The sequence below is a fragment of the Rhodohalobacter sulfatireducens genome (genome assembly GCF_022012475.1).
Taxonomy (GTDB): domain Bacteria; phylum Bacteroidota; class Rhodothermia; order Balneolales; family Balneolaceae; genus Rhodohalobacter; species Rhodohalobacter sulfatireducens.
The window spans coordinates 1-57,671 of record NZ_JAKLWS010000007.1 but is presented as its reverse complement, the minus strand read 5'-3'; the positions used below and the strand labels follow the sequence as shown (position 1 = coordinate 57,671).

Here is a 57,671-nt window from a genome sequence, read left to right as displayed (position 1 = left end):
AGGAACCCCATTTGGAGAGGCATTAGAGGGTGAAGACCGGTTGACCGATCATTATTATAAAAACTCTATCATTGAGATCATGGAAAATGGAGATCAGGAAGCCATAAAATCTGTGGATTATTACATAGACTGCGGAGATGACGACTTTCTAATCCGCGGAAACTTAGCATTATATGATATGATGGTTCAAAATGAAATCAGTGCTGAGTTCAGGGTTCGAGATGGTGCCCATACATGGGATTATTGGCGAACAGCTCTGCCTGATGTTCTCGAGTTTGTAAGTGCCCGGTTTCAAAGATAGCTTTATTATAAGTTCAGAATATAAAAGCATTTGAAGGTCCTTGAAGCTTTCTTTTCGAACTGACCTTGCAATGTGAAAGAGTTCCACCCGATGCCATCGGAGATATAGATGTTGTAAGATCACTTCTTTGTTAAACGTTAAATGCGTACAGGATTTTTTTGGATACCGTTTACCGGTTAAACGGGTAGTTCTGTTTCAGGATAAATATTCAGTTTGAAAGTCAAGTTTCGTGTAAACTGAATTTCAGATATGTAACTGAACGAATCTTCGCTGAGATTTCTTTAATTAATGGAAACAAAAAAATGAAATACCAGACAGATTATGAGCTATACAGTTGCTATAAAATCAATTGAAAAAGTTACACACGACGTAAAAAAGTTTACGTTTGAAAAACCCGAGGGTTACTCATTTACACCGGGTCAGGCCACGGAAGCTTCCATCAACAAAGAGGGGTGGGAGGATGAAAAACGGCCATTTACGTTTACTTCGCTGAATGAAGACCCTGATCTGGAATTCATAATTAAGATATATGAAGATCATGATGGTGTGACAAATCAAATCGGCAAACTGGAAGTGGGAGACGAATTTATTATTGATGATCCCTGGGGCACCATTCAATACAAAGGTCCGGGAGTTTACCTTGCGGGTGGTGCGGGAGTAACACCATTTATTGCGATCTTTAGAGATCTTCACAAAAAGGGAGAGCTGGAAGGAAACACACTAATTTTTTCCAATAAAACAGCCAAAGATGTAATTCTCCAAGAAGAATTTGAGGAGATGCTTGGCGATAATTTTGTATCGGTTCTGACAGATAAAGACGCTGAAGGACATATGTTTCTTGATGGATTCATTGACAAAGATTTTTTGGCCGAACAGATCGATAATTACGACCAGCCATTTTACGTTTGCGGCCCGATGAAATTCAACGAAAATATGATGAAGTACTTGAAAGAGCTCGGAGCCGAACCGGATAGTCTAGTGTTTGAAGAGTGATCACTTTACCTCCTACATTTTAGTTCGTATCAGGTCCCGTTAAAGTCCATGCAGCTTGGCCTTTGAAGAAGATTTTACCGGATTCCAAGCATCTTCATACGACCTTTTAAAGAAGAATTCTTGATAGTATGCTATAGTCCTTACAATTCTTAGGTAAAGACCGGTATAGATACTCATTAAATGAACATACTTGAACAGCTTTTTTTCTTGATTTCGGCGTTCAGTGAAGATCATAATACTACCCATCTGAACGTAACCCATCACTACGTAAAGTGTAATATTCATTGGGATGATATAAACAAGAGAAGAGGTATAATTCAATAAAATATCGGCCATATAAATAAGCCATGTAATATCTAGAATTACATTATAGAACACGTTTTCAAACAAAGAGAAGAAGTTTTTCCAGTTAAAATTGGCGTTCGGAAAGTAAACATCCCTGTGTTTTCTAACACGGAAACGAATAATTGATTTGTCCCATCGAAGGCGTTGTTTGGTGAGGACCTTAAAAGAATCGGGTGCATTTGTAAGACATATTGCTTTTGGTTCGAAATGTATTTTATAACCACACTTTCGAATTTTAACAGTAATGTCTCCGTCCAATCCGGGGCCAATATCCCATCCACCAATTTTATCCAAAATTTCAGGGCGAAACGCTCCAAATGCTCCCGAAACAATTTTATAAATACCCAGAGTAGAAGTAATAATCCGGCCAACAGAAACAGTTTTTAAATACTCAATGGCTTGAAGAGAGGAGCAAAGGCTGTCTTGATAATTACGCACCTTTACATTACCACCGACGGCTCCAATCTTCTCATCATAGTAGAATGGAATTACCACCCGTGCAATTGCATCACGATCAAACGAACAATCTGCGTCAAGGTGAACAATAAACTTTCCGGTTGCATATTGTAAAGCAAGGTTCGCTGCAGAGGCTTTGCCACCTCTTACTTCGTTACGGATAAACTTATCAATGAGTCCCAGTTTTTCAAGATTCTTACCAATAATCGGGGTATCGTCATCAGAGCCGTCATCAACAATGATAAGTTCAAAATTTTGATAGGTTTGCTCCTCTAATGATTTGGTGAGTTTATAAAGGTGTCTCCCTTCATTTTTACCGGGGATAATGATCGAAATCAGTGGATTTTCAGAAAATAAAGCCTGGCGGCCTGCTTTATAGCGATCATCATAATCCTCACGCTTTACCCAATGGATAAATGCAATGATGTAATCTATGATGATATATCGGGTGAACTCGAATATTGCAAAATACCAGAATACCCGGAGAAATTTCCCCCATCCACCGGCGAGCCAATATTGGATATATTCAGGTATAAGTTGATCAGGCATTATCGTTGGAATCAGAAATATCAGTTAGTTTTAACCTTACGGTTTGATCTTTGATATCAAGTCCATCAGCAAGAAGCCGGCTGATATTATTGTTAATGACATCGCTGGTAAGATGTGCCCTTTTGGTATCAGAATTGCACATAAGGATGGTGTAACTGTATGGATTTTCACTACAAATCAGATCTGTAGGTTCCAGGTAATGTGTCAATATGCTGCAAATTTCTTGCTGCAGCATCTTTCTTCTTTCTACATGAAATCGGTCTACAATGTTAGCCAAAATGGTTAGTTCAGCTTCAAATAATGGTGATGCACTACCTGTTTGGCGTTTCAAAAGCTCTTGTTTGCGGAAAAGCTTGTAAATCTCCGGATTTAGTATGGAAGAATTCTCTTCTGTTTTCTGAGCAGGCTCTCCCTTATAACCAAATTTGGCTAAGTACTCCCCTTTTGCAGTTATTGAGTAGGTTTTTATAGATCGAGTATGCAGCATGGAGAGTTCATTATCGTTTCCACAGTCCACGCACAGAGCTTTTACCGTTGCGTTTTGAAATTGATTCCTGCAAGATCGACAGGTATACATTGAGGAAGGTTTATCGTAATCGATCCCTATATGACGTAACTCTTTATCACATTTCGGACACTCAAGCCGGTCGTCATTTTTGAAAGTATCCTCAGGCCCTACATGAGCACATACAAAATGATGGATAAGATCGGATGACTGCAGGTCGGGAGAACCACAAGAAGGACAACATTCGCGGTAGTTAAAGTATCCTCCTGAACAATGGTTGCAAGATTGAATAATTTCATTTCTTTGCCCATCTACATATCCATCTTGATGCATTTCATCCAGAAGGTCAATTGCTTTTAAGCCTTCTGAAGACTTAAATATAGAACTGATAAATGAGTAGGCATAACCGGTGTTAACATATCTGGCCCGTATAGGTTGAAGAGTTGTGACCCTGCTGTAAAGATACTGACAAATCCGTTGTGACAGAGCTCGTCTAAAATCAAGTTCATGCACTTCTGTGTTAAGATTTTTTAGACTGCCTGTAATTTTTCGAATGAATTGAAGTTGATTTTCAGGGTGCTCTTCGGTCCACGTTCCATCGAAAAGAAGACGTATATTCTCACCGCAATTTGTGTAACTACTTACAAAAACCGGTTTTAGTGAGATTGTTCGGCTGGAATCCGATCTAACTTCACGGAGTGTTTCCATCGCCTCGAACTCAGAATCAGTTTGAACGACTATAGCATCAGCATGGCTTGCATCCTCACGTTTTACATCAGAGTGATGATAAAGATAGAGAATATGAAGACCGTCTAATCGTAATGACCGACGACCTTCTTTTTTAGATTTTGCTAATTCTAGCATTTTTTTGAATTGATAGGTTTGAAAATTTTGGAGGAATTAGAGGCTCATGTAAATTCCGTGTGGAATTTGAGCTTCAAAGGTTCCGCGAATATCAAAGAAAATTGTATCCTGATTGGAAATAGATCGATAGTAGTCCTGATCTTCCTCATTGTATTTATCGTGAGCTACTGCAATAATTACGATGTCATAGGATCCTTCTGCTTTATGTACTGTTTGAATATTATATTCATCAGAAACTTCAGATGGCTCTGCATGCGGGTCTTCAACCGTTACATTGGCACCCATTAAACGGAGTTTCTTTACAAGGTCAGCTACTTTAGAATTACGGATATCACTTACGTTTTCTTTGAATGTAATTCCCTTCACCAGGATATTCGATTCATGTGGAGATTTTCCATTATCAATAAGCTTTGAAATAACCCGGTCTGCTATATTCAGAGCCATGGAATCATTTATATGTCGGGAAGAAAGAATTACTTTAGGATCAACATCCAGTTCAAGTGCTTTGTGGGCTAAGTAATATGGATCTACACCGATGCAGTGCCCACCAACCAGGCCGGGAAAGAAATTCAAAAAATTCCACTTTGTTCCGGCTGCTTTTAACACTTCATGAGTGTTGATATTCATTTTCTCAAAAATCACAGAAAGTTCATTCATCAGGGCGATATTGACGTCTCGTTGGGTATTCTCAATAATTTTTGAAGCTTCGGCAACTTTAATAGAGGAGGCTTTGTGAACTCCCGCTTTGATGATGCTGCTATATACATCTGCAATGATATCAAGTGCCTCTTCATCGCTTCCGGACACGACCTTGGTGATTGTGGTTACCGTGTTAACTTTATCACCGGGATTGATGCGTTCGGGCGAATATCCTACTTTAAAATCTTCATTTAATTTGAGGCCTGAAATGCGCTCAAGGATTGGTACACAAACTTCTTCGGTACAGCCGGGGTAGACAGTAGATTCAAAAACTACGCAATCACCTTCCTTCAAAACTCTGGCTACAGAAGCTGTTGCTTTTTTCAAAGGGGTGAGATTTGGTTCTCGTAATGAATCAATTGGAGTGGGTACTGCCACTACATAAAACTGCGCGTCTTCAATTCTATCTAACCGGTGGGTATATTTAATCTTCTTATTTTTAAAATTCTCTTTCGATAGTTCACGTGATGGATCCATATGTTGGTTAAGCATCTCTACTCGTTCTTCATTGATATCGAATCCGAGAACGGAATATCGGTTTGCAAATTCCAGTGCAATCGGAAGTCCAACATATCCTAATCCTACAACTGCAAGTTTAGCTTTGTTTGATTCCAGCCTTTGAAAAAGGTTCATATCATACTTTACAGGGCTTTTTCTTTTCTGGTCAATATTGACTGTTTGTATTGTTTTTGCTGTGTTGTTCATGATTGTTTCTATTTATTATCAGTTTTAAATTTTTTGTTAATGTAATCTACGTTGTTTTAACAGGTTTTAGTGATATTCTCGATCAATAAACAGTTACTGTCGATAAGTGGTAAAAAATCTGGGTTAAGTGGTTTTTGCAGACCATTTGAAATGAGAGAAACGTTTATTTCGAAGCTTGATAAGACTCTAATTTTATTTCACTTAAAAGAATCTTCCTACCGAAACCGTTACACTCATCTTGTAAAATTTCTTCCAGTCATTATCGTCTGAATTCTTGAATGGAAGGATATCAACCAATATTCCACGTTCGGTGGGTTCGTAGCTCTTTTGGAATTCATCCGGAAGTTCGTATGTGGCTATATAGTATTGTTCAATGACTCCCTGGTGGGTCTCTCCGTTTGGAAATGAAAGTTCAACTGTTTCCCCAATACTTATATAGTCAATGGCTGATTGAGGAAAATAAGCTTGAATCTTTGTCTTCTTTGGTTGATGGATGGTAAGTACTTCGTTTGCCTTGTAAGAGATTTCATTTTCTTGTACAGATATCTGTCCCACAATGCCATTAAAAGGAGCCTTGTAAACACGTGTATTCTGAAAACCATCAGGTATTGACTGATTTATGTTTGAAGATTCTGACAGCAATATTTTCTCTCGTTCTTGTTTAAGTATGAGTAATTCTTTTTCCGTTTTCCGGAGATCGATTTCAGCTCGGCGAAGTCTTTGGTTGGCTTGTTCATACGTTGTTTTGGAATAGACAGCTAATGCAACAAGACGAGCCGTCTCATTAGATTCATTTGTAAGCATTTCGACAGTCTGCAAGTGATAATCTCGCTCTGCTTCTTTTTGCCTGATATCCATTTCAATTTGGCGTCGGTCACGATTGATTCGCTCCTGATTTGATACCTGCATAGAGAAGTAAGTGGCATCATTCTCGAAATACTGGTTGCGATAGGTAAACAGGGTATCTCCGTGACTAATATCGGCGCCTTCCCGGATATTAATATCTAAGATTCGAATATCCTCAGAAAAGTTTACCGAGAGTTTGTCCATGGTTACCATGCCATCAACCTGGATCAATGCGATACCCTGGTAAAGTTTTACCAATACGTAGATGAGGATGATTGCCAGAAGAGCCAAAAACAGAATACGGTCGGTATTAAGTTTCTTTTTTTTGGGTTTTGGCAACTCCTTGAGCTGCCGGATAGCAGCATTCCCGGAAGAAAATGTAAACTCTTTCATGTTACTCTCTTTGTTTTAAAATTAAAATTGTGAATAAAATTCGGATGGTGGGATGGTAACAGATGCAGGGATAAATCCAGGTTTGGGGATAAGCCCTACATATCCCTTTGCTTCATTATTATGAAAAGCGAGATAGACTGTATCACCATTTTGAAATTGAAAGTCATTGTTCGATAAATTAGATCCAATCATGAGATGAAAACCATCCTCTAATAGACTTTGGTTTCGTTCTGCATCCTCATGCACTAAAAAAGAAACACGGAATGACTGACCACCAAAAAAATCATAGAGCTCATGCTTTCTCTTTCCATCTCCATGAAGAATAATATTTCTGACGTTACTTCCTTTTAGATAATCAGCAATCAATTGCCAGTTTGCGTCTTGGATTTTTTCTAATTCAAAGAGAGCTATATTAAGAGCCGGATGCGTATCAGGGGAGATGAGTAGGTAGGTTCGCAGATCAGTATCTGGTACCAGGAGATTTATTTTTAACAGAATTTTTAAAGCATCCTGCTGAACCTTGAGTAGCTCAGATTGTACAGCCAATCGGTCATCATTCATCAAGTGAATAGATTCACTTACTTTTGTAGAGACAGACTCTTCGATTAGTTGGTGTACTCTCAGCTGTTCATCTATTTTTTGGAGATTATATTTCAGGTCGCCTGCTTGTTTCTGCTTATATCTATATTCTTGATAAAGTGTCATAAGCTCCTTGCGCGTATGTTCCTGCTGACTGTTATGGAGTTGGTCAAGATCCCTGATTTTGGCAGAAAGCAGATCTTTACGCTCACTACGGTTCGTTAGACTTGATATCGGAATTCGTAACGATAATCTTGCGGAGGAATACTGCCGGGCGTCCCCGGTAAATGGAACCTGGTAATTGTAATTCAGTGAGGCGGTTAGTTTCGTGTCTGCCCACCAGCTGTTTTCAATATCGAGTTGCCTTTTCTTAAGCTGAAGCAGATCTGTGCCGGGTGTGATACTAGGCAGATCTTTAAGGAGATCGTTTAATTGTAAATCAGGAAGATTTGTGAGTTCGGGCAATCCATTCTTAATATTTGTGTTAGATAGCTCCCTCGAAAATTGATTTTCAAACCGGATTAAAGAGGATTGATAAAATGATAATTGGAGTTCTGCTTCATCCAGCCGTTTCCTTATCTCAATAAGCGGTTCATTTTGAATAATTCGATCATGATTCAGTTCATAAGCTATTTCTTTTTTTGATGTAAGCAGTTCTTTTCTTTGAGAATAAATTTCGGCCAGTCGATGATTGAAAAGATAATCGGCAAACAAGAACTGTTTATAGTAGGCAAGATCATTAGCTTTCTGATTCTGCAAACGGCGTTCAATTTTTGCCTGATATTGCAAATAATCAGCTTTATTTCTGTTGGAAAACCATCCCCCTTCAAGAATATTCCAGTCTACCCCTGTACGGTAAAACGTTTTGCCTCCTGAAAAAATACTGTCAGGATCTACTGAGGCATCTCCAATCCGTCGGGTAACAGATGAACTCCACTGAATTCCAATGTCTTGTTGATAAATGTCACTTTCGGTTAGATAACGCTCTTCAGTAGCTGAATTATTGACGGCTACCTCTAAACCAAAGTTGAATAACGCGTTTAGAAACTCGTTGCTATCCGTTTTAGAACCCGAAACAGTTGCGGGCAGGATTGCCAGGCTCATCCAGAGAATTAAATATTTCATTGATCTTATTTTTCTTTAAACATACACCAGGATGTATGTACCATTCAGGATCTTTCGTTGAATGGCAGATTAGAAACGATCAATGGTTATAAGGGATGGATGAACCGATTTTTTAAATTGTATTTAGTCGATTTAAGAGCTCGTCTTTGTTAGATCGGCTGATAGGAATGATCTCCTCTGCAATGAGTATGCTGTTGTCTTCTATATCAACAATCTTATTGATATTTACAATATAAGAGCGATGGACCTGTACAAACCGATTAGGCGGGAGTTTTTCGGCAAAACGTTTCATCGTTGCATGAACAAGATGCTTTTTTTGGGGAGTTTGAATCTGAACATAATCACCACGGGCTTCCATAAAGAGAATATCATCGTAATTTAGTCGAACCAACCTGGAATTCACGTTGATAAAAATGTGCTTCTCTTTTGAATCCGGCTCATTTCTCTCAGCAGACATCCTTTCGTCACGTACTTTGTTAACAGCCTTAATGAATCGGGGTGTACTAACCGGTTTCAGAATATAGTCGGATACATCGTATTCAAATGCCTGAACTCCAAAATTATCATCACTGGTGGTAATTATAACCTCAGGTACATTTTTTACACTGCTTAAAAAGTCAAAGCCTGAAAAATCCGGCATGTGGATATCTAAAAAAACAAGATCGATCTCTTCTTTGTTTAAAAAGTCAATCGCCTCAAGTGGATTGTTGAATTCGGCAACGGACTCCAGGAAATCAACTTTTTCACATAACTTCTTCAGAGCTGCACGTGCAATCTTTTCATCGTCTATAATGATACATTTCATGTTATTCTCTTGGTTCTTAGCGTTAACCTTGTTTGATGGAGGGCTATTATGATAGGTTCAAGACGTTGATTGCAAACAGATATTGCTAAATCGTTGTTTCGTGCATCATATTCTAATTTCGATACTTTATTCACAAGGTCATGAAAACCGAATGTTCTTAATTTAGTCAAAACAGCGTGTAACAAGTCCGCCAGTTTTTTCAAGTCACCCTCCAGTGCGACTTCTTCTATTTTTTGAATTTGGCTGGGAATTTCATCCAAATAATAAGTAATAAGCTCATTTTTAAAATGCTCGTCACCATCTGCCCACTCATCAATTTGTGAAAAATCTGGTTCAGTAGAGATATTTGTATAGTCGGTTACAATTTTTTGAACATCTTGAAGACTAATTGGTTTCAGCAAAAGAAACTTTGAATCGATGGATTTTTTTGATAGTTGCTCCAATACAGGTTTAGATCCAGATGTAAAATAGACGGGTATATTGCCAGGAGTGTCTAGATTTTTTTCTCCATTCAGGTAAATATCTCTGATGATAATATCGTATGCATTGACCTCCACTTTTTCTCTCATTTCGTGATGCGAAGTAGCGATATCAACTGATATCGATGGTATTTTTTTTAGAATTCTTTTAAATGCAAGCTGATCGAACTTATCATCCTCAACGTACAGGATCTGCATATCAATAGGCTAATTCACTTGTGTTCCAATATGATTTAATCGTTTTCAGCATTTTAACAAATTCACTATATCGCACAGGTTTTACCATATACCCGGCCACCTGCTTGTCAAAACTTCGGAGTTTATCTTCCTGGTGATTTGATGTAGTTAGCACTACAACTGGTATTTTCCGATATTTTGAATCTTGCTTAATACGGTCCAGAAATTCAAATCCATTCATTTTTGGCATACTAAGGTCCAGCAATATTGTGCCGGGTAAATTGTCCGGGTTAGATGACAACCAATTGAGACCTTCCACACCATTTCTGCAAACCACAAGGTTATTAGGTATATCTAACTTTTTGAGAGCACGATGAACCTTTTTTACTTCAATAGCATCATCTTCAAGTAGTAAAATCGATTTCAGCCCTTTCATATGTGTCATAGTGTTCTTTCAATGTAAAATAAAAAGTTACTCCATTTTCTTTATTGTTCTCGAACCAAATCCGCTCACCGTGGTCATTCAATATTTTTTTAACAATGGAAAGACCAATACCGGTTGAATCGGTTTTCTTATCGGAGTAACTGCTAAATAATTGGAAAACCTCTTCTTTATTTTCGGAGATGCCCGGCCCGTTGTCCTTAAAGCTAAACAACCAAGAATGTTTCTCTTTTAAGTATTCAGACTGGATTTCAATGCGGCCATCTTCTGCACCGATAAATTTAATGGAATTAGATAAGAGATTCTGCACTATTTGCCTGAACTGAAATTTGTTAAAAACAATTAACGGGAAATCACCTTTCAATTCTATTGTAATATTCTTAGGAATATTCAACAGGCGTTTAACAGACTGGATTTGATTTTTTGTTTGAATCTGTTCATGTAATCCCTGTGATTGAGTTGCCATCGAATAGGAAAGCACGCCATCAATAAGTTGGTCCATTCGTGATACATTTTGTATGAGAAGCTGCAGGCTTTGTCGCCCGTCTTTATCCAGTTTGTCTTCATAATCCTCAATTAGCCATTCACTTAAGGAGCTAATAGCTCTAAGAGGTGCTTTCAGATCGTGAGATATTACATGAGCAAATTCACTAAGATTATCATTTGCTTTTTTTAGTTGTGAGAGAAGTTCTTCCCGTCTCCGTTCATTCTTTTTCTTTTCTGTGATATCCCTGGCTATTGTCTGGATCATTTTTTCACCTTTAAAAACAATCGGTGTTGATCGTACCTCAATCGTTTTTCTGTGACCTTTTAATGTTGTTATATCAAATTCCAATGGAGTAAGAGTTTCCCCTTTACTTAATTTTGAAAGACGTTCATTAAACTTTGATTTCTTACTTGGGGATGTAACTTCCAGTAAATTTTTCCCTATAATTTCTTCCGGTTCGCTTACCCCATATAATTCATATCCTGCAGGATTCAGATATTCAACCACTGCATTTTTTGTGATTTGTATTGCTTCGGGTTGATTATTTACCAGTTTTTGCCAGCGCTGTTCACTTTCTTTTAAAGCTTGCTCCTGCTCATTTTTTTTAGTGATATCACGTACAAATGCACTAAAAAAATGTTTACCTCCTATTTTATTAGGAATGATAGCGAGCTCAATAGGAAAAATAGAGCCATCACTTTTTTTCCCGATAATTTCTATTCGCTTATTTAAAACAGGCCCATGCCCGGTTTTCATATAGTTATTCATTCCTTTTTCATGAGCTTCTACATGTTGGTCGGGAATGATCGTTTCTGAAATACGTTTTCCGAGAACTTCGCTTTTTTTCCACCCAAATATGGATTCTGCCTGAGTGTTCCATTCTGTAATTTGTCCCTCTTGATCGATAACTACCACTGCATCTAAGGCAGAGTTAATGATTGTCTTTAGTTTTAATTCAGTTTCACGAAGTGAGAGTTCCTGGCTTTTTAACTTTGAAATTAAATGCCCGATCATTAATAGATAAGAGGGTGAACCTTGGTCATCACGAATTAGGTGCATTCGTTGTCCAATCCATAGATCATTATCAGATTTTGTTTTAAGCTTAATTTCATTGTAAAACCCATTCAGATCATCCAGAGATTTACTTCGTAATTGAGCTTTTAAGACATTTTTTTGATCATCAGAAATAAATTCTGTGAAATGTTTATTTAGAATTTCTTCAGCCGAGACCCCTAAAAAATTGCACGTATATCTATTGACAAAGATCAAAGTACCTTTGAGATCACATGCATATACAACATCAGAAACCTGCTCAAATATGTTGCGAATATTCCTGATCATAATAGTTATTAATATATTTTATGATGATAGGCTGTATTATTAAAATGAAAAGAAGAAGAAAAGGCAAAATAAAGTAATCTTCATTTTCTATTACATGAAAGAATGCAGAATGAATTTCTAAACATTTTCACCAAATTGAATAGAACTTTCAAATGATAACTTTTTTGATTCAGCAAGTATATTTCTCAAATATAAGAAAACATTAGACTTATAAAGTACATAAGGTAGTTTTGAAAAAAATCTTAGTGATTCAGAATTGAAACCACGAATCCAAGAATCCGTAATGCAGCATGTAGATCACTAAGATGTAAGGGAACAACATGCTCAAAAATTACCTGAAAATTGCTCTTCGCAATATCCGGAATAAGAAATTTTATTCACTTCTTAATTTATTAGGTCTTTCAATCGGTATTACCGCAGGTGTTTTAATTATCATCTATGTTCAGGATGAATTGAGTTACGATCAGTTTCATCCCAATATCGAAAACAAGTATGTAGCAGGTCTCGACGGTAAAATGGGGAACCAGGAAATTATGGGAATACATACACCTCCTGTAATGGCAGGTATTATCCTGGAAGAAACACCGGGGATTCAAAGTGTAACTCGAACATATAACGCAGGAGATATTGTATTTCGAAAAGATGACCAGGTATTTACAGAGAAAAGTGTCTACTGGGCTGATTCAACCTTTTTTGACTTTTTTGGATTTGAGTTGATGCAGGGTGATCCGGAAACGGTATTAGATAGTCCGAATAAAGTCGTTCTGACAGAGTCGGCTGCAACGAAATACTTCGGCAGTGAAAACCCAATCGGACAAACAATCTCAGTTGGAAACGATCAGAGCAGTTACGAGGTAACCGGAATCACAGCCGATCCACCTCACAATACCCATTTTGAGTTCGATATTTTACTTTCCTTTAGCTCTATCGATTACAGTCGCTCCACACAATGGCTTTCAAACAGCATCAACACCTACCTCGAGGTAAATCCAAATGTAAGCATATCAGAGATTGAGGAATCATTTGATGAGTTGGTTACAAAGTATGTAGGCCCACAAATGGAGCAGTTTATGGGAGCCACAATAGAGCAGATGGAAGCACAGGGGAATCAGTATGGTTATTTTGCATTCCCGATTTTAGATCTGCATCTGCACGCTTCGGGGATGGTTTCAGCGTTCAAGGCTCCAAGTGACATCACCTATGTTTATATTTTTTCAGTAATAGGATTTTTCCTGATTTTGATCGCCTGTGTCAACTTTATGAACCTCTACACGGCGAGTGCTTCAGGACGGGCAAAAGAAGTAGGTTTGCGAAAAACTCTCGGTGCAGAGCGAAACAGCATGATGACTCAGTTTCTCTTCGAATCTATCCTCTATGTACTGTTAGCGGCTATTTTATCTGTATTTCTGATCTACCTTATTTTACCCTGGTTTAATTCCCTTTCCGGTAAAATGCTGACACTCCAAATCTTTACCGAGCCCTGGTTTCTTGGAACGATGTCGGGTCTCATTATCATCATTGGATTGATAGCGGGCAGCTATCCGGCGTTTTATCTGACCAGTTTTAGTCCTGTTGATGTTTTAAAAGGAAGAGTTCGGCGAGGAGCTCAAAGTAGTGGTTTCAGAAGTACGCTTGTTGTAGGCCAGTTCTTTATCTCCATCGGTTTGATTGCGTGCACGATCCTGGTAAATCAGCAGTTGCAATTTATGCAAAATAAGAACCTTGGATTCAACAAAGAGCAGTCCATCGTACTTACAAATACCTCCCGCCTGGATAATAACCGGGAACCCTTTAAAGAAGAACTACTTTCAGATACTCGTGTTCTCGCTGCAAGTTACACGACCTTTACCATTCCCGGCACTCAAAATGTAACTGTGTTTCAACGGCCTGAAACAGATTCCGATTACATTATGGCAATGTACTATGCCGATCACGATCACCGGGAAGCTCTTGGTTTTGAGATGGCAGAGGGCCGGTACTTTAGCGAAGATTTTCCAACGGATTCTTCAGCAATTGTCATTAATCAAACAGCAGTTCAGGAACTCGGGCTTGAAGATCCGGTGGGTCAAGAGATTATTTTTCCGGGCAATGACAATCGGGTATATGATGTAATTGGTGTCATGAAAGATTTTAATTTCCAATCCCTGCGAGACGAAATCATGCCGTTGGCCATAGTATTAACCGAAACTGCGAATGAGATGATCGTCCGCTTTCAGTCGGAAGATCCCCGGGATGCCGTAAATATGATAACATCTACCTGGGATGAGTATTCAGGTGGTGAGCCGGTAGATTATACGTTTTTGGATGATGACTTCGATGAACTTTTCAGGGAAGAGCAACGGCTCGGGGCTGTATTTACGGCTTTTACGATCATAGCTATATTTATTGCATGTTTGGGTTTATTGGGCCTGTCGGCTTATATGGCTGAACGCCGTACACAAGAGATTGGCATTCGAAAAGTAATGGGTGCAACTGTACCTAACATTTTAGGGTTGCTGTCTGTTGAATTTCTCAAGTTGATCGGGATAGCATTCCTCTTGGCAATACCAATCTCCTGGTATTTCATTCAAAACTGGCTTCAGGGCTTTGCTTACAGAACGGAAATTAGCCCAATGATTTTTGTATTTACTGCCCTGGCAACCATTGGCATTGTACTGGTTACCATTAGTTGGCAAACCCTCAAAGCCGCTTTTATGAATCCGGTCAGGAGTATAAAAACGGAGTAAGCTCTTGAAGATTCAATCCATGCAATTTTAGTCTCTAATAGCTCATAGATATTGACGGGCTACGTTTATTCTTGAATTCTGAACCGATTCATTTTTGTAAGCTTAAACTTGCGGTTCATCCCGGAAATGCTATCTTAATATTATTCAGTTGTTTACATCATATAAGCATTTCACATACTTAATATTAAATCGGGATTAGGAGGGGGATCAATGAATAAAATTATAGTATCGCTGAGTGTACTGTTTACTCTTGTGATTGGCTACTTCTTGGGTTTCTATGTCAGGGCCGGAGTGCCGTGGTCTGAAAATGCATCCATCTTTTTAATTATTCTCTCCTCCGGAGCCTTTGGGGGGTTACTCTATACAGCGAGAGATAGTGGTCTTGAACTGCTTCACCGGGACCCTGATAATCAGTATCAAATTAAATTGGGCTGGGTGGCAGATTGTGCTTTTGGAATAGCCGGGGCACTTGTAGTATTTCTGGTTGTACCCACCGAACTCAACAACGCTGAAAATGGAAGCTCAATTCTAAGTACAGGGTCGGTTATGGATATCATCAGGCTGATGGCATTAGCACTGGTCGGCGGTTATGGCGGACGAAGTCTTGTAGACAAGGCTCTTTCAAATATTGCTAAAAGAGCTGATGAAGCGATGCAAAATGCGCAAGAGGCCAAGGAAAAAGTGAATAAGATGCAGGAAGTGGACACGAAAGCCCTGGAATTAGTAAACCTACACCTGGATGAGAATGAAGAAGTAGGTAATGAACAGGAGATGAAGGATGCAATAATAAAGGCATCAAAAACTGCAAGGTTTGAAATTTTTAAAGAGGCACGTTCAACAAGGAAGGAAAAAGCGGAAAATCCGGAAGTATTAAAACGTTTGGTTCCAATATTTGAGGCTTTAATTGAAAATGAAGCCGGAGAGGAGTACCACAGAAATCATGCGCAACTTGCCTACTGTCTAAAAGACAAGAAAGATAAAGAGTGGAAGCGAGCTTATGAGGAACTAAAAGAGGCTATAAAAATCAGGGACAAAAATAACAGGAAAGGCTTCTATATGTATGAATTCAACAAAGCTATTTGTGGTACAAACCTGGAAGATGTAGATAACCAGGAGATGATTAATGATTTAAAGACAGCGGCTAAAAGTGAGATTATTCTTGAGAAAATAATAAATGAACCAAAGCTGATTAAATGGGCTGAAAAAAATAAATTTGATCTCAAAGGTTTGAAGGTCATTTAAAAGGTAAGCGCGTTATCAATAAGTAATATGTAGTAAAACGGGGAAGAATTGGTTTGGGTGAAGCATCTACATCATGCCATTTGTGAAAGAGGAGAGGTTCAACGACCGTAAAACAAGAAAAGAAGTGTTTGTACAAAATTCGAGTTCAAACGGTTAGGCGGATAGAGTGCCTTGCTTCTTAACTTCTTGTCATGATCTCAATCACTCCATTTCTTCCTTCATAACCATACAAGAGGTTTGCTCTCGATAATTTAAGGACACGGACCGCACTCACATTTTGCATGTTCAGCATCGTATAGATATTTGAAAAACTTCTGCCGGCTCGTACACCGTCAATCACAAAAAGTGGACGAGTATCAGACTCCAAAAAAGTAGATGATGAGCCACGAATGGAGATCGTTGCCGCACGACCCGATCCCTGTACTCTTACACCACTCAACCGGCGCAAGTAGATGTCGAGGCCAAGATTTGGGTTGTCGACCATAATTTCAGTTCCGGCCTGTGGAGAGTTGCCGGAAGAAGATGATCCTGTACTTGCACAGCCGGTAATGAAAAGCATTCCTGCAAATAAAAGAGATGTGATTATGTATTTCATTACATCATCGTTTAAGAATCATATATGTATGTATGAATAGTAATACTGTGTTGATCTATTCGCAAGAAGTAGATGTAATCTTTACCGAATTTAATATTTTGCGATGGATCTCTAGGTTATGTAGTGGTCATCTCGCTATCAAGCTCAATCGATTCAACGATACTATTTTTTGCAATCGATAAAATTTTTGAGCCTTTTAATTCAGCCGAAAGGATGTTGTCCATCAATTTTTTTGCATCCTCAAGGTTTAGTTTGCTCACATCACTTCCATCCTTCGTAACTATAAGTACCCGGTATGATTTTTCAGGGTGGTTACGAATAGCATTTTCCAGTTCAGTTTGAATATTTTTCATATCAGCAGTTTATATTTAAGAATGTAAGGTACCCTGTAGAACGGGTACCTTACTGATTTATGTTTAAAGCTACGCTGTAGCCAGGTCACAGTTAATCAAGCCATAACCGTGTGGCTCATCGAATCCGGGACCGCCAAGGTCAGTAGAGGAAGCAGTAATTCTGCGCTCTACGTTAATAGGGCTGATTCCGGGAAACTTCTCGTAAAGAAGTGCAGCAAGGCCGGCTACATGTGGGCAAGCCATGCTGGTTCCCGTTTTTTCATCATATCCATTATTCAGCACAGTGGAATTGACATCAACGCCGGGTGCCACAACAGTTACACGATTCCACTCGTCATGATTTCCATCACGTGATGAGAAACTGGCAATCGTACTGCTTTGATTTACGGCGCCCACAGCAATCGGACTGGCTTTGGAGTTTGATAACTGGTAAGCATTGCCCGGCGAACCAACCCAGGGGAAAGAATGATCATTCCCGGAGTTTCCGGCAGACGTAACAACGGTTACCCCTGCTTCCTGGCAGCGGCGAACAGCATTTGCATAGGCTACACTTGGGCTTGATTTGCTCCCAAGGCTCATGCTGGCAACGTTTATGTCATTTTGAATACACCAGTCCATTCCTGCGATTACCCAAGAAGAGTATCCACTTCCTGAATCGGAGAGAACCTTAACGGCATAGAGGTCGCATAAAGGCGCGACTCCAACAACACCGATGAAGTTATTTCTAGCACCGATGATACCGGCACAGTGGGTTCCGTGGCTGTGACCGTCATCATAACTGGATACGCCATTCACAAAAGATACACCTCCGGAGATGGAAAGGTCATTATGATTTGCAATTCCCGTATCAAGAACGGCAACCTTCACTCCGTTACCTTTAAAACCTCGATTCCAGGCTGCCGGTGCATTGATCATGCTGATATTCCACGGGACCGGTTGCTTTCGTAACACGGGTGGTTTCCAGGGAAATGGTAAAGGTTTTCTTGGAATGGGTTTTCGAGGAAATGGGAATGTTGGATTAGGTCCACCTTCCACTGAAGATTGTGATCTGGATCCCATTTGCAGCATCGTTGAAAACAGGTCCATCATCGCATTTTGGTAACCCTCTTCGTAGGACCCGTTCGTATCGTAACCGGCATCGTTAAGGGAACTGCTGAATCGCTCCATCTGCTTCTCCTCTTCCGTGAGTTCAAGAATGTGAACCTCGATATCCTCTTCAATGGCTAACACCTCTTTCTTTTTAGCCAATTTAGATTGTTCTTCGTCATCCAATTCAATGGAGCTTATTCCAAGTTTTGAAAAATGCAAAACATCATCTCCTTTCGGTGTGGCATCGGCCTCCATGAATGAGACTCCCTCTTTGGTTTTGCTTTTTGCAACACCAAGAATACTGCTTGCTTTAGACGAGTCAATGTCCTGATCGGCATATGTAACCAGGTATCTCTTCTTTTTCTTCTGATTCATCGTTGATTTCTCCTGTTATGTTATCTCCTACTCTTTCGGCTTTTCGGATACCGCCCTCCAAATAACCATAATCACATTATAGTTATCCTAAAGTTCTTTGTAGTTATACCCTTGTGGAAAGCCAAAGTAGATTAGGGAATAAGCTTTTGATGATACAATGAATAGCTTACCCTTAATTAGCAATTTGATCTGTATAAAATCAAACCAAAGTGTTATAAAACTTTAACCTTTTGGTTGTATGAACCGAAAAACCGGAAAACCTTACAAAATTTTTTGAAAAAAAATCAGAGAGACGTAGGTAATCTGTTGTAATTAGCTCTGTTTCCTGATATTGTCCAGTATATAGCTTTAGAATAAAATTGGAGGGAGGCTTGTTCAAAGCATAGCAGGCCAATCAATTTCAGTGAATGAATGCCTGGTGGGTTAGTAAATTTTAGCCAATTCCTATTCGAGTAAAGTCGAAGATCTACTATAAAGATCCACGTCACTTCCGCTTATCTTTCACATAAATCACTTTGGAATGACCGTCTCCCACCTTTCTCTCTTCCATTTCAAAAAGGCCTATGGCATCAATCAACTCGCCGAGTTTCCTGTACCCATAATTCCTGGGATCGAAACCGGGAGACTGTTTTGCGATGTAGCTGCCCACCGGTGCAAGATGTGCCCAACCGCTTTCATCCGATGAAGCTTCAATGGCATTTCTTACGAGATTAACAAGCTTGGTATCCTGTTTTAAATCTTTGGTAGGCCGTTTCTTTCTTTGATCTTTGTCATCATCTTCCTCAGCCAGAACCTCGGTGTAAATAAATTTATCGCAGGCAGCTACGAATGGATCGGGTGTTTTTTGTTCTCCAAACCCGTATACAACAAGCCCGGCTTCCCGAATGCGGGCAGCAAGTTTGGTAAAATCACTGTCACTGGAGACGAGGCAGAAACCATCAAACTTATCTGTGTATAAAAGATCCATCGCATCAATAATCAATGCGCTGTCCGTTGCATTTTTGCCGCGTGTATAACCAAATTGCTGTATTGGTTGAATGGAGTGCTCAAGCAAAATTTCTTTCCATCCTCTTAACTGGGGTTGAGTCCAGTCGCCGTAGATTCGTTTAACATTAGCTGTTCCATATTTGGCTACTTCTGCGAGTAAATTTTCTGTGATGGAGGGTTGAGCATTATCAGCATCAATAAGTATGGCAAGTTTTTGCGTTGTCCCTGTATCCATGGAATGATTTGATTCTTTCTTGGTTTATTTTATTAGTTAGCTCTGATCACAAGATAACCTTTTTCATCGGTTTCACAGCTTATGAATAATAAATTGTTGATTCTGGCTAAAAAAATGAAGTCCTTTTAGATATATATAAGTTTTTAATCAAATCAATATAGTATGCCGAAGTGTGAAATTTACCAGGACATGAAAGGAGAATGGAGATGGCGGAGAACCAACAAAAAAGGCGACATTCTCGCTCATGCCACGGAAGGCTTTGAAAAACGAGAAGATTGTGAAAAAAACGGAAAAGAAGAAGGTCCTTGTACCAGCTATAAATTGAAGGTATAATTAGCTTTTCTCACCAGGTTTAAAATATGCACGTAGTATTGAGGCGAACTGTTTAGGTTTGTCAAGAAAAGCGTAGTGTCCGCCTCCTTCGATCTCGATGAGTGCACTTTCCTGAAGCAAAGTGTTAAATCGTTTACCCTGCTCTAATGGGGTAGCAACATCACTCGTGCCCCAAATCAGTAAAACCTCATGGTTTATTTGCGGGACTAGATGGTCCAGGTGGTCATTTACACAAGCAACAAATGTTTCTCTAATCACTCCCGAGAGTCTTTGATAGTCTGATGAACCCAGGCTTTTCCACAGAGCCGTTTCCCGGAGATTCTTAAGTCCTTTCTCACGTAGATTTGTCGGGAGCAAATTAAAGGGCAGTTTCAATGTTTTTGCGGTGTATTTTTTCAGATAAAACGAGATGCTCCGCTTAGGTTTCAAACCGGCAGCGCCTGTAAAAACTACCTTATCTATTTTTGATGAGACCCTTGGGCGAGTCAACAGTTTGATTGCTATCCGTGCTCCAAAAGAGTGGACAATCAAATCAAATGAGGTTTCCTGAAACTTCTCATCAACAAAAGATTCAATGATATCAGCAAAATCATCAATACCCCAGGCTGATGTCGGTTCAGGTGAATTTCCAAACCCGGGGAAGTCCACAAGATAACTTTTTCGGACATCCTGGAGTTGTTTTGCCATTGGCATCATTACCTTAGAGTCGCTCCCCCAGCCATGCAAATGCAGCAATGGTTTTCCGGTTCCGGTTGAATACCAGGCCAGTTTACCTTTTTTAGTCTCAAAAAAGTTTGGGTTCATATACAAATCTTGTAAGGGATTTAAAAAATCGGGTTCATAAATATAAAGAACCTGTATGGGTTTGGATAATCAGAAAGCGTTGTTTGGTACTATAAATACAATTATAGGTTTCTAAAAGCGGAGTACTTATGAAGAGAAGACTATTTTTCTTAATCGAAAAACTCGAGATAAAGAGAAGTGAAAGAATAGCGATTTCCATACTTTTTATTTTAATGGTGATTCTAAGTGGGATAGTCACATTTAACGAGCCGAATGCTAATTATAGCGAAGAGAAATATGCTGAACTTGAAAAAGTTTTCAAGGAGAAAAGTGAACAGATAAAACAGGAAGAACAGGTAATCCTGGCAAGGTATATGCCAGAGCGCGACGTACCCGTATCGAACTCTTTAAGTGCAGACAATAGTACGAAACCGAAATTACCTGATACAACTGATAGCGAGGAGAGGCGGCCTGAAGCTGATAAAGTCATAAATATTAATACTGCAAATAAAGAGCTTCTCCAGGAACTTCCGGGAGTTGGCCCAGCATATTCAGAGCGAATTATCAACTGGAGAGAAGAGAACGGTCCGTACACCACCAAGGATCAGTTGTTGGAAATAAAGGGTATTGGTGATAAAAGATTAGCTCGTATCAAACCGTTAATCACTCTGAGGTGAAAAAAGAATTAAAATGACACGGAACTTAATTTTTATACCGACCCTGTTTCACTATTTTTTAATCAAAGTAAAGAAGTAATCAGGGATTAGATGTCGAATAAAATATTATGGGCTGATGATGAGATCGATCAATTAAAATCTCACATCATTTTCCTCCGGAACAAAGGGTTTGAAGTTACGCCGGTGACAAATGGCGGGGACGCTGTTTCTTTGATTAAATCCCGTCCGTTTGATATCGTTTTTCTTGATGAACAGATGCCTGGAATGGACGGTCTCGCCACTCTTGAAAAGATCCAGGAAATACAGCCTTCGCTACCCGTCGTGATGATCACCAAGAGTGAAGAAGAATCCATTATGGAGGATGCAATTGGAAATAAAATCTCAGATTACCTGATCAAACCGGTCAATCCAAACCAGATTCTGCTTACCATAAAACGGATTCTGGATAAACGAAGAATTCAAAATGAGAAAGCTGCTCAAAGCTACCTGAAAAATTTTAATGAACTGTCGGCCAAATTCAGTGAAGATACAAGCTGGCAGGAGTGGATTGATATTTATAAAAAACTTACACATTGGGAGTTAAACCTCGAATCGAGCGATGAGGGTTTGCAACAAGTTTTGCAGGATCAATTTCAGCAGGCCAACCAGGCGTTCGGAAAATTTATCAAACTGGAGTATCGCGGGTGGCTGAAAGCGCAGGATAGTGATCACCCTGTGTTGAGCCCCGATCTGTTAGAGTGGAAAGTATTTCCGCTGCTGAAGGAGAATAAAACTGTTGTATTCTTTTTGATTGACTGTATGCGATACGATCAATGGTTGTTGTTCCAGGGGTTGTTGAATGATTATTATACCATACAGACCGATTTCTATTATTCAATACTTCCCACTGCAACACCCTTTTCAAGGAATGCAATTTTTTCAGGTTTATATCCCTTAGAAATTCAAAGACGATACCCGGACCTTTGGGAGATGGGAAAAGATGAAACATCACTTAACCGAAATGAAGAGATACTGCTGCAGCGGTACTTGAACAGGAATGGGTTACCTGAACAGGTTAAGTACGAAAAAATTATCAATCCCGAAGATGGAAATAAAATTGCAGACAAAATTTCGAACTATACCCAGGCACAGTTTTCAACTATCATTTACAATTTTGTGGACACGCTGGTCCACAGCCGGTCAGATTCGGAAGTTTTAAAGCAACTCGCCCCGGACGTTTCTGCTTTCCGGTCGCTTACAGAAACCTGGTTCCAGCACTCCTCACTTCTGAGGATGTTTAAAGAACTTTCCAAACAGGATGTAACGGTTGTGGTTTCAACAGATCATGGGTCAGTACGCTCCATGAGAGATACAAAAGTTTTTGGGGACCGGGATGCCGCCACCAATCTTCGCTACAAATTTGGCCGCAATTTACGAGCACAGGAAAGTGCTGCAATTTATATCGATAAGCCCCATGCATATCAATTACCGGTAGAACCACCTGCAAATTCTTATATCATTGCAAAAGAGGATTATTTCTTTGTGTACCCGAATAATTACAACAAATTTCAGAACCGCTATCGGGATACCTTCCAGCATGGAGGTGCCTCGATGGAAGAAATGATTCTTCCCGTTGTAACGATGAAACCCCGCGAATGACAGGATGAAAACGGTGCAAAGCAGTAGTCCGGACGAGACGATAAAGATCGCCAAAGAGTTCGCAAAAACGGTAAAACCCGGAGATGTAATTTGCCTGGATGGAAATCTCGGAGCCGGTAAAACGCAATTTGTGAAAGGGTTTGTACAGGGACTGGGACTTTCCTCAGATATTGTTTCCTCTCCGACTTTTACGATCATCAATGAATATGAAGGTGAACTCCCCGTTTACCATTTTGATTGTTATCGACTTGAACATGTGCAGGAAGCTCTCGAAATTGGGGCGGAAGAATATTTGTATGGTGACGGCGTTTGCGTTATCGAGTGGCCGGATCGAATTACAGATTTATTGCCACCAAGCGCAAAGCATGTTACCTTTAGCATCACTGGAAAGAAAAAACGCGAAATTAGTTTTCAATAAACGTTAAAAATGGCAACACGAAACCGGCGACTCTCTTACCGATTGGATCTGCTTCCCGTGATCTATCCATATCACAGGCGAGCGACGAATGTTGTGCAGTTGGGTGACTTGGTGTATTATGGCCCGTCTCCGGAGTATTACGGTATTGGCGAGGTTGTGAGTGCAGAAGGAAATTTCTGTGTCGTTGATTTTCGCGGGACCGGGTTGCTCGGAATCCAGAAAGATGTCTTTTCTAATAAGTATATCATTCCCATCCATAAGTTGAATTTGGGACACTTGCTCAAATCGACATAGCCCCTTTTGTTGTGGGTTGTGAGTAGCCAGGGAGACCTGACAGCATTCCCATGTTTTTCGGGTTTCTGTCAACAACGTGTTTTAGTTCCGATCCAACGCAGTCAGATCCGGTAGGTGCTGACAGATTGCATACCGAACTTCGTTCTCTGGAACACAATTATTCACTCATCCTAAATCGCCCATAAATCCATAAAAGAATTGCTAAAAAGAGACCGGGATAGAATGGTTCAAGGTCATAAAAAGCGTATCCGCCTTGAGCATTTGGAAAGATAGTTCCGAGAATAAGCCAGATTAGTGAAACCAATGTGCATCCGATAATGGAGGCATAAACAATTCTGGCTGGAAACCGGAATGGTTTGAGGTAGATTCCCAAGACAGGGATCAACAATCCGGGGATAAATACCGAACCGATGACATACCATAGATCAATTACACTCGGATAGATAATAATCAGGATAATGCCGATGAGTGCTGAAACCAAAATTCCGATTCGGGTTAACAGGTTCGGCCGAACATTGGGGAAATATTTCACAAGATAATCCCTGCCGAGTGTTTGGCCGGAGATAAAAAGGTAACTATCCAACGTAGACATAATGGTTGCCAGCAGAGAGAGAAAGAAAATCCCTTTCAAGCCAACGGGTAAAATTTGATCTGCTAAAAGTGGATAGGCCAAAACGGGCTGATCGAGTCCTTCCCCTAAAATGGCAAATGCATACATGCCGGCAAAACAGGTGAGGAAATCGAAGGCGACCCAAAACGCTATTGACCAGAAAATTCCTTTTTTTGCTGTCTCGGGAGATTCCGCAGCCGCTGCACGCTGATGAAAACTGGGATCTACGAATGTCCACAGCGCAATAAAAAACCATACAAGAATATATTGAAGCGAATGTCCACCTGTAATATCAAGGTGGCCGGCTGGTAATGTTTCAAACAGTGTCCCGAATCCGCCAAATTCTGAGATGGCAAACGCCAATAGAAGGATAAAACCGCTGAACATCAATACAACTTGCAGCATATCTGTCCGAAGAACGGCTCCGAATCCGCCAATGGTGATATAAAGTACTGAAAACAGTGCAACCAGTGAAGCATAGAACAAAAAGGGAGCATCCCCACCAATCAGAAACTGGAAAATCAAACCGAGCATTAAAATGTAGGGGGCCGGGCTCACCAGGATGAAAATGGGCAGAGCGCTAATTCGTCCCGCACGTTCACTGTATTGATTGGCTACGGCTTCCGGAATAGTCAGAGCTTTGTTCAAACGAATTTTACCGGCCAGGAAAACTGCGAAAATGGCTGAGAATATGTAAAATGGAAAACCCAAAATCAGCCATTGTGAAATGCCAAATTGATAGCTCCACTCACCAACTCCCAAAATCCCGCCATACCATGTGGAGACAAGAGTAGCAATAAAAGCAGGGAGTGTTACTTTTCGTCCACTTAACAAAAACTGTTCTTCAGATTCATCTTCACCCCATCCTTTTTTCCAGCTTAGCCAGATTAAAAAAATGAAATAGAGTGCTACATGGAACCAATCAAAAAGAGCAAAATCTGAAGACACAGAACCAGTTTTTAGTGATGTGTAAGGAGAAGAAGGTCTCCCTTTTTAAATTTAATTTCGACTGTTTCCTCTACTGCTTCATTGGAACTTCCATCGCGGACACCATTTTCAAGCGCCTCATTATTCAAGGGATATTTTAAACCGTCTGTGGAGATACCCTCTACTTTACCCGAGAGTGGAAACAGTGAGATAATTGTTCCGATTTCGAATGACTCCTTAAAGGGAGAGTGGATCACGGACAATTCAGCATAATCATCCAAAAAAGTGATGGAATCAAACCTGGAATCGAACTGTAGTAGTACAGACAGGTTCTTCAATGTATGATCGAGCCGTTTCCCGGTAGCACCAAACACAATGGCTGAATTCGCAGATTTCTTTAAAGCAAATGACAGTGCTTTCTCCAGGTCGTTGGTTTCCTGGTCCTCATCCTTTATCACATCTGCCTTTTCTTGACCGGTAATTGAATAGCTGTCCAGATCGCCAATGATAATATCCGGCTGAAATCCCAGTTCTCTTGCTCTCAGCACACCTCCGTCAGCGGCTATAAAAATGTCAGCGTCAGACAGGGCACGTTCTATCTTTGCTTTTTCAGGAATGTCGCCGTCACAGATAATTACTGCTTTCATGTAAATGATATTAGATGATTGAGCGTTATGAATCCATCAAGTAAAAATGTTTGCTATCTAAGTCAAGAACCATCATTTTTGAACGTTCTGAAAAAATTTGATTTCAGGTGTTTATTGCAGGTGCTTGATGGATGCTACAATAACAATAAAAATGCATTGCACCATCAAAAAAATAATGATTAAGATTTAGGTTTGAGAAGTTATGTTTTCTGAGTTTATCAAAAAAATTAAGGACTACAATCATATTGGGGTATTTTCGCATGTGCGACCTGATGGGGATTGTATTGGTGCGCAAGTTGCGATCAGTTTATGGCTGCAGAAAAATGACTTTCAGGTAACGGCATTTAACGAGGATGAAATTCCTCTAAACATGCAGTGGTTAATGAAAGCGGTGGATATTGAAACCCCAACAGAGGAAAAACTTGCCGAATGTGACCTTTTTGTCATGGTAGATGGCAATGCACTCCACCGCTTTGGAGAAATATCTGAATGGTTGGAAGATAAATCTCTTCCCATTTTTATGATTGATCACCATCCCAACCCCTCCGACGAGTTTGATATTACAATATCTGTAGATGATGCCTCCTCAACCTGTGAACTCATTTATGGACTGTATGAGGAGCACAGTCTTAGCCAACTGGATGAGGCTTCAGCGAAAGCGTTGTATACGGGGATTATTACGGATACCGGTTCACTTCAGTTCGAAAGTGTAACTCCGCGAACGGTGGCAATTGTTTCAGATCTACTTGCGAGAGGAGATTTTCGGCCAAATGAAGTCATTGAAGTGATCTACTCAAATAAAACACTTCCGCAGATGAAACTTCTGAGTATGGCGTTAGACACCATTCAGCTTTTTGAAGATAATCAAATTGCAGTGATGAGCGTTACAAAAGAGATGCTGGAAGAAACCGGTACTTCAAATGCCGATTGTGAGGGCTTTGTAAAATATCCTTTGAGCGTAGCAAATATTAAAGCCGCTATTCTTGTCAAAGATTTTCATGACGATGGGATACGAATCAGCCTTCGTTCAAGAAGTAATGTGGACGTTAATGTATGGGCAAAAGAGCTGGGTGGCGGTGGCCACAAAAAAGCAGCAGGTGCCTGGCACGAAGGGCCGCGGGAAAAAGCCATTGAAGAAATTGTTAAAATTGGAGCTAAACAGCTAAAAGATATTGAAACGACTACTGTTTTATAGTGGCTTGATTGTAAATCTGTTCCTATTCCTGGGATGTTCAAACCCGGAAGAAACAGCAGAAAACGCCGGCAATTCAGAAGAACAGCCCTTCTCAGCTGCTTACCTGGAAGGGAACCCGCCGGAAGAGATTATTGATGAACCTGATAATGATTCATCAGAAAATTTAGAATCAGTTACAGAAAGCCGATCGAATGCCATAACGAATGCTGTTGAAAAAGCAAATCCTGCAATTGTTAGTATTGCGGTGACCTCTTCCCGTAATTACCAATCTGCACAGGAGGAATTTTTCCGTTTCTTTTTTGGCGAGCCGCCGAGAGAACACAGCAGTATGGGGTCGGGTTTTTTAATTAGTGAAGATGGACTGGTAGTAACAAACCAGCACGTGGTGGGAAGAAATCCCAATGATATCACCATCTCTACAACCGACGGAGAATCTTACGATGCCGAGTTGATAGGGAGCGACGAGCTGACGGACATCGCCCTTCTTCGCATTCAGTCGGACCATGTATTCCCGTTTCTTGAATTTAGTGATTCTGATGAAATCATTGTTGGCGAATGGTCCATCGCTCTTGGGAATCCTTTCGGGTTGTTTAATGACGGAAAGCCAACCGTTACGGTTGGAGTGGTCAGTGCCATCAATCGCGATTTTCGCCCCGACCCAAACAACCCGCGTACCTACATCGATATGATTCAGACAGATGCAGCGATCAATCGCGGGAACTCCGGTGGGCCTTTATTGAACAGCAACGGTGAAGTGATAGGTATCAATACGTTTATCTATACCGGCGGGACCAGTTCGGGTTTTGTAGGCCTTGGCTTTGCCATTCCAAGCAATCGGGTTGAAAAAATAATTTCTCAACTGTTAACAAGCGGCAGTGTAGTTTTAGATTACGATCCCGGTATGGAGTTTACATCAATGACGGAACAGCTCGTATACCGCTATCGATTGCCATACGTAAGCGGACTTCTTGTAACCAGCGTGAACCGTAATGGCCCGGCTTATGAGTGTGGCATCATGCCCGGAGATATCATCGTTCGGATTGGTGAGGAGCGCGTTTCGAGTAAAATGCATGCAATGGCACTTCTTCGGGAATACGAGGAGGGCGACCATATGTATATTGAACTATTAAGAGATGGAGAACTTTATCAAACTGAAATGGCTCTGCGCCAGAAAGTGACTGCTGAATAGCTTTTTTGCCAGGCGAAGATTCTTGTTATTCAAAAAAAAGAAAAGCCGCGAAAACGGATTCAATACCATTCCACGGCTTTTACAGCTCTTGATCTCTTTTGTCCTTCAATTGATTGAAGGGGGTTATAGCCTCCTTCTTAATCAATAGTCACTTGTATGAACCGGATTTTCACAAAACCTTACAGAAAAATTTAAATTTTTTTTAAATAGGACCTCGGTGTAATTATTCAAGCAAACCCTGTCATTGCAAACATCTCCTTTTTAAGCCCGTTTAGTCTCCAATGGGTGCTAAAATATCAAATATGGTTGCATTCGTAGGTGTCGAGGTTAGAGATATCCTCACAATAATGAAGGGTTCTTCATCCGGTAGTTAAAATTTTGTTATTTTTGCCGTTATGCTCATAGAAAAAGAACATTCCCAAAAAACAGAGTACTTACTGGAAGTCCCCGAAGGTCAGCACTCTGATATTCGGCTCGACAAGTACATCACCTCCTTTATCCAAAATGCCAGCCGAACAAAGGTCCAAAAAGCGATCAAGAATGGGTACGTACTGGTAAACGGGAGTCATGAGAAATCATCATATATCATGCAGCCGGGGGATAAAATTGAGATTTCACTTCCTAAACCACCTCCACAGGAAGCCAAGCCTGAGAAGATGGATCTGAATATTGTGTATGAAGATGAGTACTTACTGTTGGTGAATAAAACGGCCGATATGGTAGTACATCCCGCCTATGGAAACTGGACAGGTACGCTTGTAAACGGGTTGTTGCACTACACAAATGAAAATTTATCCCTGACGGAGAAGGATACCGTTCGGCCGGGAATTGTTCATCGATTGGATAAAGATACGAGTGGACTTCTTGTAGTGGCAAAAGAGGATGAGACTCATAAAAAATTGTCAAAACAATTTGCGAAGAAAAAACCCGAGAGAAAATACTGGGCTATTGTTTGGGGAAATCCGCCGGATGAAGGAACCATCGAAGGAAATATAGGCCGCTCGCCAAGGGACCGAAAAATAATGACGGTATTAGAGGAGGGTGGCAAATCAGCTGTCACGCACTTCAAAAAGCTGGAAAGTTTCGACCACCTGGCCCTGCTTGAAATACAACTTGAAACAGGGCGGACGCATCAAATTCGCGTGCATATGCAGCATGCCGGCTATTACGTTTTTGGTGATCCAACCTACGGGGGTGATTCCGTTCGTTATGGTCCGAATACCGGTTCCAGAAAGAAAATGTTCCAAAATATGTTTGCCACCCTGGAGCGGCAAGCTCTGCATGCAAAAACGCTTGGGTTTAATCACCCCGCCACCGGCGAATTTGTAGAATTTAATTCTCCACTCCCTGCAGATTTTCAAAAAGTGTTAGAAAAACTGCGGCAAAATTGTAAACCCACTTCAAACTATGTCTGAGAAATCAAAAAAAATAAATATCGAAGTATTACTTGATGAGAATAATGTTCCGGAGGATATCAAATGGTCGGCTACCGACCTGCAGGGATATGATGAAGCAGTTTGCCGTGCCATGCTGCTCTCGTTATGGGATCACCGGAATAAAGATACCCTGCGGCTTGATCTGTGGACCAAGGATATGACCGTGGATGAGATGAAGATTTTTTTTCACCAAACACTTGTAACGATGGCAGATACGCTTGAAAATTCCACGAACGATTCACGAATCAGCGGCGACATGAGAGATTTTTGTGCCTATTTTGCCGAAAAAATGGAGATCGCTGAATAATATTTGGTTACAAGTCTAAAACTTAATGTTTAAGGTGATTGGTATGTAATCGACAAAATATCCTTTGAGAATTGTTTTATATTGGACTAGTTAAAATTGTGAGATGATCAAAAAATTTTCAGAAACCAAAACCAAAACCAGAAATCAGAAATTAGGAATCTGAATGCAGTATCTCGATTTTGAACAACCTATCGCGGAACTGGAGAAAAAAATTGATGAGCTGAATGAACTCTCCGTGGGCGATGAAGTCTTGACACCGGAGATCAACAGGCTTCGTAAGAAGGCCGATCAGCTGCGAGAATCAATATTTTCAAACCTTACCCGGTGGCAGCGGGTTCAGCTGGCCCGCCATCCGGAGCGCCCCTATACACTCGATTACATTGATTTGATGACCGACGAGTTCATCGAACTTCACGGAGACCGTTATCATGCGGATGATAAAGCGATGGTTGGCGGATTGGCAACCATTGACGGGCAATCAGTAATGATTATCGGCCATCAGAAAGGAAGAGATACAAAACAGCGGCAATATCGAAATTTTGGTATGGCCAATCCCGAAGGGTACAGGAAAGCTTACCGTTTGATGAAAACTGCTGAAAAGTTTGGCATTCCGGTTGTGACTCTGTTAGATACTCCCGGAGCCTATCCCGGACTTGAAGCAGAAGAAAGAGGCCAGGCAGAAGCGATTGCAAAAAATTTGAAATTGATGTCTGTACTGGAAGTTCCCATCATTTCTATTGTAATTGGCGAAGGTGCAAGCGGTGGGGCCATTGGTATTGGTGTAGGAAATGAAATTTACATGATGGAAAATACCTGGTACTCGGTAATTTCACCTGAGTCCTGTTCCTCTATTTTGTGGAAAACCTGGGAATACAAAGAACAGGCAGCATCCGCCTTGAAACTCACGGCCAAAGATCTTCTTGAGATGAAAATTATTGATGGCGTGATAAAAGAGCCTCTTGGTGGTGCTCACCGTGATTTTGAAAAATCGGCACAGGCTGTAAAAGAGCAGATTCTGAAAAGCCTCAAAAGGCTCAATAAGATGAAACCTGCCGAACTGATCGATCACCGCATTGAAAAATATTCGGTCATGGGAGTCTGGCTTGAAGCCGATCAAAATTCCTGATTTCAGATCATGATCCGGTTTCCAGAAACCAAACCGATTATACGTTTCAATTACGAACTGCGAAGCCGCTATGGTGAGACAGATCAGATGGGATACGTTTATTACGGCCGGTATCTCGAATATTTTGAAGTGGCACGGACCGAGATGATTCGTTCGCTTGGGATACCTTATTCCCGCCTGGAAGAGGATGGTTTTATGCTTCCGGTTGTCTATGCGCAGTTGGAATACAAAGCCCCAATTCATTACGATGAGTTGATGACCATAGAGGTTTCTGTTTTTGAAAAACCGATGGTACGACTGGATACATTTTACCGTGTATTAACCTCCAGGTTGGAAAAACCGCACGTTTTGGGTCAGGTAACGCTTTGCTTTACGGATACGGAAAATCGAAGGCCTTGCAGGGCACCCGATTATTTTAACGATTTGATAGATCAACAGTCGTGATGGCCTATGAAGAATGCAATGAGTTATTGGCTGCTTTTGGGTGGCCTGACAATTATGTTGGTTTTATCACTTGGCGGGGGGCTGTGGGGGGCAGAACAAAGTATCGGTCATTGGACCGGAAAGTTATTCGAAAATGTTTGCCATCAAGACCCCCTGCGATCATTGACTGTGAATGGAACTCCGATGGCTGTAAACAGTCGCTGCTTCGGAATTTTTTCAGGGCTTTGGATGGGCTGGCTGGCTATCCCCATAATCATTCGTTTTAGCCTGAAAAAACTTTGGACAAACTGGTTTCTTTTGCTTGCAGTGATGCTTCAAATCATCGATTATATGGGCAACCATATTTTATGGGAAAACAATAATGCCTCAAGAGTCGTATTGGGTTTACTGTTGGGGGCAGCAGTCGCCATTTTTTTATCAGATTTCTTTCAAACTAAAAAAATAAGGGTTAATCATGAACGAGGAAGAAAATACACAAGCACTCTCATTTAGTGACTATTTACCATCTGTAGGAATTGTCGGCGTAATTTTCGCCTTGGTAAGCTTTGTAATTGGACTGTTTTTTGGCTATCAGCAGATCAATTCAGAGCCCTCAGGTTCATTCATGTCACCTATGATGTTTAGCGGAGTTGTAATCTGCCTGGTATCGGCTCTTGCGGGCTTGCTTGCCGTTTGGCATTTTACCAGGGAAGTTACACCCTATATGACCCTGGGACAGGGAGCACTTATCGGTTTTCTCACCGGCGCCGTAATTGTTTTGTTTAGTGTAGTATTGAGTGAACTATGGATTCTTATTTTCGATCCCGACTATACAACGAAAATGATGGATGCTGCCATCGCCAATATCGAAGCGATGGAGATGCCGGAGGCAAACAAACAGCAGATGATTGATGCTGTTGCCGATTCAATGGCAGGAGGGCAGTCCATCTGGCAGCAAATTTTTTGGGGAGTTCCCATTACCGGCCTTATTAACTTGGTTACCGGCCTTATAGGGGTAAAAGTCTTTGCTGAAAAGAAAGAAGAGACATTTTAAATATCACGTATGAACCAAACTTCTGAACCATCTGAAGAATACTCATTTACCCCCACTGTCGTTCGTTCCTGGGCTGAAAAGAACGGTTTTGCCCATTGGGTTATCGCTCTGATTTGGTTGGTCGTAGTGTTAATCCTGTTCCAGGTAGTGGCGGGAATAGTTTTTGTCGGTTTGATTATGGTCACCAGCGGGGAGATTGACCCGGCTAATACTATGGCCTCAGTAACCGAGAATATCGATTTGCTCTTCATTGGAAACTCAATCGGACAAATCCTATTTCTCGGTCTCGCTACGTTTATAGTTGTCCGTTTTAATATTGGGAGTGAAAGCAAACGATCCTTTCTGAGAATCAAGTGGAATAACCAGGTTATAAAATATTTGTTGATGGGTGGATTGCTTATCGTCGTCATTCAACCCGTAATTATCTATCTCGGATACCTGAATTCGTTAATTCCTCTGCCGGAGATGTTTAGTGATTTACAGGTTTCACAGTACGAAATGATCGAAGATTTTCTGAGCACAGATGGTATCATATGGTTTGGATTGCTGAATATTGCGCTCGTTCCGGCCATTTGTGAAGAGATCCTGTTCCGGGGATATATTTTACGAGCCTTTGAAAAAAGCTGGGGCCCTATTCTTGCCGTCATAATTTCGGGTTTAATATTTGGAATGTTTCACATCCAGCTTGGGAATATTTTGCCACTTGCAACACTTGGAGTTGTACTTGCACTGATGACTTGGCTGAGCGGTACGATTTGGCCGGCCGTAGTTGCCCATTTTATTAACAATGGTGCAGCGGTTTTAGTCGGATCGCAATACCCGGAACTTCTTTTCCAGGAGATGACAGCCGAAACTCTGCCGCCTGTTTGGGTACTTGTGGGAAGTATTATTTTTACGTTTTCAATCGTTTATTGGATGATTAACAAATCGAAGCAGCTGAAATAGGACGGTAGTTCATGTTAAGAGGATCGGAACCGAATAAAATCAATAATTGGGTTTGCGTACTGGAGAGAGGTACGGAGTATGAAGTGGAGCTTGCCAAAAACTATCTTTCAAACCTGAAAATACCATCCAATATCCTTTCGAAAAGGGACTCATCCTACAGCCTGAATTTTGGTGAAATGTCGATGGTATATCTTTATGTGCCTAAAGAGTTTGAAAAGAAAGCAAGAAAAGCGTTGGCTGACCTGAACGAGCAGGAAGACGATTTCGACTGGAATGAAAACGAGGCGGATTGAAGGAACTAACCAAAAGAGTTCTCTTTGCTGTTCCGGCTGCGGCGGTCATGCTGTACATAACATGGGTGGGAGGACTGGCTTTTGAAATTTTATTTGCAGCTATCGCTCTCCTTACTACCTGGGAAATACACCGAATTTTCAAGAAAACAAACGACAGCGATCTGTTTATCCTATCATTGGTAATTGCAGTGCTTGTTTGGTTTTTTGGGGATCTGCCCGATTGGAGTTTGGTTGTAATTACATTGGTTGTTTTGCTCTTGTCAGTTGCTGCTTTTTTTGTTGAATGGGGAGAATTTCAGAGAAAATTATTTACCACCCTGTTTACCGGTATTTATGCACCGGCAGGTTTTTTGATGATTGTAAATGTCCGCGAAATGGGGATTGGACAGGATGGTTTCTGGTTGATCCTCTCGTTCTTTCTGATGATATGGGGGAATGATGTGTTTGCGTATTTTGGAGGCAAAACATGGGGCAAAACACCGCTGGCTCCAAATATCAGCCCAAATAAAACTTTAGAAGGTTTTTGGTTCGGGTTTTTAGGATCTGCTGTAGGATTCTTCATTGCTTATGGAATTGCCGGATCTTTCCCGCTGGCTCTTTGGGTGGTAATTCCTGCTGTGATTGCAGTAGGGGTTTTGGGACCATTGGGGGATTTAGCTGAAAGTCGTTTGAAACGGCAGGCAAATATCAAAGATTCTTCAAAGATTATACCTGGCCATGGAGGGTTTTTTGATCGTTTTGATTCGATGATTCTCACCGCACCTGTTATCTATTTCCTCTTTTATTTGTTGATTTAGATATTTGTTGAATGGATTGATTTGGAAGAAAGAGATGTTATTTAAATATGGAACCAAAAAATATAGTAATTACCGGCGGAACTGGATTTATAGGCTCAGCTCTCTGTAGTGAGCTTCTGAAGCAAGGGCATTTTATCTCCATCGTTACTCGTTCTCCAGATAAGTATTCAAAAGAGCAATCAAAAAATCTGAAATATATTAGTTGGGATGATAATCTGTCAGGAGCGATGGCTGAATCGGATGTTGTTATCAATCTCGTTGGCGAAAGTCTATTTGGCAAAAGGTGGACGGAAAGTGTAAAAAAATCGATTTACAACAGCCGGATAGAGTCTACGAAACAACTTGTAACGGCGATGAAAGAAGCAGGATCAAAGCCGGAACTGTTTATTTCGGCCTCAGCAGTGGGTATCTATGGAGACAATGGCGATAAACTGCTGGATGAATCCTCTTCTTTGGGCGATGATTTCCTGGCCCATGTTTGTAAAGATTGGGAAGAAGAATCCAGGAAAGCGGAAGATTTGGGCATACGTGTAGTAAATCCGCGTATTGGAATAGTACTTGAAAAAAACGGTGGATTTCTCCAAATCATGAAATTGCCTTTCCTCTTTTTTGTGGGAGGGCCCATTGGAGACGGTAAACAATTTTTGCCATGGATTCATATGGACGACCTGGTCCGTGCTTTAATTTACCCGATTGATGAAAAGGAATTGACCGGGGCATATAATGTTTGCTCTCCCGAGCCTGAGCCCATGAATCGCGTAGCCGATGCATTAGGGAATGTATTAAATCGCCCGTCGTTTTTCCGGGTTCCGGAATTTGTTATGCGAACTCTCCTGGGTGAGGCGGCAGAACCAACACTTTCGAGTTTGAATGTTCAGCCTAAGGTTCTGCAAATTTCAGGATTTGAATTTAAGTTTGAAGACCTGGAAGAGGCGTTGGCTGATATTTTCTAACTTTTATTCAGAGCTAATCCGCTCGGTGAAGTTAATCGTCCAGCATTGTAACCCTTCACGAGTTCTGGCTATTATTTCCTGTCGCCCATTTCCAAGAAAATCGCTGATAACCGGGTAGCTCATTCCGGCAGTTGGAAGTTCGCTGTGCCGTTCACCGCTCAGAATATCCCACGCATAGAGTCTGCCAAAATCAGCCAGGGCAATCAGATCCTCACGTTGGTCTCCATCAAGATCTTGAATAAGCGGTGGAGTGGTAGCCGAAGAGGGCTGACCCATCGACTGTGTAAATTGAAGCTGACCGGTTTCATCATACAAAAACAGAGACCCGTTGGTAGCCTGGAGAAGTATCAGGTTTCTCTGAACCAGACCTCCCTCTTCTGTTGGTATCGTTGTTTCGAAGTGAGAGGGCGTTGAATTCAGGCTGCTATTCGTGACCTGTAAAGTTTGAATAATCAGAGAGTCGGATGATACAAGATTCGATAGGGAATCAGAAAAGAAAGGTGAGAGGCCTATGCTATACACGTTTCCGTTCAGCCCGGAGCCGAGGATGGTGTTGTTGTAATTGTAAGGGGAACCTTGAACCTGTGATGTTAAGAATACCGGGTAATTTTCTCTGAGCTCACCATTTACGTTCCATGCATGCAATGTGTTTTCTGAATAGGCAAACATGGATTTTTGATTATTGATTTCTGCAATCAAAGGACTTGATTCCACAACTGAGTTAGTGGATTGAGGCCAGCCTTGAATCGACTGCCCACGGGCGTTCAAAATGTGCATGTTGCGATCTGCCGTTGCCACAATAATTTCTGCAATTCCATTGCCGGTGATATCGGTAATGGTTAACGGAGTTGAAATATCTTCATCAAGCCGGATAGGAAAGTTCGGCAAAATAGTACCGGATTGATTCCAGGCATATACCTTATTTCCGGCTGCCTGCATGATGATATTTTGATTATTACCATACCAGTCAAACACAACAGGGGCCCCGATTGGAACATCATTCTCTGTGGAAGCCTGGAGGATTGCTGTTCCGTCCATAGCCAGTGCGTAGATATACCCGTTTTCAGTTGAGAAGATCACTTCATTGCTTGGCCCGCCGGTGATGTCTGCCAATACCGGTTCCCCACTTATTTCAGCTCCATTCAGCGGGAAAACCCATTGATCGGTGTACGGGCTGGATTCCGTTTCCTGCTCAAAAGAGGTTAGTCGTACATCCACAGTATTGGTTCCCGGTTCAAGTCGTGTGGATATTACAAATTCGTCGAGATTACCGAGAATGGTTCCGATATAATTTTGAGGAAAAAGCCAGGGTTGAATGTAGGTGCCAAAATCAGCCGCATTAATGTAGTGAATAGAGCTGAGTGGATTTGGAAGCGAATTTCGAATGGTGGCATAACCGTTATCATAATAGATAACTCTCCTGCGTGTGGCATCTCCGCCGATACTTTCAGCAAGGCCTTTTCTTTGAGCTATCGCCGCAACGTCTTCATAAACTGTAATATAAAAATCATCAATAGGGAATATATCAGAACCAAAAAGTTTGCCCAGCAGGTAACTGTTTACGAAATAGGTGGCTTCATCTTTAATTACAATTTCTTGTTCAGCCAGCCGGTCGAGTGCAGATCGAACCGAACTGGAATCCTGAATGGTTCGAAGGAACAGGTATTCGCTTTCGCTGGACGGACCGGAATTGGCAAAGGAAACAAAGGCAACTTCATCTCCAATGTTTTGTTGAATCGTATGCCAGTCTCTCGGGGTTGATTGAAGATATTGGTCGAGTTCAAGCTCGGATTGAAAGCTTTCCTCAGCTGTTTGTAAAACCTGTTGATCGACCCGGAAAATGCTGAATGCTGCGGCGTTGACAGGTATATATCGATCGAGAGAGAAACCGGTTGCAGGCTGCGTGATGTATCGAACAAGTGAAGAAGTACTGTCTTGAAGTTCCATTGCACCCTGCAATTGCCACTGGAATTCTTCTGTATCGGCTTGCAACGGCCGAAACGATATGGGGGAAGATCCTGCAAAAATATCTTTTAGAAAAGGCCTGAAAAGCACCTGAGAAACCTGTTGAACCCACTCGTCCATACTTTCTGTATTCATAATGATGGCGCCGGGTGAAAGTTGGTTGTCTTGCAACGGCATCACAGCTTCAGCTCCGCTCAGGGTGCGTATTACACTTTCAATGCTAAAGCTTGACTGAGAAAACAGGGTCCATTGTTCAAAACTAACCATGAATAAAATTCTCTCATCAAAAAAGAGTTTTTCAATTGTAAATCCTTTAAAATCATATTGGTTTTGTTGATAGCTCTCCTGGTAGATTCCAGCCAGCGATTCGGGGAGCCCATTTACCGTCCGTGTAATCCATACGGGCTGCCAGTTGTTTGAGCTGCTTGGGTGCAGTAATAAAGCCTCAACAGGAATTTGTTGATCTGTATGTTCCTGGATATTAGTAATGAGCTGCATAGCTGAGGGTGTAATATCATCCATCAGGGGAGCAAACGGTTCAGCTAATACCTGGTTGATTGTACCGTCCGTACCTGGAACCATTACTACAAACGTTGACTCCGGTACGAACTCAGACCAATGTTCTGTGGTTGGTTGGGTACAGGATGTGATGAGCAGAGCAACGAATAGAGATAATAAAGTCAGTCTTTTTTTGCGAGCCACCGTCAATCGAATAATAAGTTTGTTAGGGATGGGTTATTACCATAGCTTAATTACGCTCTGGCAGATTTGTTCCAATTTTGTGTGTACCAAGGTAAAAACTTTTCAGTAAATGAGCTTTCTTAATCCTTTTTTTCTATTTGCACTTCTTACAGTGGCAGTTCCTTTGTTGATCTACCTGCTTAACGTAAGAAAACCTAAAAAAGTGAGATTTTCGACTCTCGCTTTTTTTGATTCGTTAAAATCCACTGCTTTAAAACGGATTCGAATTAAAAGATGGTTGCTTCTGGCAATCCGCTGTTTGGCAATTTTGGCTCTTGTGCTCGCTGCATCTCGTCCCTTTTTACCTCCCGAGTATGGATGGTCAAGCAACAATCAGCCTAAAGCGATAGGAATTTTGATAGATAATAGTCCTACGATGAATCGGGTAGATCGAAATGGACCCTATAGCGAGCAGGCAAAGAACGCTGTTCGGGATATCCTATCGATTGCAGGAGATGATGACCGAATACTGATGGATGTAACCAATGGCGGTTCACTGAATGTGCCTCTCATTTCACAAAGAGCCGCACTTAATCGACTGGAAGACATTGGAACTGTAAATGCAGGAAACTATCTGGCAGACCGGCTTCAATCGGTGGCTGAGCGATTGATGGAAGCGGACCAACCCAATAAAATTCTTTACCTGATTACCGACGGGCAAGAGTCGCAATTCTCTGAATTTGAGGAAAGTGAGTCGGTTATTGAAGAAATCAATGTACAGGTGTTGACGGTTGGGAGCGGAGATGCACTCAATCTTGGGTATGAAAGTGTTGAGATTGAATATGGCGGGATGTCTCAATCTGGGAATGTGCAGTTGCGGGCAAATGTACTGAATGAAGGAAATCAAACTGCTGCAAATCAATTCATTAATCTTTATCAGGGGGGTGAGCTTATTACGCAGCAGGCATTTGATTTGAATGCCGGATCATCCCGGGAGTTTTTGTTTGATCTGCCCGTCGGGAACCAGGATTCACTTCGGGTTGAGCTTTTTCTTGAAGGAGACGAACTATCGTTTGATAATCGCTATTACGCCGCCATTGAGCTTCCCGATGAAAAAAATATTCTCGTTTTCAATCAACAACCGGAGACGGCAGATTTCCAGTCCTACCTTCTTCCGATGTTGGAAATTGCGTCGGATGAGTCCGGGAGGATGAATATTCAGTTTGCAAATATTAACAACTTCCAGGTTTCGGAGCTTAATCAATATGATGCCGTCATTCTGGATGGCATTCGCCGGGTTCCGGATTATCTGTCTGAGCCGCTGACCGATCATGTTCAGGCCGGGGCCGGCTTGTTGTTCATGCCTGCTGCCAACGGTGATGTTACCAGTTACAACAGGCTTTTGAATTTCAGCAATGCAGGGCGGTATTCGAATGTCATAGGAAGTTATGGTTCATTTGAACCGGTAGATCGAATGGCGGAGCCGGCAGAAGGTCACCCGATTATGGATCAGATGTTTGAAAAGCCGGAGGATGAGGAGATAAGACTGAATGTGCCAGAACTATTTTATTACTACGAGATTGCGATGGGCAATCAGTCATCGGGATTTTCTATCCTTCAAACACGAACAGGAAATCCACTCTTGGTTGAAAACAGGGTTGGAAGCGGCAAGATGATCTATTCGGCGATTGGGAGCGATCCGGGGTGGTCGAACTTTCCGGTGAAGCCATTCTTTGCCCCATTATTCTACAGAACTCTCGATTATCTTGTGCAGGGAGAAGATGCAACACTACAAGTGCATGAATTGGGTGCACCTTTCCTGGCTGAATTGAATGAGAACTCCGAAAGTATCCAACTGGTAAAAGATGATGAAATAATACTTCCGGAAATACAACAAACATTCCAGGGGGCTCGTGTGACCTACCACGCAACTGAGTGGGAACCGGGTTGGCTGACACTGCAATCAAATAATCAAACAATATTATTTTCGGTAAATCAGAATGCAATGGAATCCATATTGGGTTCGTTGAATGAAGACCAACTGACAGAAAGTATTGGTACACTTTTTAGCAATGTGTATGTCGTTGAAGGTGGTGTAGACAATGCACAGCTGGAAAACGAACTCGAATTAGCATCTTTTGGGCGAGAAATCTGGTATTGGTTTGTTTTAATTGCAATCATTTTATTACTATTGGAATTATTAGTCTCCAGATACTTTAAAGCAGAAACTTTTGAATGAATATCTCAACTGACATCCATAGCCTCTTTGTACTACTTCTCGCTATGTTTACGCTGGGGGCAACATTTCTTGCTGCTTACACGACAGCCAATGCTATTCGACTTAGAAACATCCGTTTGAGCTGGCGTTCGGGAAAGCTGAAAGGCTACCCGCTGTTTTCAACTTTGTTTTTGGGGTTCGCCGGATTGGTCAGCACCATAGTTTATTCCTTCGAAATCAGCCAGGTGTACACGGTGCTTGGCTGTTACAGCTGGATGGGAGTCTGCTGGTTTATGTCGAGTTACTTTACCAACAAGTCGTACATAACCGATCATGGAATTGTAAAAAATATCAATGATCCGTCTCAAACAATCGCATGGCACCAGATCAGTGATTATGTAGAGAAACCGTCTTCTAAAGGGTCTGAATATATTTTTATCTATCGTGAACCATCAGAGAGTATAAAACGTACGAAACTCATTCGCCTTGAACTCTTTGTACCCGACAGGAATATCCATAAATTTAATAAGATTATCGATCTGAAGATCGGCAAGACAATGACCCCGGTTGCTGACTCCTCTTTCGATTTCAAGGCATTTGAATAAAAAAGATCAATAAAAGGACTTTATAGCTTGTTAGAAGAGATTAGAAAACCCTCGCTCGAAAAAGAAAGGGCCGTATTGGTAGGCCTTTTTGGCCCCGATACTCCTCGTTGGCTGGCAGAGGAATACCTGGATGAGCTTATGTTATTGGCTGATACAGCCGGTGCAAGTACGGTTCATAAGGAGCTGCAAAATCGACCCCACCCGGATCCGTCCACCTATGTCGGTACAGGAAAAGTGAAACAATTGAAACAGATCTGTGGGGATAAAAACGCCGACCTTATAATATTTGATGACGACCTGACCGCAACTCAGATCCGTAATGTGGAAAAGATAGCCAAGGTTAAAGTACTGGACAGAAGCGGTTTGATACTTGATATATTTGCATCCCGTGCTAAAACGGCAGCAGCGAAGACGCAGGTTGAATTGGCTCAACTGCAATACCTGCTTCCAAGATTGACAAGATTTTGGACTCACCTCTCCCGACAGAAAGGGGGTATTGGAACAAAAGGACCCGGTGAAACACAGATTGAGACAGACAGGCGCTTGATTGGAAAAAGAATTACAACACTCAAAGAGAAACTGGAGAAGTTAGACAGGCAGCGAACTACACAGCGAAAAGGCCGTGAAAATAACACGCGGGTTTCATTGGTTGGTTACACCAACGCCGGGAAATCAACACTGATGAATGCCTTGACTGAAACCAATGTACTGGCCGAAGACAGGCTTTTTGCCACGCTTGATTCAACAGTACGTCGGCTTGAGCTCGAAAATCATGAGGTACTTCTTTCAGACACGGTCGGGTTTATCCGAAAACTGCCGCACGATTTGATTGAAAGTTTTAAATCGACCCTTGACGAAGTTCGAGAAGCAGATGTTTTGCTGCATGTAGTTGATGCGTCCAGCCGGCTCCTTGATGATTATATAGAAGTCGTGAATGATACTCTCGAAGAGATGGGGATCCATCAGTCTAAAAAAATGCTGGTTTTTAATAAAATAGATCTTGTTGAGCCGGAAAAATTGGTTGGATTAAAGAAAGAGTTTTCTGATGCTATTTTTGTATCCGCCTACCGGGGAATTGGGCTTGGGAAGCTGGAAAAGAAACTGGAAGAATTGATTGAAGAAGATTACGTCGATTTTTCTTACAATGTACCGATGTCGCATTACAAAGCCGTGGCATACTTACACGAGGTTGCTGTGGTCAATAAAGAACAATATGAAGGCAATCACGTTTCAATAGCAGGTAGCACATCGAAAGCAGATCGCGATCGATTTGAATCGATGCTCGCTGACATTAAATAATATTATAAAACCGTGTTAGCAAAAGACCTTTTAAATACCGATTTCAAACCTCTTGAGCCATCGAGCACAATTTCTGCAGCTTTGGCAAAAATGGATGCGTGGCAAACTTCAAATATTCCAATTGTAGAACCCACTACAAAGAAAAACATTGGACATATTCTGTTTGATGATATTTCTGACATTACAGATGAGCAGCAAACAATTTCTTCGCTCGAGCTTCGGCAACCCGTTTACGCACTCAAAGAACAACATGTATTTGAAGTGGCCCGGCAGATGTTACAACACGAAGTTAGACTGTTGCCCGTAGTAGATTCTTCAGAGACCTATTTGGGAGTCATTGAAAAGAAACAGGTTCTCGAGGCACTTTCAACAATGCTGAATATTGCTACAGCCGGATCAACTATTACTGTAGAAATTCCACAGTCCGATTTTACGATCTCGGAACTGGTTCACCTGATTGAAACGGAAGGAGCTAAAATCCTTGGATTAACGGTAGAACAACCGGTGGATTTTGAAGAGTCATTGCGAGTGTCGCTCAAAATTAGTCACGAGGATACATCTGCTGTGATATCTTCGCTGCAGCGCCATGGCTATATTACAACCACTGCGAATCGCAACGACCAGATGCAAGTTGACCTTTCCACCCGCGCTGATGAACTTTTACGCTACCTGGATGTATAAACAAAAAAAGCTCAATTCATTAAATGTGGGAACAAATTAGGTTGAGTGCTATATTTCAGAATACAACAATCAATTTCTGAGCTATTTAGATGTTTTCATGAGTAGAAACCTAATTTCAATCTGTATTCTTGTTTCAGTTCTGTTTTATTCCTACGAAGGTGTTGCACAAAATAATCAGGCATCGCCCCGGGAAACATTTCAGACAGGGCTTACTCTATTTGAAAAAGGTCTTTACAGCGAAGCTATCCCATATTTCGAGGAGGTTTCCAGGGATGGATCAAACACTCTCATCAAAGAAACCGCTGCATACTACAGGACGAGAGCACTTACGCGGATCGACTCAACCGGTACCAACAAATATGTTGATGATTTTTTACAAGCCTATCCCGGGAGTAACCAAACAGCAGTTTTGTTGCGAGATCTAGCTGAGAAACATCTGAGAATTGAAAATTATGATGAGGCGATTCGCAGGATGGATGAAGCCCTGAACTTTCCTCAGTCATACGATGATAAAGCTGAGTTATACTACACACTGGGGGAGACGGCGGCAGAAGCAGGAGAATTTGACCTGGCCCGTGATTATTTCCTGGCTTTGGATGATACCCACGGCAGAAGTGTTTGGGCCCCCAGGGCACTCTATGCAAGAGGACGTCTTTATCTTGAGGAGGAAAGTTATTCAGATGCATCTGAAGCATTTGAGTTGTTGCGGGAGAGACATCCGCAAAATGCAATGACGCGGCGAATCGGTACTGCGCTTGGTGAATCGTATTACCAGCAGCGAAAGTTTGAAGAAGCAATTGAAGCTTTTTTGGATGCACTGCCCTACCTGGATGATGAAAATCGAGCGAAGGCTGTTTACCTGACTGCAGAAAGTTACAACGCCATCAATAATTATGAAGATGCCACACGTTTTTACCGTCGCTACCTGAATTTAATTGATGATCCGGAGCAATCAAGAATAGCTCATTACGGTTTGGGATGGGTCTTTCATAAACAGGATATCTATCACTGGGCGGCCCGGTCGTTTGGTGAAGCTTCTTCCGGGGAAGATGAAATTGCAATCAAAGCTCAATATTATGAAGCGGTCAACCAAAAATTGGCAGGCCGATATCAAGAATCACTCAACTCCTTCCGAGAGTTTGGCGATCGATTCCAGGAAGGAATTTTCCAGGAGCAGGCACGATTCGAATGGGCGGTCACAGCGTTTGAATCCGGACTCTATAATGAAGCGATTGAGGTACTGCTGCCTCTTGCCCGCGAATATGAAACACTGGAGAATCCCGGGCAGCTCCTTACATTCCTGGGAGAGGTGTTTTATGCCAATAATGAGTACACAAGATCGATGGAAACGTTTCAGCTTGCTGAAGAGATAACAGACCTGGATCCGGCACTGAAACGTCAGGCCAGGTTCCAGCGGGCATGGGTACTCTATTACAACCAGGCGTATGAGCAAGCACAACCCGATTTTGAACAGGTTCACGAACAAGCTCCAAATTCAGATTTGGGAAGTGAAGCCCTCTTTTGGAGCGCCGACGCTAACTTCCAAATTGAAGAATTTGGTCAGGCAGCTACACAGTTCAATTCATTTATACGACAATACCCCGAACATGAACTCGTAGGAGCTGCCAAATACAGTTTAGGTTGGACCTATTTCAAGATGGGTGATTTTGGGAATGCCACAGCTCCGCTAATCGATTTTCTGAATAATTATGAACCTCCGCCGATTGTTCTCTACCCGTATGAAACGGATACTAAACTTCGAATTGGAGATTCCTTCTTCGCACAGGGTGAGTATCAGCAAGCTCTTGAATATTATCGTGATACTATTGGAGCCGAACCCGGCGGCGATTATGCGATGTACCAGGTAGCGAATAGCTATTACCGGATGAACCGAAATTTTGAGGCGGTAACAGAATTTCGTCGCCTGCTCAGGATCTACCCGTTTAGCAGTCTTCGAGAGCAGGCAGCATATAACATTGCCTATGTTTATTTGAATACCGGAAATTACGATCAGGCGATTGAAGAATTTCGCTCTGTTATTTCCCGGTATCCCAATACAGAGTGGGCTGCACGAGCACAGTACAATATTGGGGATTCCTACTATAACGCAGGTCAATACGAGGAGGCGATTGAAGCCTATCAAACCGTACTTGAGGAGTATCCCCGAAGTGATTATATCATCGAGGCGATTGATGGAATTGAATATGCACAGCTATCCACCGGTTCAGAAGATACAAGCACGGATGTACTTGAAGGTTTCCTGGCCGACAACCCCACTTCCACAACGGCAGATCGCCTGAGATTTCGACAGGCGGAGAATGTATTTCAGACAGGAGATTACGAAGCTGCTGTGCGTGAATTCCGTCAGTATTTAAGAGTGACCAATAACCGCGAACTGATGCCGGAAGCGTATTACAACCTGGCGGATGCTTACACCCGAACCGACAGCCTGGAACAGGCATCGGATGCACTCCTTACACTGGTGAATGAATTTCCGAATTCCGAACGGACAGCTCCTGCATTTGCCGAGCTCGGACGGCTCCAGAATGAGATGGGAAACTACAATCGGTCGCTGAACTACTATCAGCAACTTTTGGAGAATGACGAACGATACCAGCAAGAGGCGTATCTTGGGATTGGAAATGCCCAATTACAACTTGGAAACATAAATGAAGCGCGCCAAAACTTTGAGCGTGTGTTATCCATCAACTCAGAAAACAATGCTGCCAGGCTTGGTGTTGGTAAAGTTTTGATGCAAGACGGACGACAAGATGAAGCCCGGCGTTTCTTCCAGTTGGTCGCAGAAAACAGTACCACTGAAATTGGGGCAGAGGCTCAATATCTGCTCGGGGAGTCCTATCAGTCAGAAGGCGACAGGGAATCGGCATTAGAGGCATATTCCAGGGTGAGTGTACTATTTGAAACATTTGATGAGTGGGTAGCCGAAGCCCAATACAAAACGGCAGAAATTTATATTCGCCAGGGAAATCGCGGAGAAGCTACAAACCTGCTCAACTCCATCGTAGAAACCTATCCTGATACACCCGGGGCGCAAAAAGCAAGACGTTTACTGCAATCCAATTAAATCATGAATAAAGCTGTAGATCCGGTAGCCAAACTATCCGGAGAAATTGTACCCCCGCCTGATAAATCCATTTCTCACCGATCGGCTATGTTTGCCGCTCTTTCCTCTGAAAATAGTATCATTCAAAACTACTCTTCTGCGGCGGATCCGCAAAGCACTCTTGAATGTTTGAAGCAATTGGGAGTAGAGATCCATCAGGAAGGATCAACCGTGAAAATTTCAGGAGTGGGGCGGGATGGTTTCCAAGATCCCGAAAAATCTTTGGATTGTGGAAATTCCGGAACCACAATGCGGTTATTGAGCGGAATTGTAGCCGGAGCCGGAGTGGAATGTACCATGATTGGCGACGAATCTCTCTCCGCCCGTACGATGAAACGAATTATCGATCCGCTCCGAAAAATGGGTTGCAAGATTGACGGAAAAGAGGGGATTTACGCGCCACTCGAAATTCATTCGCATGGAGGAGTAAAAGGAATGAGATATCCATTGCCCATTGCGAGTGCGCAACTCAAGTCGTGTGTACTTCTTGCGGGTCTTTTTGGAGATGAACCCACTGAAGTGGTTGAAGATGTACTCAGCCGCGATCACACAGAACGGCTTCTTCAGTTGGAAACAGAACCGTATGGATCGGGAAAAATTATTCAAAGCAGCCGCGATCACATCATCCCCCAACAAAATTATCGTGTACCCGGTGATTTTTCCGCAGCTGCATTTTGGCTGGTTGCAGGATCTATTCATGAAAATGCTGAGATTCACCTGAGCGGTACCGGTGTCAATCCAAGCCGCGATGCAGTTTATCATATCCTTGAAGAGATGGGAGCATCCTTCAAAAAGACAAATAATAGATTGGCCGGGAAAGAACCGGTATCTGATCTGTTTGTAGAATCCTCAGACTTAAAACCGATTCACCTCGATCCGGCACTCATCCCCAACTGTATCGATGAACTTCCAATACTGATGGTGGCCATGTGCTTTGCCGATGGGAAATCCGTAATAACCGGCGCGGAAGAGCTTCGTCACAAAGAGACTGACAGGCTTTCAGCAATGGCAGAGATCCTGAATCTTGCAGGTACAGAAGTTGAACTACAGCAAGATGGGATTATTATTCAAGGCAGGAGAGATTTTAAACCTTCAGCGGCAACATTTCCAACCTATCACGATCACCGCATGGCGATGGCTGCAGCAGTGCTTGCCACCAAGGGAACTGACACCTCTGCAATCACTCATGCCGACTGTACTGCCATCTCTTATCCAAAGTTCTGGACTGATCTGCAGACTTTAAGCGATTCTGCGGCCTGAACTGGCATGAGGTCACATTTCTAACTTTTTCTATGTCAATACGTCAGTGAAGCCTCAACCCGAGGTACGTTGGCATTGAGGTTGCTAAACTATTAGTAAAAATGGTGAAAAAATGAGCAATTTGAACATTGACTTAGAAAAACAACTTTCAAGACTCGGCAAAGATATCCAGGGTTTAGTTGAACGAATGGTTCCTTTGACTGTGGAAGCAGGTGATTTTAAACCCGATTGTGATATCGTTGAAAGTGAAAAAATGTATTCACTTTATATGGATCTGCCGGGGATGAAAAAGAAAGATATTAAAATCACTCTGAAAGACAGAATTCTCACAGTCAGTGGCGAGCGGGAACTGTTTCTTGAGGATGATGAAGAGTTGAAACGTTCAGAACGAACTCAGGGATCATTTTCCCGTTCATTTGCACTGCCTGAAAATGCAGATGTATCATCTGTAGATGCCACGTTCAAAGAGGGAGTGCTCCAGGTAAAAATTTTAAAAGCCGGGTTGGAAAACGATGATGATTCGCAATCCATCCCCATTAATTAAGTAAGAATTTAAACGAACAAAAATAAGACAGGTAGACTATTATGGGTAAGATTATAGGAATTGACTTAGGTACTACAAACTCGTGCGTTGCCGTAATGGAAGGAAACGAGCCGGTAGTGATCCAAAATTCAGAGGGTGGCAGAACAACCCCGTCTGTCGTCGCTTTTTCAAAAGATGGCGAGCGGTTGGTTGGTGCCCCTGCGAAACGACAGGCGATCACAAATCCGGATAAAACCGTTTCATCCATTAAGCGATTCATGGGCCGGATGTATGATGAGGTCAAGGAAGAGATTGGCCAGGTATCATACAATGTGGTGAAGTCTGATGATGACAACACTGCAAGGGTTCAAATCGAAGACAGAAAATATGCACCGCAGGAGATCTCTGCGATGGTACTGCAAAAAATGAAACAGACCGCAGAGGAGTACCTGGGTGAAAAAGTAACGGATGCTGTGATTACAGTGCCCGCTTACTTTAATGATGCACAGCGTAAAGCAACCCAGGAAGCAGGAAAAATTGCCGGACTTGAAGTAAGACGAATTATCAACGAGCCGACGGCTGCCTCACTGGCATACGGACTCGACAAGAAAGAGAAAGATCAAACCATCATTGTTTATGACTTTGGTGGCGGTACTTTTGACGTTTCCGTGCTTGATCTTGGTGATGGTGTTTTTGAAGTAAAATCATCTGCCGGTGACACCCACCTTGGCGGTGATGACTTTGACCAGAGAATTATCAAATACCTGGCCGACGAATTCAAAAAAGATGAAGGCATTGATCTGAAAGAAGATCCGATGGCGATGCAGCGATTGAAAGATGCTGCTGAGAAAGCCAAGATTGAACTTTCAAGTTCTCAGAAAACAAATGTAAACCTGCCGTTCATCACTGCAACGGATTCAGGACCGAAGCACCTGAACATCGACCTTACGCGAGCTAAGTTTGAGCAACTGGTTGATGACCTTGTGAAGAAAACGATTAAACCCTGCGAGAAAGCGCTGAAAGATGCCGGAATTACCAAAAATGATATTCATGAAGTAATACTGGTGGGTGGTTCAACCCGTATTCCAAAAATCCAGGAAGTTGTGAAGGAATTCTTTGGTAAAGATCCAAGTAAAGGTGTGAATCCCGATGAGGTTGTAGCTGTTGGAGCTGCTATCCAGGGTGGAGTGATGACAGGTGATGTAGACGATGTAGTTCTCCTCGATGTAACTCCACTGACACTCGGAATCGAAACACTTGGAGGAGTGATGACGAAGTTGATCGAATCCAACACAACGATCCCTACCAGCAAGAAAGAGACATTCTCGACCGCTGCGGATAATCAAACCAGTGTAGAGATTCACGTACTCCAGGGTGAACGTGCCAAAGCACAGGATAACAGAACGCTCGGCCGATTCCATCTTGATGGAATTCCACCGGCACCACGTGGCGTACCACAAATTGAAGTGACATTTGATATGGATGCCAACGGTGTTCTGAATGTAAGTGCGAAGGACAAAGGAACCGGAAAAGAGCAAAGTATTCGAATTGAATCTTCTTCCGGCCTGAGTGATGAAGAGATCGAAAAAATGAAGAAAGCTGCTGAAGAGCATGCCGAGGAAGACAAGAAAGTCAAAGAGAGAATTGAAACTCTCAATAAAGCAGACTCTCTGATCTTCTCAACCAGAAAGCAGCTTGAAGAGCACGAAGACAAGATCTCTGAAGATAGCAAGCAGAAGATTGAAGATGCCCTGAATAAACTTGAAGAAGCTCATAAGGAGGAAAATATGGACGAACTCGAACCTGCAATGGAAGAGTTGAACCAGGTTTGGGCCGCTGCTTCTCAGGAGATTTATCAGGCAGCTGATGCACAGCAACAACCCGGAGGACCGGGAGCAGGTGCTCAAGGCGGACCATCTCAGAACGGGGCCGGCGACAGTGAAGCATCTGAGGAAGAAGATGATGCAGTAGATGCAGACTTTGAAGTTGTTGATGAAGACGAAGACGACAAGAAGTAAGCATTGCTGATTCTTAGAACATAATTCAAAGCCCTCTGCTATATAGGCAGAGGGCTTTTCTATTTTGTAGCTCCTCGTAAAAAAATTGTATTTTATTGCTTTCCAACGTATTGATAACGCATTGTGAGCTTTACAGTTAAAAAAACAGATTATCTAATCATTGGCAGTGGAGTTGCCGGTTTGAACGCTGCGATTGAAGCAGCCAAACATGGAGAGGTACTTCTTGTTACCAAATCTACCCTTGATGAAAGCAGCAGTTATTGGGCCCAGGGAGGAGTTGCAGCTGTGCTTGCGGACACCGATTCATACGAAAAGCATATCTCTGATACACTTGACGCCGGCCGCGGATATTGTGATCCTGAAGCCGTAGAAATTTTGGTGAGAGAGGGTGCCGATCGAGTTAAAGAGCTGATCAATAACGGAATGCCGTTTGAGAGGACGAATGGTGCACTGAACCTTGGGATGGAAGGGGGGCACTCCAATCGGCGGATATTACATGCCAACGGGGCCGCAACAGGAAAGGCACTTGTAGATTTTTTGACTTCGAAAATTCGGGAGAACGATCAAATTACGATTACTGAAAATGTATTTGTGTACGATTTGATCAGTGACGATAACCGGTGTTTTGGAGCGCTTGCCTATGTTTATGATGAGGATAAAGTTGTTCAAATTCAAAGTAAGGCTACAGTTCTGGCAACAGGCGGTTACTCGGGCTTGTACACTCGTTCCACGAATCCGCATACCTCCACAGGTGATGGTTTGTGGCTTGCGCTGAATCACGGTGCGATTTTAAAAGATTTGGAGTTTATTCAGTTTCATCCGACTGTTTTTTACAGCTCCAAGGGAGACGGATTTTTGATAAGTGAGGCCGTTCGCGGTGAAGGTGGAAGACTCTATAATGCATCCGGTGAGCGATTTATGGAAAAGTATCCGGATCTTGAACTCTCTCCGCGTGATGTGGTATCAAAAGAGATTTTTAACCAGATTGCAAAGCAGGATAAAGAGTTCGTCTACCTCGATCTCACTCACCTGGATTCCGAGAAAATTCGAAACCGATTCCCGGGATTGATCCAAAGAATTGAAGATCGCGGAATTGATATCACAAAAGAGGGTATCCCGGTGGCGCCTGCAGCTCATTACTGCATAGGAGGAATAGAAACAGGGCTGGACGGAGAAACTAATATCAAAGGCCTATATGCTTGTGGGGAAGTGGCGGCAACAGGCGTTCATGGGGCAAATCGCCTTGCAAGTAACTCACTTTTGGAATGTCTTGTTTTTAGTAAACGCGCAATAGACCATGCCAGCAAAATCCGTGAAAGTTCCAGGTTGATCGGAGTTAACATGAAGCCTTTTACATTATCTTCGGACCTGGAAGAGCCGTTTTTAGTACAAAAGAAAATTGTTACATCTCTTCTGAATCGTTTTGCGGGAATTGAGCGAAATGATTCCGGATTGCACCAGGCGCTTGATCAGATCAACAGTGAATTGAAATCACCTATGTACCACCAGGGAAACGAGTATTTCTTTTTACGAATGATGGAGATGGTGAATATAGCAGAGTTGATTATCGTGGGGGCTCTAAACAGGAAAGAAAGTCGCGGTGTACACTTTAGAAATGATTTTCCAGAACCGGACGATACTCAAAAAGAACCTATGCGATTTTACAGGAACCGATTCAATAAAGTTCAGGCTGTTTCATGATTTTTTCGGAGGTTTCTGACAAAGAGTGGCTTGATGATCTCATCGATGTTGCCTTGGCTGAAGATATTGGTGGTGGTGACGTTACAACAGATGCCATTATAGAAGATCAGGTAAAAGCCAAAGCTGTGTGGATTGCAAAACAAGATGGAGTTGTGGCAGGCTTGGATGCGGCCAAATTCGTTTTTCAGAAGCTGGATGAAGTTATTGACTGGAATCCACTTTTTGAGAATGGAGACCCTGTAAAGAATGGTGATACAATTGTGGAATTTACAGGCAATTGCAGGGCTGTTTTAACAGCGGAACGTACAGCTCTGAATATTTCTCAACGGATGTCCGGTATTGCCACTCAAACGTCTGAGCTTGTTTGTCTGTTGGATGGCTTTTCAACCAAGATCTTAGATACCCGAAAAACCGTTCCCGGATTACGAAAGTTAGATAAGATGGCTGTAAAAGCAGGTGGCGGTACCAATCACAGGATGGGATTGTACGACCTGGCGATGATTAAAGACAATCACATTCAAGCTGCCGGAAGTATCGAAAAGGCTGTTAATCGTGTTCGATCTGCAAATCCCGACATCAGAATTGAAGTAGAAACTACAAACATCGATCAGGTCCGCGAAGCGTTGGATGGCGGTGCAGATATTATTATGCTTGACAACATGAGTATTAAGCAGATGCGAGATGCTGTGGAATTCATTGGTGATCGTGCTCAAACGGAAGCTTCCGGGAATATCACGCAGAAAAGCATTCGAAATGTAGCTGAAACAGGGGTCAATTTTATCTCGGTTGGTGCGTTAACACACTCCGTAAAAGCATTCGATATCAGCCAGCGAATTTTAGAAATTTTTTAATCAAGTGTCTTTGAAGAGTCACGTTTTTTTACAGACAAACATATTCCCTGAGGAATTTCTTGGGGAGAAGAGTCATGATTTTAGTATAAATTCGAACGCTTCAAGGTCCAGGGACGCTTGAAGGTTCATTAATTTTAGATCAAAAAAAATGGAAACCGCAGTAAACGAAGATTTAGCCACCGAAATTCTTGAGTTGAAGGAGCAGCGAAATGCTGTAATCCTCGCTCATAACTATCAAATCCCCGAAATCCAGGATATTGCTGATTATGTTGGTGATTCACTTGGATTGTCACACAAAGCAGCTGAAGCTGAAGAGGACGTCATTGTTTTTTGTGGAGTCCATTTTATGGCTGAAACTGCATCCATTATTTCGCCGGATAAAACCGTATTGATTCCCGACCTGGATGCCGGTTGTTCGCTGGCAGACAGTATCACTGCTGATCAGCTGAGAGAGTGGAAAACTCAACACCCGGGTGCCGTAGTGGTTTCTTATGTGAATACAACGGCTGCAGTGAAGGCAGAGAGCGACTATTGCTGTACCTCATCGAATGCGGTTGGTATTGTGGAGTCGATCCCGGAGGACAAGGAAATTCTCTTTTTACCTGATAAGTTTTTAGGAGCCTATGTGGAGATGATTACGGGGCGTGAATTGAATATCTGGCAGGGTGCGTGCCACGTACATGAAAAAATTGGTGAACTGAATTTAGCTGAAAAACAGAAAGAGTATCCCGATGCGGAGTTTCTGATTCACCCGGAATGCGGATGTTCAACATCGTGCATGATGAAATCAGCCATGTATTTTGATTGCAAAGATGGTCATGTTCATTCAACGAGCGGTATGCTGAATCGTGCGAAGGAATCGGATGCAGAGGAATTTGTGGTAGCGACGGAGACCGGGATTCTTCACCGGATGAGAAAAGACAGTCCCGAGAAAAAATTCTATGCCGCGAATGAAGAATCGGTCTGTGATTACATGAAGATGATTACGATGGACAATCTGCGAGATGCCCTCAAGCACAAACAGTTTGAGGTGAAGGTACCAAAAGAGCTGGCGGAAAAAGCCAAGGTACCGATCGACCGGATGCTTCAGGTAGGTTAATAATTCGAGATCTTTACTCAAGAATTAGAATTAGCATTGAAACAATCCACTCCTTTTGAAGAAGGGGAAACAGGGGTGGTTACTCATTCCGAAGCTCCTGCTTCGGAATGCCAAAATAGAAGCTCTGCTTCTCCTCACTGGTTCAAGTTTGTAACTTGGACCACGGTAGCGCAAGTTTCAAACTTGCGCTAGTGCTAGAATTCAATAATCAACTCTTGCAAGATCAAATCACAAAGTAAATATGACCATATTGGGTATCGAATCCTCATGTGATGAGACAGCAGCTGCGGTTTGGGCAGATGGTTCAATCTTATCAAATATTATCGCTTCCCAGACCATTCATGAACAATTTGGCGGAGTGGTCCCTGAACTCGCATCAAGAGCTCACCATAAAACGATCTGGAAAACTGTGGACCAGGCTCTCCGGGAAGCAGATATCTCTCTTGACCAGGTAGATTCTATAGCCGTTGCCCGTGGACCGGGATTGATCGGCTCTTTGCTTGTTGGCCTTAGTTTTGCAAAAGGATTGTCAATTTCTCAGGAACGGCCAATTATTGGCGTCAACCATATCGACGCCCATATGTATGCCAATTTTATTGAGCATGAAGAAGTGTACCCGTTTTTGGCGTTGATTGTATCTGGCGGACACACCCGGCTCGTCCAGGTAGATGAACTATTCTCTCACAAAGTACTTGGAAAGACACGCGATGACGCCGCCGGAGAAGCGTTTGATAAAATCGGGAAGTTACTGAACCTGGATTATCCCGCCGGGCCGATCGTTGATAAACTTTCAAAGGAGGGAGATCCAGCCTTTCATGATTTTCCGCGATCCATGATCAACAAAGGATTGGATTTTAGTTTTTCGGGTCTGAAGACGAGTGTGCTCTATTACACCCAGGAAAAAGGAGAGGAGTTTGTTCAACAGAATTTGAATGATATTTGTGCAAGTGTTTCAGCCGCTATTACAGACGTGCTTCATGTAAAACTGAAAAGGGCTGTGAAGAAGACCGGGGTCAAAAACATTATGGTGGCCGGGGGTGTTTCAGCAAACTCAATGTTAAGAGAAAAAGTTGAGGAGATGGCCCAAAAAATGGATCTGCATCTTATGATTCCATCCATTCAATATTGTACCGATAATGCTGCAATGATTGCCATCACCGGGGCCTTAAAGGCCAGGGAGGGCAGGTACGACGATTTGCAAATCAAACCTTTTGCAAGACTGGCTTAGTTCGTTGGTTTTGTGATCCATGATTAGAGACATAAAACTATAAATGGTTTCACCATTATGAATTAGACTCGTTATCGCACAAGTTGCAAACTTGCGCGAGTTATAGGTTCGTTGGTTTTGTGGATCATCATAGGAAAAATAAAAATCCCAAACTGGCTCAAGTTTGTAACTTGGGCCATTTTCGTACATGTTATTAAAAGACGGCAATCAACTGGTTCAAGTTTGCAACTTGGACCAGTTGTTGTGCGAATTTCAAACCAGAACAAATTTCAGCACCGTTACTGTTGTACAATAAATTGTTTTAAAGCAAACCCTTTGCAATCCTGTTCATTTCTCTTAATTTGAATCCAAACGAAAGACAGATCAACTGAACTGAGAATGAGTCTTCCCTTTAAACAGAAAGAGATATACCTGGGCCTTGCAGAGATCCACGGTTTGCTGCGAGTGGTGGATCAATCATTAGAACTGGAGTACCGGGTAAAAGATACAACGCTGGGTTTTCTGGATTCCAGTGTGAAGTCATGTCGAATTCCACTCCGTATCATAGATTCAGTTGAGGTGGAGAAGAAGTGGTTTTCAGGAAAATTTGAATTAACATTTAACCGAATTCCTGACCTGGATAATCCTTTTCAACTGGAGGGAAATAGCCTGAAATTATCTGTAAAGAAGATAGATTTTGAGAAAGCAAAATCGTTTCGGTCCAAACTGATGTACGAAATCCTGGAAAGAAAACTGAATAACCTAGATGAAGAGGAAAAAGAGGAGTACGATTATCACAAGAGAGACCAAGCCGAGCCACGGAGAACCTCCCAAAGAAACAATACAAATGGCCTGGAAAATATGCTTCGTGAGGAGTAGGTAAAAGAGAACATGAAAAGCATATCACCTGACCTCATCTTACCTTATAAGTAAGCTCCATCATCTACAACTTCCCTTTTTGCTTTTTTCACCTAAAAGAGCGTGATTTGTAATGTAAATCGAATCTAACCAAGAGTGTATGAAAAGAGAAGCGGGGTTCATCATGGCAGGGATTCTCGGTATTGCAGCATCCGCCGGGGTCTCGTTCGTAACGGGAAATATCTGGGCAGGCTTATTTACCGTACTGTTTATCAGTCTTATTTATCTCATCTGGCTGGATCGGAAAGTCATTCAATCAATTGAATCCGCTCCACAAAAAACCGCAATTCGTGTATTGATTGTTTTACTTGTATTCGTACAATTTTTTGGTGCTTATTTGACGTACAGCCGCAGTCAAATCACAGAAAATAATCTGGTTCAAATAAGAACCAACATCGATGAAGGTATTTCTAAAATACGAACACAGGAAGTGCTTTTGGAAACACTGAAACACCACGCCTCTCTGCCTGAGGATGCCAGTGCCACAATCGCATCTTCATTCAGGCAAATAATGGGAGACAAACTAAATGACGATGGATCCATTGATCTGTCTGAATCCGGTGTAGAAACGGATATTCATTTCGAATACAAAATCATTTCGCCTGAAAAGGTATCAATCACAGCAAGTGCAAAGATCGCCCATGGGAGAAATTCAGATTTTGTAAATGTGAGTTCTCAAACCGGCAAATACCAGGCCGTTGCAACCTTAACTCCAAATGGGATCAGTTATGAAAGAGAGAACTAAGACGATTATAAACTGGATGATTCCAATCATTGTCGCGGGAATCGTACTGCTTTCTATTACTGTACCCAGAGCTTTTGAGCCATTTTCTAATACTGTTGAAAGTACAGGGCATTTATTGACGTATCCTTCAGCACCCCTTCTTGGATATACCACCATAAATGCCATCAATCAGTTTGCAGGCGATACGACTATTGAAGGATTAAATTCGGCTTTGCTTTTTGTTATGACGGGGATTGCAATCATTCTTGTAATAGCGCCAACATTTATGGCATTTGGATTTAAAAAAAGGGAAAATTCTGAAAAATTACTACAACCTGTAAGGTGGCATCTCGGTACAGGTATAGTAATTGCAGCCGTTACGATCGGCTTTTATTCGGCTATCAGCGTTTCTGCTTATGAAAGTCAGAATGTTGCCTCAATAGAACGACAGCATACATTAGCTCAACTTCAGTCTGAGATGCTCGATCTCTATTTCAATGCCTCTGCAAAAGCCATTCTACCACAAGAAAATGGAGGAGGCGGTGGACATTTTACAACATTTGCAGCGGACAACGGATCAACCCGGCCTATTCAATTGAGTGACCTCAACCGATACGATCCCGGGAGCCAGTTCGATTTTGTGATATCCGAGAATATTACAGATTCAACGATCACTATCGTTGGTATTTCGAACCTTGAGGGAAACAACCCGGATTTTCAAAATGCTGATGGGAGTACCGGTCACATCCAGATCAGGCTTACGGTTAATCCATATGAAGATTCCGGTTTCAATGTCCGGCGTGAGAATGAGTATTTATATGCTTCCGGGCAGTAGCGAGTGTTCGATATTGTCATCGCGAGCCCCCGACGGTACGGGGCAGGCTGCTTGCGCCATCTCAAAATAAATTGGAATATTGGAATAGCGCGAGCGTCCTCGGTCAACGAAGTTTTAACGTAGTAGACTCGCTCGTGCTTTTAATTACTGTCACATCTCAAATCTCATATCTGACCTACCCACCGGCCGGATACGTATAATAAGCCTCGAAACTCAGCGGAATG

Annotated in this window: 53 protein-coding genes (1 of these 53 running past the window's edge); 36 read left to right on the top strand and 17 right to left on the bottom strand. The window is 42.0% G+C overall.

Annotation, left to right across the window (positions count from 1 at the left end; all coding sequences use genetic code 11):
- Both L6773_RS07605 and L6773_RS07600 read left to right on the top strand, forming a co-directional pair.
- Positions 1 to 301 carry the end of an alpha/beta hydrolase gene (locus L6773_RS07605; RefSeq protein ID WP_237853271.1) on the top strand. Its footprint begins 581 nt before the window's first position, so 301 of the gene's 882 nt are visible here — the last part of the coding sequence; its start codon lies beyond the left edge, outside the window; the stop codon is at positions 299 to 301.
- Positions 302 to 622: 321 nt separating this feature from the next.
- A complete protein-coding gene (locus L6773_RS07600; RefSeq protein WP_237853270.1) occupies positions 623 to 1,294 on the top strand; it encodes an FAD-binding oxidoreductase in 672 nt (223 codons plus the stop codon).
- 39 nt (positions 1,295 to 1,333) lie between these two features.
- Here L6773_RS07600 and L6773_RS07595 read toward each other — a convergent pair whose 3' ends face one another.
- The 9 genes from L6773_RS07595 to L6773_RS07555 all read right to left on the bottom strand — a co-directional run bounded on the left by L6773_RS07595 (position 1,334) and on the right by L6773_RS07555 (position 12,091).
- The gene (locus tag L6773_RS07595) at positions 1,334 to 2,644 is read right to left on the bottom strand and encodes a glycosyltransferase family 2 protein (RefSeq protein WP_237853269.1); all 1,311 of its coding nucleotides are present in this window, start codon (positions 2,642 to 2,644) and stop codon (positions 1,334 to 1,336) included.
- Complete coding sequence (locus L6773_RS07590; RefSeq protein WP_237853268.1) at positions 2,637 to 4,013, bottom strand: TackOD1 domain-containing metal-binding protein; 1,377 nt, start codon at positions 4,011 to 4,013, stop codon at positions 2,637 to 2,639. Before L6773_RS07590 ends, L6773_RS07595 begins: the two co-directional genes overlap by 8 nt.
- Before the next feature lie 36 nt (positions 4,014 to 4,049).
- Positions 4,050 to 5,345: a nucleotide sugar dehydrogenase gene (locus L6773_RS07585; RefSeq protein ID WP_369431531.1), complete on the bottom strand. Its 1,296-nt coding sequence runs from the start codon at positions 5,343 to 5,345 to the stop codon at positions 4,050 to 4,052.
- A 273-nt stretch (positions 5,346 to 5,618) separates the two neighbouring features.
- Positions 5,619 to 6,656 carry an HlyD family secretion protein gene (locus L6773_RS07580; protein WP_237853266.1) on the bottom strand — a complete coding sequence of 346 codons (1,038 nt, stop codon included), beginning with the start codon at positions 6,654 to 6,656 and terminating at the stop codon, positions 5,619 to 5,621.
- 21 nt (positions 6,657 to 6,677) lie between these two features.
- Positions 6,678 to 8,360, bottom strand: coding sequence for a hypothetical protein (locus L6773_RS07575; protein WP_237853265.1), 1,683 nt, complete (start codon positions 8,358 to 8,360; stop codon positions 6,678 to 6,680).
- Between the two features lie 112 nt (positions 8,361 to 8,472).
- A complete protein-coding gene (locus tag L6773_RS07570; RefSeq protein WP_237853264.1) occupies positions 8,473 to 9,165 on the bottom strand; it encodes a LytR/AlgR family response regulator transcription factor in 693 nt (230 codons plus the stop codon).
- Positions 9,162 to 9,842, bottom strand: coding sequence for a response regulator (locus L6773_RS07565; protein ID WP_237853263.1), 681 nt, complete (start codon positions 9,840 to 9,842; stop codon positions 9,162 to 9,164). Before L6773_RS07565 ends, L6773_RS07570 begins: the two co-directional genes overlap by 4 nt.
- Before the next feature lies 1 nt (position 9,843).
- A complete protein-coding gene (locus tag L6773_RS07560; protein WP_237853262.1) occupies positions 9,844 to 10,266 on the bottom strand; it encodes a response regulator in 423 nt (140 codons plus the stop codon).
- Entirely contained in the window at positions 10,226 to 12,091 is a 1,866-nt protein-coding gene (locus L6773_RS07555) for a PAS domain S-box protein (RefSeq protein ID WP_237853261.1), read from the bottom strand. Before L6773_RS07555 ends, L6773_RS07560 begins: the two co-directional genes overlap by 41 nt.
- Before the next feature lie 320 nt (positions 12,092 to 12,411).
- Between L6773_RS07555 and L6773_RS07550 the strand changes: the two genes are divergently transcribed.
- Positions 12,412 to 14,817 (top strand): ABC transporter permease, encoded by a 2,406-nt coding sequence (locus L6773_RS07550; protein ID WP_237853260.1) that lies wholly within the window; start codon positions 12,412 to 12,414, stop codon positions 14,815 to 14,817.
- Between the two features lie 210 nt (positions 14,818 to 15,027).
- Positions 15,028 to 16,059 carry a hypothetical protein gene (locus L6773_RS07545; protein ID WP_237853259.1) on the top strand — a complete coding sequence of 344 codons (1,032 nt, stop codon included), beginning with the start codon at positions 15,028 to 15,030 and terminating at the stop codon, positions 16,057 to 16,059.
- Positions 16,060 to 16,237: 178 nt separating this feature from the next.
- Here L6773_RS07545 and L6773_RS07540 read toward each other — a convergent pair whose 3' ends face one another.
- The 4 genes from L6773_RS07540 to L6773_RS07525 form a co-directional block, all read right to left on the bottom strand.
- A complete protein-coding gene (locus tag L6773_RS07540; protein ID WP_237853258.1) occupies positions 16,238 to 16,654 on the bottom strand; it encodes a TonB-dependent receptor in 417 nt (138 codons plus the stop codon).
- A gap of 116 nt (positions 16,655 to 16,770) precedes the next feature.
- Positions 16,771 to 17,007 carry a hypothetical protein gene (locus L6773_RS07535; RefSeq protein WP_237853257.1) on the bottom strand — a complete coding sequence of 79 codons (237 nt, stop codon included), beginning with the start codon at positions 17,005 to 17,007 and terminating at the stop codon, positions 16,771 to 16,773.
- Between the two features lie 69 nt (positions 17,008 to 17,076).
- A complete protein-coding gene (locus L6773_RS07530; RefSeq protein WP_237853256.1) occupies positions 17,077 to 18,471 on the bottom strand; it encodes a S8 family serine peptidase in 1,395 nt (464 codons plus the stop codon).
- A gap of 484 nt (positions 18,472 to 18,955) precedes the next feature.
- A complete protein-coding gene (locus L6773_RS07525; RefSeq protein WP_237853255.1) occupies positions 18,956 to 19,693 on the bottom strand; it encodes an NYN domain-containing protein in 738 nt (245 codons plus the stop codon).
- Between the two features lie 162 nt (positions 19,694 to 19,855).
- On the opposite strand from L6773_RS07525, the gene L6773_RS07520 reads away from it, so the two are divergent.
- Positions 19,856 to 20,026 carry a YegP family protein gene (locus L6773_RS07520; protein ID WP_237853254.1) on the top strand — a complete coding sequence of 57 codons (171 nt, stop codon included), beginning with the start codon at positions 19,856 to 19,858 and terminating at the stop codon, positions 20,024 to 20,026.
- On the opposite strand, the gene L6773_RS07515 is transcribed toward L6773_RS07520, so the two are convergent.
- Positions 20,027 to 20,830 carry an alpha/beta fold hydrolase gene (locus L6773_RS07515; RefSeq protein WP_237853253.1) on the bottom strand — a complete coding sequence of 268 codons (804 nt, stop codon included), beginning with the start codon at positions 20,828 to 20,830 and terminating at the stop codon, positions 20,027 to 20,029. It lies immediately after the preceding gene.
- A gap of 128 nt (positions 20,831 to 20,958) precedes the next feature.
- Here L6773_RS07515 and L6773_RS07510 point away from each other — a divergent pair, with 128 nt between their 5' ends.
- From L6773_RS07510 to L6773_RS07495, 4 genes are all read left to right on the top strand, one after another.
- Positions 20,959 to 21,486, top strand: a complete 528-nt coding sequence (locus tag L6773_RS07510) for a ComEA family DNA-binding protein (protein WP_237853252.1) — start codon at positions 20,959 to 20,961, stop codon at positions 21,484 to 21,486.
- A gap of 90 nt (positions 21,487 to 21,576) precedes the next feature.
- The gene (gene porX, locus L6773_RS07505) at positions 21,577 to 23,124 is read left to right on the top strand and encodes a T9SS response regulator signal transducer PorX (RefSeq protein ID WP_237853251.1); all 1,548 of its coding nucleotides are present in this window, start codon (positions 21,577 to 21,579) and stop codon (positions 23,122 to 23,124) included.
- A gap of 4 nt (positions 23,125 to 23,128) precedes the next feature.
- Positions 23,129 to 23,542 (top strand): tRNA (adenosine(37)-N6)-threonylcarbamoyltransferase complex ATPase subunit type 1 TsaE, encoded by a 414-nt coding sequence (tsaE, locus tag L6773_RS07500; protein WP_237853250.1) that lies wholly within the window; start codon positions 23,129 to 23,131, stop codon positions 23,540 to 23,542.
- A gap of 9 nt (positions 23,543 to 23,551) precedes the next feature.
- Entirely contained in the window at positions 23,552 to 23,836 is a 285-nt protein-coding gene (locus tag L6773_RS07495; protein ID WP_237853249.1) for a hypothetical protein, read from the top strand.
- A 157-nt stretch (positions 23,837 to 23,993) separates the two neighbouring features.
- On the opposite strand, the gene L6773_RS07490 is transcribed toward L6773_RS07495, so the two are convergent.
- Positions 23,994 to 25,394 (bottom strand): sodium:solute symporter family protein, encoded by a 1,401-nt coding sequence (locus L6773_RS07490; protein WP_237853248.1) that lies wholly within the window; start codon positions 25,392 to 25,394, stop codon positions 23,994 to 23,996.
- Positions 25,395 to 25,405: 11 nt separating this feature from the next.
- Positions 25,406 to 26,020, bottom strand: coding sequence for a thiamine diphosphokinase (locus L6773_RS07485; protein WP_237853247.1), 615 nt, complete (start codon positions 26,018 to 26,020; stop codon positions 25,406 to 25,408).
- Between the two features lie 202 nt (positions 26,021 to 26,222).
- Between L6773_RS07485 and L6773_RS07480 the strand changes: the two genes are divergently transcribed.
- The 12 genes from L6773_RS07480 to L6773_RS07425 all read left to right on the top strand — a co-directional run bounded on the left by L6773_RS07480 (position 26,223) and on the right by L6773_RS07425 (position 35,738).
- Positions 26,223 to 27,215: a DHH family phosphoesterase gene (locus L6773_RS07480; RefSeq protein ID WP_237853246.1), complete on the top strand. Its 993-nt coding sequence runs from the start codon at positions 26,223 to 26,225 to the stop codon at positions 27,213 to 27,215.
- On the top strand, positions 27,193 to 28,404 hold the full coding sequence (locus L6773_RS07475) for a S1C family serine protease (RefSeq protein ID WP_237853245.1): 1,212 nt from the start codon (positions 27,193 to 27,195) through the stop codon (positions 28,402 to 28,404). Before L6773_RS07480 ends, L6773_RS07475 begins: the two co-directional genes overlap by 23 nt.
- A gap of 395 nt (positions 28,405 to 28,799) precedes the next feature.
- The gene (locus L6773_RS07470; protein ID WP_237853244.1) at positions 28,800 to 29,819 is read left to right on the top strand and encodes an RluA family pseudouridine synthase; all 1,020 of its coding nucleotides are present in this window, start codon (positions 28,800 to 28,802) and stop codon (positions 29,817 to 29,819) included.
- The gene (gene gldC / locus L6773_RS07465; RefSeq protein ID WP_237853243.1) at positions 29,812 to 30,147 is read left to right on the top strand and encodes a gliding motility protein GldC; all 336 of its coding nucleotides are present in this window, start codon (positions 29,812 to 29,814) and stop codon (positions 30,145 to 30,147) included. The genes L6773_RS07470 and gldC overlap by 8 nt, the downstream gene beginning before the upstream one ends.
- Before the next feature lie 163 nt (positions 30,148 to 30,310).
- Positions 30,311 to 31,273: an acetyl-CoA carboxylase carboxyltransferase subunit alpha gene (locus L6773_RS07460; RefSeq protein ID WP_237853242.1), complete on the top strand. Its 963-nt coding sequence runs from the start codon at positions 30,311 to 30,313 to the stop codon at positions 31,271 to 31,273.
- 9 nt (positions 31,274 to 31,282) lie between these two features.
- On the top strand, positions 31,283 to 31,717 hold the full coding sequence (locus L6773_RS07455; RefSeq protein ID WP_237853241.1) for an acyl-CoA thioesterase: 435 nt from the start codon (positions 31,283 to 31,285) through the stop codon (positions 31,715 to 31,717).
- A 6-nt stretch (positions 31,718 to 31,723) separates the two neighbouring features.
- Entirely contained in the window at positions 31,724 to 32,209 is a 486-nt protein-coding gene (locus tag L6773_RS07450; RefSeq protein ID WP_237853240.1) for a DUF2085 domain-containing protein, read from the top strand.
- Positions 32,172 to 32,750 (top strand): DUF4199 domain-containing protein, encoded by a 579-nt coding sequence (locus tag L6773_RS07445; protein WP_237853239.1) that lies wholly within the window; start codon positions 32,172 to 32,174, stop codon positions 32,748 to 32,750. The genes L6773_RS07450 and L6773_RS07445 overlap by 38 nt, the downstream gene beginning before the upstream one ends.
- 9 nt (positions 32,751 to 32,759) lie before the next feature.
- Positions 32,760 to 33,695, top strand: coding sequence for a type II CAAX endopeptidase family protein (locus L6773_RS07440; protein WP_237853238.1), 936 nt, complete (start codon positions 32,760 to 32,762; stop codon positions 33,693 to 33,695).
- An 11-nt stretch (positions 33,696 to 33,706) separates the two neighbouring features.
- Entirely contained in the window at positions 33,707 to 33,988 is a 282-nt protein-coding gene (locus L6773_RS07435; RefSeq protein ID WP_237853237.1) for a hypothetical protein, read from the top strand.
- Positions 33,985 to 34,785: a phosphatidate cytidylyltransferase gene (locus tag L6773_RS07430; RefSeq protein ID WP_237853236.1), complete on the top strand. Its 801-nt coding sequence runs from the start codon at positions 33,985 to 33,987 to the stop codon at positions 34,783 to 34,785. Before L6773_RS07435 ends, L6773_RS07430 begins: the two co-directional genes overlap by 4 nt.
- A 47-nt stretch (positions 34,786 to 34,832) precedes the next feature.
- Positions 34,833 to 35,738 (top strand): TIGR01777 family oxidoreductase, encoded by a 906-nt coding sequence (locus L6773_RS07425; RefSeq protein WP_237853235.1) that lies wholly within the window; start codon positions 34,833 to 34,835, stop codon positions 35,736 to 35,738.
- 3 nt (positions 35,739 to 35,741) lie between these two features.
- Here the strand turns inward: L6773_RS07425 and L6773_RS07420 are convergent, their stop codons facing one another.
- Positions 35,742 to 38,405: a hypothetical protein gene (locus L6773_RS07420; RefSeq protein ID WP_237853234.1), complete on the bottom strand. Its 2,664-nt coding sequence runs from the start codon at positions 38,403 to 38,405 to the stop codon at positions 35,742 to 35,744.
- A 109-nt stretch (positions 38,406 to 38,514) separates the two neighbouring features.
- On the opposite strand from L6773_RS07420, the gene L6773_RS07415 reads away from it, so the two are divergent.
- The 15 genes from L6773_RS07415 (at position 38,515) to L6773_RS07345 (ending at position 57,447) form a co-directional block, all read left to right on the top strand.
- Positions 38,515 to 40,623 (top strand): vWA domain-containing protein, encoded by a 2,109-nt coding sequence (locus L6773_RS07415; RefSeq protein ID WP_237853233.1) that lies wholly within the window; start codon positions 38,515 to 38,517, stop codon positions 40,621 to 40,623.
- A complete protein-coding gene (locus L6773_RS07410) occupies positions 40,620 to 41,207 on the top strand; it encodes a hypothetical protein (RefSeq protein WP_237853232.1) in 588 nt (195 codons plus the stop codon). Before L6773_RS07415 ends, L6773_RS07410 begins: the two co-directional genes overlap by 4 nt.
- A 27-nt stretch (positions 41,208 to 41,234) precedes the next feature.
- Complete coding sequence (gene hflX, locus L6773_RS07405; RefSeq protein ID WP_237853231.1) at positions 41,235 to 42,506, top strand: GTPase HflX; 1,272 nt, start codon at positions 41,235 to 41,237, stop codon at positions 42,504 to 42,506.
- Between the two features lie 12 nt (positions 42,507 to 42,518).
- Positions 42,519 to 43,187 (top strand): CBS domain-containing protein, encoded by a 669-nt coding sequence (locus L6773_RS07400; RefSeq protein ID WP_237853230.1) that lies wholly within the window; start codon positions 42,519 to 42,521, stop codon positions 43,185 to 43,187.
- A 97-nt stretch (positions 43,188 to 43,284) separates the two neighbouring features.
- Positions 43,285 to 46,272 (top strand): tetratricopeptide repeat protein, encoded by a 2,988-nt coding sequence (locus tag L6773_RS07395; RefSeq protein ID WP_237853229.1) that lies wholly within the window; start codon positions 43,285 to 43,287, stop codon positions 46,270 to 46,272.
- A 3-nt stretch (positions 46,273 to 46,275) separates the two neighbouring features.
- Entirely contained in the window at positions 46,276 to 47,571 is a 1,296-nt protein-coding gene (gene aroA / locus L6773_RS07390) for a 3-phosphoshikimate 1-carboxyvinyltransferase (protein WP_237853228.1), read from the top strand.
- Positions 47,572 to 47,683: 112 nt separating this feature from the next.
- Entirely contained in the window at positions 47,684 to 48,115 is a 432-nt protein-coding gene (locus L6773_RS07385) for an Hsp20/alpha crystallin family protein (RefSeq protein WP_237853227.1), read from the top strand.
- 41 nt (positions 48,116 to 48,156) lie between these two features.
- The gene (gene dnaK / locus L6773_RS07380; protein WP_237853226.1) at positions 48,157 to 50,112 is read left to right on the top strand and encodes a molecular chaperone DnaK; all 1,956 of its coding nucleotides are present in this window, start codon (positions 48,157 to 48,159) and stop codon (positions 50,110 to 50,112) included.
- A gap of 123 nt (positions 50,113 to 50,235) precedes the next feature.
- Complete coding sequence (nadB, locus tag L6773_RS07375; protein ID WP_237853225.1) at positions 50,236 to 51,813, top strand: L-aspartate oxidase; 1,578 nt, start codon at positions 50,236 to 50,238, stop codon at positions 51,811 to 51,813.
- Complete coding sequence (gene nadC, locus L6773_RS07370; RefSeq protein ID WP_237853224.1) at positions 51,810 to 52,664, top strand: carboxylating nicotinate-nucleotide diphosphorylase; 855 nt, start codon at positions 51,810 to 51,812, stop codon at positions 52,662 to 52,664. Before nadB ends, nadC begins: the two co-directional genes overlap by 4 nt.
- Positions 52,665 to 52,812: 148 nt before the next feature.
- Complete coding sequence (gene nadA / locus L6773_RS07365; protein WP_237853223.1) at positions 52,813 to 53,763, top strand: quinolinate synthase NadA; 951 nt, start codon at positions 52,813 to 52,815, stop codon at positions 53,761 to 53,763.
- A 241-nt stretch (positions 53,764 to 54,004) separates the two neighbouring features.
- Positions 54,005 to 54,991 carry a tRNA (adenosine(37)-N6)-threonylcarbamoyltransferase complex transferase subunit TsaD gene (gene tsaD, locus L6773_RS07360; protein WP_237853222.1) on the top strand — a complete coding sequence of 329 codons (987 nt, stop codon included), beginning with the start codon at positions 54,005 to 54,007 and terminating at the stop codon, positions 54,989 to 54,991.
- Between the two features lie 378 nt (positions 54,992 to 55,369).
- Positions 55,370 to 55,849, top strand: a complete 480-nt coding sequence (locus tag L6773_RS07355) for a hypothetical protein (RefSeq protein WP_237853221.1) — start codon at positions 55,370 to 55,372, stop codon at positions 55,847 to 55,849.
- 139 nt (positions 55,850 to 55,988) lie between these two features.
- Positions 55,989 to 56,633: a hypothetical protein gene (locus L6773_RS07350; RefSeq protein ID WP_237853220.1), complete on the top strand. Its 645-nt coding sequence runs from the start codon at positions 55,989 to 55,991 to the stop codon at positions 56,631 to 56,633.
- Positions 56,617 to 57,447, top strand: a complete 831-nt coding sequence (locus tag L6773_RS07345; protein WP_237853219.1) for a hypothetical protein — start codon at positions 56,617 to 56,619, stop codon at positions 57,445 to 57,447. Before L6773_RS07350 ends, L6773_RS07345 begins: the two co-directional genes overlap by 17 nt.
- Positions 57,448 to 57,671: the final 224 nt, after the last annotated feature.

What these genes read in the sequence shown, in the direction of transcription:
- L6773_RS07600 (WP_237853270.1), top strand. Translation starts at nt 623, where the DNA reads ATGAGCTATACAGTTGCTATAAAATCAATTGAAAAAGTTACACACGAC.
- L6773_RS07595 (WP_237853269.1), bottom strand. Translation starts at nt 2,644, where the DNA reads ATGCCTGATCAACTTATACCTGAATATATCCAATATTGGCTCGCCGGT.
- L6773_RS07590 (WP_237853268.1), bottom strand. Translation starts at nt 4,013, where the DNA reads ATGCTAGAATTAGCAAAATCTAAAAAAGAAGGTCGTCGGTCATTACGA.
- L6773_RS07585 (WP_369431531.1), bottom strand. Translation starts at nt 5,345, where the DNA reads ATGAACCTTTTTCAAAGGCTGGAATCAAACAAAGCTAAACTTGCAGTT.
- L6773_RS07580 (WP_237853266.1), bottom strand. Translation starts at nt 6,656, where the DNA reads ATGAAAGAGTTTACATTTTCTTCCGGGAATGCTGCTATCCGGCAGCTC.
- L6773_RS07575 (WP_237853265.1), bottom strand. Translation starts at nt 8,360, where the DNA reads ATGAAATATTTAATTCTCTGGATGAGCCTGGCAATCCTGCCCGCAACT.
- L6773_RS07570 (WP_237853264.1), bottom strand. Translation starts at nt 9,165, where the DNA reads ATGAAATGTATCATTATAGACGATGAAAAGATTGCACGTGCAGCTCTG.
- L6773_RS07565 (WP_237853263.1), bottom strand. Translation starts at nt 9,842, where the DNA reads ATGCAGATCCTGTACGTTGAGGATGATAAGTTCGATCAGCTTGCATTT.
- L6773_RS07560 (WP_237853262.1), bottom strand. Translation starts at nt 10,266, where the DNA reads ATGACACATATGAAAGGGCTGAAATCGATTTTACTACTTGAAGATGAT.
- L6773_RS07555 (WP_237853261.1), bottom strand. Translation starts at nt 12,091, where the DNA reads ATGATCAGGAATATTCGCAACATATTTGAGCAGGTTTCTGATGTTGTA.
- L6773_RS07550 (WP_237853260.1), top strand. Translation starts at nt 12,412, where the DNA reads ATGCTCAAAAATTACCTGAAAATTGCTCTTCGCAATATCCGGAATAAG.
- L6773_RS07545 (WP_237853259.1), top strand. Translation starts at nt 15,028, where the DNA reads ATGAATAAAATTATAGTATCGCTGAGTGTACTGTTTACTCTTGTGATT.
- L6773_RS07540 (WP_237853258.1), bottom strand. Translation starts at nt 16,654, where the DNA reads ATGAAATACATAATCACATCTCTTTTATTTGCAGGAATGCTTTTCATT.
- L6773_RS07535 (WP_237853257.1), bottom strand. Translation starts at nt 17,007, where the DNA reads ATGAAAAATATTCAAACTGAACTGGAAAATGCTATTCGTAACCACCCT.
- L6773_RS07530 (WP_237853256.1), bottom strand. Translation starts at nt 18,471, where the DNA reads ATGAATCAGAAGAAAAAGAAGAGATACCTGGTTACATATGCCGATCAG.
- L6773_RS07525 (WP_237853255.1), bottom strand. Translation starts at nt 19,693, where the DNA reads ATGGATACAGGGACAACGCAAAAACTTGCCATACTTATTGATGCTGAT.
- L6773_RS07520 (WP_237853254.1), top strand. Translation starts at nt 19,856, where the DNA reads ATGCCGAAGTGTGAAATTTACCAGGACATGAAAGGAGAATGGAGATGG.
- L6773_RS07515 (WP_237853253.1), bottom strand. Translation starts at nt 20,830, where the DNA reads ATGAACCCAAACTTTTTTGAGACTAAAAAAGGTAAACTGGCCTGGTAT.
- L6773_RS07510 (WP_237853252.1), top strand. Translation starts at nt 20,959, where the DNA reads ATGAAGAGAAGACTATTTTTCTTAATCGAAAAACTCGAGATAAAGAGA.
- porX (WP_237853251.1), top strand. Translation starts at nt 21,577, where the DNA reads ATGTCGAATAAAATATTATGGGCTGATGATGAGATCGATCAATTAAAA.
- tsaE (WP_237853250.1), top strand. Translation starts at nt 23,129, where the DNA reads ATGAAAACGGTGCAAAGCAGTAGTCCGGACGAGACGATAAAGATCGCC.
- L6773_RS07495 (WP_237853249.1), top strand. Translation starts at nt 23,552, where the DNA reads ATGGCAACACGAAACCGGCGACTCTCTTACCGATTGGATCTGCTTCCC.
- L6773_RS07485 (WP_237853247.1), bottom strand. Translation starts at nt 26,020, where the DNA reads ATGAAAGCAGTAATTATCTGTGACGGCGACATTCCTGAAAAAGCAAAG.
- L6773_RS07480 (WP_237853246.1), top strand. Translation starts at nt 26,223, where the DNA reads ATGTTTTCTGAGTTTATCAAAAAAATTAAGGACTACAATCATATTGGG.
- L6773_RS07470 (WP_237853244.1), top strand. Translation starts at nt 28,800, where the DNA reads ATGCTCATAGAAAAAGAACATTCCCAAAAAACAGAGTACTTACTGGAA.
- gldC (WP_237853243.1), top strand. Translation starts at nt 29,812, where the DNA reads ATGTCTGAGAAATCAAAAAAAATAAATATCGAAGTATTACTTGATGAG.
- L6773_RS07460 (WP_237853242.1), top strand. Translation starts at nt 30,311, where the DNA reads ATGCAGTATCTCGATTTTGAACAACCTATCGCGGAACTGGAGAAAAAA.
- L6773_RS07455 (WP_237853241.1), top strand. Translation starts at nt 31,283, where the DNA reads ATGATCCGGTTTCCAGAAACCAAACCGATTATACGTTTCAATTACGAA.
- L6773_RS07450 (WP_237853240.1), top strand. Translation starts at nt 31,724, where the DNA reads ATGAAGAATGCAATGAGTTATTGGCTGCTTTTGGGTGGCCTGACAATT.
- L6773_RS07445 (WP_237853239.1), top strand. Translation starts at nt 32,172, where the DNA reads ATGAACGAGGAAGAAAATACACAAGCACTCTCATTTAGTGACTATTTA.
- L6773_RS07440 (WP_237853238.1), top strand. Translation starts at nt 32,760, where the DNA reads ATGAACCAAACTTCTGAACCATCTGAAGAATACTCATTTACCCCCACT.
- L6773_RS07435 (WP_237853237.1), top strand. Translation starts at nt 33,707, where the DNA reads ATGTTAAGAGGATCGGAACCGAATAAAATCAATAATTGGGTTTGCGTA.
- L6773_RS07425 (WP_237853235.1), top strand. Translation starts at nt 34,833, where the DNA reads ATGGAACCAAAAAATATAGTAATTACCGGCGGAACTGGATTTATAGGC.
- L6773_RS07415 (WP_237853233.1), top strand. Translation starts at nt 38,515, where the DNA reads ATGAGCTTTCTTAATCCTTTTTTTCTATTTGCACTTCTTACAGTGGCA.
- L6773_RS07410 (WP_237853232.1), top strand. Translation starts at nt 40,620, where the DNA reads ATGAATATCTCAACTGACATCCATAGCCTCTTTGTACTACTTCTCGCT.
- L6773_RS07395 (WP_237853229.1), top strand. Translation starts at nt 43,285, where the DNA reads ATGAGTAGAAACCTAATTTCAATCTGTATTCTTGTTTCAGTTCTGTTT.
- aroA (WP_237853228.1), top strand. Translation starts at nt 46,276, where the DNA reads ATGAATAAAGCTGTAGATCCGGTAGCCAAACTATCCGGAGAAATTGTA.
- L6773_RS07385 (WP_237853227.1), top strand. Translation starts at nt 47,684, where the DNA reads ATGAGCAATTTGAACATTGACTTAGAAAAACAACTTTCAAGACTCGGC.
- dnaK (WP_237853226.1), top strand. Translation starts at nt 48,157, where the DNA reads ATGGGTAAGATTATAGGAATTGACTTAGGTACTACAAACTCGTGCGTT.
- nadC (WP_237853224.1), top strand. Translation starts at nt 51,810, where the DNA reads ATGATTTTTTCGGAGGTTTCTGACAAAGAGTGGCTTGATGATCTCATC.
- nadA (WP_237853223.1), top strand. Translation starts at nt 52,813, where the DNA reads ATGGAAACCGCAGTAAACGAAGATTTAGCCACCGAAATTCTTGAGTTG.
- tsaD (WP_237853222.1), top strand. Translation starts at nt 54,005, where the DNA reads ATGACCATATTGGGTATCGAATCCTCATGTGATGAGACAGCAGCTGCG.
- L6773_RS07355 (WP_237853221.1), top strand. Translation starts at nt 55,370, where the DNA reads ATGAGTCTTCCCTTTAAACAGAAAGAGATATACCTGGGCCTTGCAGAG.
- L6773_RS07350 (WP_237853220.1), top strand. Translation starts at nt 55,989, where the DNA reads ATGAAAAGAGAAGCGGGGTTCATCATGGCAGGGATTCTCGGTATTGCA.
- L6773_RS07345 (WP_237853219.1), top strand. Translation starts at nt 56,617, where the DNA reads ATGAAAGAGAGAACTAAGACGATTATAAACTGGATGATTCCAATCATT.